This is a genomic window from Sphingomonas sp. (assembly GCF_029239295.1).
Classification (GTDB): domain Bacteria; phylum Pseudomonadota; class Alphaproteobacteria; order Sphingomonadales; family Sphingomonadaceae; genus Sphingomonas.
In genome coordinates, this window is sequence record NZ_JAQZBC010000006.1 from 1 (window position 1) to 57,671 (window position 57,671).

Annotated in this window: 53 protein-coding genes, 1 tRNA gene and 1 pseudogene (1 of these 55 running past the window's edge); 37 read left to right on the forward strand and 18 right to left on the reverse strand. The window is 64.5% G+C overall.

Annotation, left to right across the window (positions count from 1 at the left end):
• Positions 1-666, reverse strand: a 666-nt coding sequence (locus K0S66_RS07190; protein ID WP_301074676.1) for a manganese catalase family protein, incomplete at its 3' end; no start/stop codon positions are given.
• 200 nt (positions 667-866) lie between these two features.
• Between K0S66_RS07190 and K0S66_RS07195 the strand changes: the two genes are divergently transcribed.
• Entirely contained in the window at positions 867-2,516 is a 1,650-nt protein-coding gene (locus K0S66_RS07195) for a peptidase S10 (protein WP_301074677.1), read from the forward strand.
• A gap of 51 nt (positions 2,517-2,567) precedes the next feature.
• Here the strand turns inward: K0S66_RS07195 and K0S66_RS07200 are convergent, their stop codons facing one another.
• Positions 2,568-4,076, reverse strand: coding sequence for a class I adenylate-forming enzyme family protein (locus K0S66_RS07200; RefSeq protein ID WP_301074678.1), 1,509 nt, complete (start codon positions 4,074-4,076; stop codon positions 2,568-2,570).
• A gap of 154 nt (positions 4,077-4,230) precedes the next feature.
• Between K0S66_RS07200 and K0S66_RS07205 the strand changes: the two genes are divergently transcribed.
• From K0S66_RS07205 to K0S66_RS07230, 6 genes are all read left to right on the forward strand, one after another.
• On the forward strand, positions 4,231-5,130 hold the full coding sequence (locus K0S66_RS07205; protein ID WP_301074679.1) for an SDR family oxidoreductase: 900 nt from the start codon (positions 4,231-4,233) through the stop codon (positions 5,128-5,130).
• Positions 5,131-5,256: 126 nt separating this feature from the next.
• Positions 5,257-6,420: a CoA transferase gene (locus tag K0S66_RS07210; protein WP_301074680.1), complete on the forward strand. Its 1,164-nt coding sequence runs from the start codon at positions 5,257-5,259 to the stop codon at positions 6,418-6,420.
• 30 nt (positions 6,421-6,450) lie between these two features.
• The gene (locus K0S66_RS07215; protein WP_301074681.1) at positions 6,451-7,095 is read left to right on the forward strand and encodes a TetR family transcriptional regulator; all 645 of its coding nucleotides are present in this window, start codon (positions 6,451-6,453) and stop codon (positions 7,093-7,095) included.
• Positions 7,096-7,250: 155 nt separating this feature from the next.
• On the forward strand, positions 7,251-7,571 hold the full coding sequence (gene sugE / locus K0S66_RS07220; RefSeq protein WP_301074682.1) for a quaternary ammonium compound efflux SMR transporter SugE: 321 nt from the start codon (positions 7,251-7,253) through the stop codon (positions 7,569-7,571).
• 96 nt (positions 7,572-7,667) lie between these two features.
• The gene (locus K0S66_RS07225) at positions 7,668-8,135 is read left to right on the forward strand and encodes an OsmC family protein (protein WP_301074683.1); all 468 of its coding nucleotides are present in this window, start codon (positions 7,668-7,670) and stop codon (positions 8,133-8,135) included.
• Between the two features lie 142 nt (positions 8,136-8,277).
• Positions 8,278-11,193 carry a PAS domain-containing protein gene (locus K0S66_RS07230; protein WP_301074684.1) on the forward strand — a complete coding sequence of 972 codons (2,916 nt, stop codon included), beginning with the start codon at positions 8,278-8,280 and terminating at the stop codon, positions 11,191-11,193.
• Between the two features lie 55 nt (positions 11,194-11,248).
• On the opposite strand, the gene K0S66_RS07235 is transcribed toward K0S66_RS07230, so the two are convergent.
• Entirely contained in the window at positions 11,249-11,590 is a 342-nt protein-coding gene (locus tag K0S66_RS07235) for an SWIB/MDM2 domain-containing protein (protein ID WP_366520790.1), read from the reverse strand.
• A 238-nt stretch (positions 11,591-11,828) separates the two neighbouring features.
• On the opposite strand from K0S66_RS07235, the gene K0S66_RS07240 reads away from it, so the two are divergent.
• Entirely contained in the window at positions 11,829-14,984 is a 3,156-nt protein-coding gene (locus tag K0S66_RS07240) for a TRCF domain-containing protein (protein ID WP_301074685.1), read from the forward strand.
• A gap of 30 nt (positions 14,985-15,014) precedes the next feature.
• Here the strand turns inward: K0S66_RS07240 and K0S66_RS07245 are convergent, their stop codons facing one another.
• Positions 15,015-16,217 carry an MFS transporter gene (locus K0S66_RS07245; protein WP_301074928.1) on the reverse strand — a complete coding sequence of 401 codons (1,203 nt, stop codon included), beginning with the start codon at positions 16,215-16,217 and terminating at the stop codon, positions 15,015-15,017.
• Positions 16,218-16,540: 323 nt separating this feature from the next.
• Here K0S66_RS07245 and K0S66_RS07250 point away from each other — a divergent pair, with 323 nt between their 5' ends.
• The gene (locus K0S66_RS07250; RefSeq protein ID WP_301074687.1) at positions 16,541-17,863 is read left to right on the forward strand and encodes a YihY/virulence factor BrkB family protein; all 1,323 of its coding nucleotides are present in this window, start codon (positions 16,541-16,543) and stop codon (positions 17,861-17,863) included.
• Between the two features lie 64 nt (positions 17,864-17,927).
• Here the strand turns inward: K0S66_RS07250 and K0S66_RS07255 are convergent, their stop codons facing one another.
• Positions 17,928-18,140 (reverse strand): DUF2945 domain-containing protein, encoded by a 213-nt coding sequence (locus K0S66_RS07255; protein ID WP_301074688.1) that lies wholly within the window; start codon positions 18,138-18,140, stop codon positions 17,928-17,930.
• Between the two features lie 1,407 nt (positions 18,141-19,547).
• Positions 19,548-19,799, reverse strand: a complete 252-nt coding sequence (locus tag K0S66_RS07260) for a DUF2171 domain-containing protein (protein WP_301074689.1) — start codon at positions 19,797-19,799, stop codon at positions 19,548-19,550.
• A 185-nt stretch (positions 19,800-19,984) separates the two neighbouring features.
• Here K0S66_RS07260 and K0S66_RS07265 point away from each other — a divergent pair, with 185 nt between their 5' ends.
• From K0S66_RS07265 to phhA, 4 genes are all read left to right on the forward strand, one after another.
• Positions 19,985-20,269, forward strand: coding sequence for a hypothetical protein (locus tag K0S66_RS07265; RefSeq protein ID WP_301074929.1), 285 nt, complete (start codon positions 19,985-19,987; stop codon positions 20,267-20,269).
• A complete protein-coding gene (locus K0S66_RS07270; protein WP_301074690.1) occupies positions 20,266-20,466 on the forward strand; it encodes a hypothetical protein in 201 nt (66 codons plus the stop codon). The genes K0S66_RS07265 and K0S66_RS07270 overlap by 4 nt, the downstream gene beginning before the upstream one ends.
• Positions 20,467-20,530: 64 nt before the next feature.
• Positions 20,531-21,586, forward strand: a complete 1,056-nt coding sequence (locus K0S66_RS07275; RefSeq protein ID WP_301074691.1) for a ribonucleotide-diphosphate reductase subunit beta — start codon at positions 20,531-20,533, stop codon at positions 21,584-21,586.
• Positions 21,587-21,726: 140 nt separating this feature from the next.
• A complete protein-coding gene (gene phhA, locus K0S66_RS07280; RefSeq protein WP_301074692.1) occupies positions 21,727-22,599 on the forward strand; it encodes a phenylalanine 4-monooxygenase in 873 nt (290 codons plus the stop codon).
• Here the strand turns inward: phhA and K0S66_RS07285 are convergent.
• On the reverse strand, positions 22,569-23,135 hold the full coding sequence (locus K0S66_RS07285) for a substrate binding domain-containing protein (protein WP_301074930.1): 567 nt from the start codon (positions 23,133-23,135) through the stop codon (positions 22,569-22,571). The two genes, phhA and K0S66_RS07285, sit on opposite strands and share 31 nt — an antisense overlap.
• On the opposite strand from K0S66_RS07285, the gene K0S66_RS07290 reads away from it, so the two are divergent.
• Positions 23,118-23,288, forward strand: a complete 171-nt coding sequence (locus K0S66_RS07290) for a hypothetical protein (RefSeq protein WP_301074950.1) — start codon at positions 23,118-23,120, stop codon at positions 23,286-23,288. The genes K0S66_RS07285 and K0S66_RS07290 overlap by 18 nt on opposite strands.
• 24 nt (positions 23,289-23,312) lie before the next feature.
• Here K0S66_RS07290 and K0S66_RS07295 read toward each other — a convergent pair.
• Positions 23,313-23,444 (reverse strand): annotated as a pseudogene (locus K0S66_RS07295) (LysR family transcriptional regulator); the annotation flags it as partial.
• Positions 23,445-23,550: 106 nt separating this feature from the next.
• Here K0S66_RS07295 and K0S66_RS07300 point away from each other — a divergent pair.
• Positions 23,551-25,068 (forward strand): acetyl-CoA hydrolase/transferase family protein, encoded by a 1,518-nt coding sequence (locus K0S66_RS07300; RefSeq protein ID WP_301074931.1) that lies wholly within the window; start codon positions 23,551-23,553, stop codon positions 25,066-25,068.
• A 40-nt stretch (positions 25,069-25,108) separates the two neighbouring features.
• Here K0S66_RS07300 and K0S66_RS07305 read toward each other — a convergent pair whose 3' ends face one another.
• The 4 genes from K0S66_RS07305 to K0S66_RS07320 form a co-directional block, all read right to left on the reverse strand.
• On the reverse strand, positions 25,109-26,077 hold the full coding sequence (locus tag K0S66_RS07305) for a 50S ribosomal protein L11 methyltransferase (protein ID WP_301074693.1): 969 nt from the start codon (positions 26,075-26,077) through the stop codon (positions 25,109-25,111).
• Positions 26,067-26,768: an SDR family oxidoreductase gene (locus K0S66_RS07310; protein WP_301074694.1), complete on the reverse strand. Its 702-nt coding sequence runs from the start codon at positions 26,766-26,768 to the stop codon at positions 26,067-26,069. The genes K0S66_RS07305 and K0S66_RS07310 overlap by 11 nt, the downstream gene beginning before the upstream one ends.
• 68 nt (positions 26,769-26,836) lie before the next feature.
• On the reverse strand, positions 26,837-28,183 hold the full coding sequence (locus tag K0S66_RS07315; RefSeq protein WP_301074695.1) for a methyl-accepting chemotaxis protein: 1,347 nt from the start codon (positions 28,181-28,183) through the stop codon (positions 26,837-26,839).
• Positions 28,184-28,256: 73 nt separating this feature from the next.
• Positions 28,257-29,633: a methyl-accepting chemotaxis protein gene (locus K0S66_RS07320; RefSeq protein WP_301074696.1), complete on the reverse strand. Its 1,377-nt coding sequence runs from the start codon at positions 29,631-29,633 to the stop codon at positions 28,257-28,259.
• 88 nt (positions 29,634-29,721) lie between these two features.
• On the opposite strand from K0S66_RS07320, the gene sdhC reads away from it, so the two are divergent.
• From sdhC to K0S66_RS07430, 22 genes are all read left to right on the forward strand, one after another.
• Positions 29,722-30,219, forward strand: a complete 498-nt coding sequence (sdhC, locus tag K0S66_RS07325) for a succinate dehydrogenase, cytochrome b556 subunit (RefSeq protein ID WP_301074697.1) — start codon at positions 29,722-29,724, stop codon at positions 30,217-30,219.
• The gene (gene sdhD / locus K0S66_RS07330) at positions 30,219-30,599 is read left to right on the forward strand and encodes a succinate dehydrogenase, hydrophobic membrane anchor protein (RefSeq protein WP_301074698.1); all 381 of its coding nucleotides are present in this window, start codon (positions 30,219-30,221) and stop codon (positions 30,597-30,599) included. The genes sdhC and sdhD overlap by 1 nt, the downstream gene beginning before the upstream one ends.
• Positions 30,599-32,401, forward strand: a complete 1,803-nt coding sequence (sdhA, locus tag K0S66_RS07335; protein WP_301074699.1) for a succinate dehydrogenase flavoprotein subunit — start codon at positions 30,599-30,601, stop codon at positions 32,399-32,401. Before sdhD ends, sdhA begins: the two co-directional genes overlap by 1 nt.
• Before the next feature lie 287 nt (positions 32,402-32,688).
• On the forward strand, positions 32,689-33,570 hold the full coding sequence (locus K0S66_RS07340) for a C13 family peptidase (protein WP_301074700.1): 882 nt from the start codon (positions 32,689-32,691) through the stop codon (positions 33,568-33,570).
• Between the two features lie 87 nt (positions 33,571-33,657).
• Positions 33,658-34,230, forward strand: coding sequence for an ATP-dependent Clp protease proteolytic subunit (locus tag K0S66_RS07345; RefSeq protein ID WP_301074701.1), 573 nt, complete (start codon positions 33,658-33,660; stop codon positions 34,228-34,230).
• An 85-nt stretch (positions 34,231-34,315) separates the two neighbouring features.
• Entirely contained in the window at positions 34,316-35,695 is a 1,380-nt protein-coding gene (gene creD, locus K0S66_RS07350; protein ID WP_301074702.1) for a cell envelope integrity protein CreD, read from the forward strand.
• Between the two features lie 14 nt (positions 35,696-35,709).
• Positions 35,710-36,492, forward strand: a complete 783-nt coding sequence (locus tag K0S66_RS07355; protein ID WP_301074703.1) for a succinate dehydrogenase iron-sulfur subunit — start codon at positions 35,710-35,712, stop codon at positions 36,490-36,492.
• Between the two features lie 100 nt (positions 36,493-36,592).
• Positions 36,593-37,045 (forward strand): PaaI family thioesterase, encoded by a 453-nt coding sequence (locus K0S66_RS07360; RefSeq protein ID WP_301074704.1) that lies wholly within the window; start codon positions 36,593-36,595, stop codon positions 37,043-37,045.
• A gap of 243 nt (positions 37,046-37,288) precedes the next feature.
• Positions 37,289-38,383, forward strand: coding sequence for a cell division protein ZapE (gene zapE / locus K0S66_RS07365; protein WP_301074705.1), 1,095 nt, complete (start codon positions 37,289-37,291; stop codon positions 38,381-38,383).
• Positions 38,384-38,512: 129 nt separating this feature from the next.
• Positions 38,513-39,475 carry a malate dehydrogenase gene (mdh, locus tag K0S66_RS07370; RefSeq protein ID WP_301074706.1) on the forward strand — a complete coding sequence of 321 codons (963 nt, stop codon included), beginning with the start codon at positions 38,513-38,515 and terminating at the stop codon, positions 39,473-39,475.
• Positions 39,476-39,546: 71 nt separating this feature from the next.
• The gene (gene sucD, locus K0S66_RS07375) at positions 39,547-40,431 is read left to right on the forward strand and encodes a succinate--CoA ligase subunit alpha (protein ID WP_301074707.1); all 885 of its coding nucleotides are present in this window, start codon (positions 39,547-39,549) and stop codon (positions 40,429-40,431) included.
• Between the two features lie 180 nt (positions 40,432-40,611).
• Positions 40,612-43,587, forward strand: a complete 2,976-nt coding sequence (locus tag K0S66_RS07380) for a 2-oxoglutarate dehydrogenase E1 component (protein WP_301074708.1) — start codon at positions 40,612-40,614, stop codon at positions 43,585-43,587.
• A 117-nt stretch (positions 43,588-43,704) separates the two neighbouring features.
• Positions 43,705-44,958, forward strand: coding sequence for a 2-oxoglutarate dehydrogenase complex dihydrolipoyllysine-residue succinyltransferase (gene odhB / locus K0S66_RS07385; RefSeq protein ID WP_301074709.1), 1,254 nt, complete (start codon positions 43,705-43,707; stop codon positions 44,956-44,958).
• A 58-nt stretch (positions 44,959-45,016) separates the two neighbouring features.
• Positions 45,017-45,979: a L,D-transpeptidase gene (locus K0S66_RS07390; protein ID WP_301074710.1), complete on the forward strand. Its 963-nt coding sequence runs from the start codon at positions 45,017-45,019 to the stop codon at positions 45,977-45,979.
• A gap of 47 nt (positions 45,980-46,026) precedes the next feature.
• A complete protein-coding gene (locus tag K0S66_RS07395) occupies positions 46,027-46,959 on the forward strand; it encodes an ABC transporter ATP-binding protein (RefSeq protein WP_301074711.1) in 933 nt (310 codons plus the stop codon).
• Positions 46,956-47,732: an ABC transporter permease gene (locus K0S66_RS07400; protein WP_301074712.1), complete on the forward strand. Its 777-nt coding sequence runs from the start codon at positions 46,956-46,958 to the stop codon at positions 47,730-47,732. The genes K0S66_RS07395 and K0S66_RS07400 overlap by 4 nt, the downstream gene beginning before the upstream one ends.
• A gap of 61 nt (positions 47,733-47,793) precedes the next feature.
• Positions 47,794-49,611 (forward strand): DUF885 family protein, encoded by a 1,818-nt coding sequence (locus K0S66_RS07405; protein ID WP_301074713.1) that lies wholly within the window; start codon positions 47,794-47,796, stop codon positions 49,609-49,611.
• Between the two features lie 203 nt (positions 49,612-49,814).
• On the forward strand, positions 49,815-51,923 hold the full coding sequence (locus K0S66_RS07410) for a M13-type metalloendopeptidase (protein WP_301074714.1): 2,109 nt from the start codon (positions 49,815-49,817) through the stop codon (positions 51,921-51,923).
• A gap of 257 nt (positions 51,924-52,180) precedes the next feature.
• Positions 52,181-52,501 (forward strand): multidrug efflux SMR transporter, encoded by a 321-nt coding sequence (locus K0S66_RS07415; protein WP_125944749.1) that lies wholly within the window; start codon positions 52,181-52,183, stop codon positions 52,499-52,501.
• Between the two features lie 46 nt (positions 52,502-52,547).
• The gene (locus K0S66_RS07420; RefSeq protein WP_301074715.1) at positions 52,548-53,069 is read left to right on the forward strand and encodes a phosphoribosyltransferase family protein; all 522 of its coding nucleotides are present in this window, start codon (positions 52,548-52,550) and stop codon (positions 53,067-53,069) included.
• A 106-nt stretch (positions 53,070-53,175) separates the two neighbouring features.
• Positions 53,176-53,592, forward strand: a complete 417-nt coding sequence (locus K0S66_RS07425) for a cupin domain-containing protein (RefSeq protein ID WP_301074716.1) — start codon at positions 53,176-53,178, stop codon at positions 53,590-53,592.
• A gap of 322 nt (positions 53,593-53,914) precedes the next feature.
• A tRNA-Gly gene (locus K0S66_RS07430) sits at positions 53,915-53,988 on the forward strand.
• Here the strand turns inward: K0S66_RS07430 and K0S66_RS07435 are convergent.
• From K0S66_RS07435 to K0S66_RS07460, 6 genes are all read right to left on the reverse strand, one after another.
• Entirely contained in the window at positions 53,954-55,627 is a 1,674-nt protein-coding gene (locus K0S66_RS07435; RefSeq protein ID WP_301074717.1) for a recombinase family protein, read from the reverse strand. The genes K0S66_RS07430 and K0S66_RS07435 overlap by 35 nt on opposite strands.
• 36 nt (positions 55,628-55,663) lie before the next feature.
• Positions 55,664-56,131: a hypothetical protein gene (locus K0S66_RS07440; RefSeq protein WP_301074718.1), complete on the reverse strand. Its 468-nt coding sequence runs from the start codon at positions 56,129-56,131 to the stop codon at positions 55,664-55,666.
• A 214-nt stretch (positions 56,132-56,345) separates the two neighbouring features.
• Positions 56,346-56,579: a hypothetical protein gene (locus tag K0S66_RS07445; protein ID WP_301074719.1), complete on the reverse strand. Its 234-nt coding sequence runs from the start codon at positions 56,577-56,579 to the stop codon at positions 56,346-56,348.
• Positions 56,576-56,743 (reverse strand): hypothetical protein, encoded by a 168-nt coding sequence (locus K0S66_RS07450; protein ID WP_301074720.1) that lies wholly within the window; start codon positions 56,741-56,743, stop codon positions 56,576-56,578. Before K0S66_RS07450 ends, K0S66_RS07445 begins: the two co-directional genes overlap by 4 nt.
• Complete coding sequence (locus K0S66_RS07455) at positions 56,743-57,018, reverse strand: hypothetical protein (protein WP_301074721.1); 276 nt, start codon at positions 57,016-57,018, stop codon at positions 56,743-56,745. Before K0S66_RS07455 ends, K0S66_RS07450 begins: the two co-directional genes overlap by 1 nt.
• 340 nt (positions 57,019-57,358) lie before the next feature.
• A protein-coding gene (locus tag K0S66_RS07460) for an XRE family transcriptional regulator (protein ID WP_301074722.1) crosses the window boundary here: on the reverse strand, positions 57,359-57,671 show its 3' portion. The gene runs 605 nt beyond the window's last position; only the last 313 of its 918 coding nucleotides appear in the window; its start codon lies off the right edge, out of view — the gene reads right to left on this strand; its stop codon occupies positions 57,359-57,361.

Below are 57,671 nucleotides of genomic sequence, written 5' to 3' on the forward strand. Positions count from 1 at the left end.
CGTGGTGTCGCCTTCGCCCTGCGAGGTGTTGACGTACATGTTGGCATATTTCTCCACGCCCGGCAGCTTGCCCGACGGGAAGTTGTTCTCGATCGCGTAGAGCGCCTTCTCGAACGATTTCTGGTGCGCCACCTCGCGCGTCATCAGGAAGCCTAGCGCATCCTTGATGCCGGGATCGTCGGTGATGTTGATCAGCCGCTCATAGACGATCTTGGCGCGCGCCTCGGCCGCGATGTTCGATCGCAGGTCGACCGTCGGCTCACCGCGCGAATCCACATAGGCTGCCGTCCATGGCACGCCGGCAGAATCGCACAGCGCCGGCCCGCCGCCGAACAGGATCGATTCCTTGGCGCTTGTCCCCGTGGAGCCGACCAGCTGGTACAGCTCGGCTTCCTTCATCGTTCCTTCGGCCAACTGCGCCTTCACGCCCTTCGTCAGCATGGCGACGATCGATCCGATGATCTCGAGGTGGCTCAGTTCCTCGGTCGCAATGTCGAGCAGCATGTCCTTGCGACCGGGATCGTCCTCGGCCAGCCCCTGCGTGAAGTAACGCATCGCCGCGGCCAGCTCGCCATCGGCGCCGCCGAACTGTTCCATCATCAAGGTTGCAAGGCGCGGATTGGGCTCGGCCACGCGCACGGTGTATTGCAGGCGCTTGTTATGCATAAACATAGATTAAACTCCGGCAAACTAAGGCATTTTTCGTCCTGCCAGAGCGAACCAGGCGCTCAACCGTTCCCTTCGCCGGAAACATTCCGCATCATCTATTCCGATCCTTTGGCATCCCTTTCCCAACGCGATGCCGGCCTTGCGCGCACCTGAAGATGGGTCAATGGAGGTGGCGTATTCCACAAGAAGAGTTGTTCGTGACCAAGCACTTCCTTCTCGCGCTCATTGCCACTTCCGCCCTCTCCTCCACTCCCCTCGCCGCACAGGAAAAATCCGACGCCAAACAGCCACCCGCCCGCCCTTACGCGGAAGTGGTGAAGGCGGAGGCTGAAGCGAACTGGGCCAAGGCGCCAGTCGAAGAAGCCGAGACGCGCACGCGCGACAGCGTCACGATCAATGGCAAACGCTACAATTACATCGCCTCGGCCGGCACGCTCACCACGCGCGACAACGAGGGGAAGCCTACCGCCTCGATGTTCTACACCGCCTATACGCTGGACGGGACGAAGCCCGGCACGAAACGGCCGATCACCTTCCTGTTCAACGGCGGCCCTGGCTCGCCCTCTTTCTGGCTGCGCATGGGATCGTTCGCGCCGATCCGCATCCGTACCACCAGCCCCGAATTCGTCCGTCCGGCGCCGTATGACGTTGGCCCCAACCCGGATTCGCTACTCGACAAGACCGACCTCGTCTTCCTGGATGCGATCGGTTCGGGCTATTCGCGCCCGCTCGGCGATGCGAAGCCGGGCGACTTCTATGGCGTTGACGAGGATGTCGACGTCTTTGCGCGCGCCATCATGCGCTACGTGACCAAATATGGCCGCTGGATGAGCCCCAAGTTCATTCTGGGCGAAAGCTACGGCACGCTGCGCGCGGGTGCACTGGCCTATCAGCTGCAGGACCGCGGCATGGCGCTGAACGGCGTGATGCTGCTCAGTTCGATCATGAACTACGGCTACCGCCAGCCGGGCCTCGATCAGGTGTATATCAACTACCTGCCCAGCTACGCGGCTACCGCCTGGTACCATAACCGCATTCAGAACCGCCCCGCCGACGTCGCGACCGTGGTGGCGCAGGCCCGTGCGTTCGCAACCGGCCCGTACATGGCCGCGCTCGCCAAGGGGCAGCTGATCTCGCCGCAGGAACGCGATCAGGTCGCCGAGCAGATGAGCCAGCTGACCGGCCTCAGCACCGATTTCATCAAGCGCGCCAATCTGCGCGTTGATCTCGCCCGCTTCCAGAAGGAGCTGCTGCGCGGCTCCAACCGCACCGTTGGCCGGTTCGACTCGCGCTATCTCGGCATCGACACCGATGCGGTGGGCGAGCGGCCGGAAACGGATGCTTCGTCGGACGCGGTGTCCGGCGCCTATATCGCCTCGTTCCAGGACTATGTGCACTCGACGCTCGGCTACAAGACCGACCTGCCCTACCGCCTGTCGGCGCGCGATGGCGCCGGGTTCAAATGGAACTGGGCGCATAAGGCACCGGGCGGCGGCTATGGCAGCCAGAACAATCCCAACACCGCGATCGATCTGGCGGGAGCGATGCGCACCAACCCCTATCTGAAGGTGCTGTCGCTCAATGGATATTACGACATGGCGACGCCGTTCTTCGGCACGGAGAACGATCTTGGCCACATGATGCTGGAGCCGGCGCTTCAGGCGAACCTGAAGTACACTTATTACCCGGCCGGCCACATGACGTATCTGAACCCGGACGCGCTGCGCGACATGAAGCGCGACCTGGCCGGCTGGTATGACGAGGCGGTGAGTGACGCACGGTCGTCCACCCCGCCGGTACCGCCCTCGGCGCAGGCCGGTACGGTCAGCGGCGAAACACCGAACTGAGCCGTCGGGAACCCCTCTCGCCATCGCCGGGGAGAGGGGTTCCGCCCAGCGTCAGGCCGCTTCCTTCAGCGCCCCGACGTAACGGTCGCGCAATTCGCGCTTCAGCACCTTGCCGATCGGCCCCCGGGGCAATGCGTCGACGATGTGCACATCCGCCACGCGCTGCATCTTGCCCACCCGTGCGTTGATCCATTCCCTGATCTCGCCCGCATCGCCGCCCGGCGCCACGACGAACGCGACCGGCGTCTCGCCCCAGGTTTCGCTCGGTACGCCCACTACGCTCGCTTCTGTCACCGCGGGATGCGCTGCCACGACCGCCTCGATGTCGGACGGGTAGATGTTGAACCCGCCAGAAATGATCATGTCCTTCTTGCGGTCGAGGATCGTCAGGAACCCATCGGCATCGATCCGGCCGATGTCACCGGTGCGCTGCCACACCCCGCCATCGGGCGCGATCCAGCGGCTCTCGGCGGTCTCGTCGGGGCGGTTGTGGTAGCCGATCATCATGCCGCCTGACCGCGTGACGATCTCCCCCTGCTCACCCGGCGGCACGTCGCGATCATCGTCGTCCAGCAGCCGCACTTCGCCGCCGCCCGGCGCGATCCGACCCACCGTGTGCAGCTTGTCGGGATGCTCATGCGCGAACAGGACGAAGCTCGCGCCACCCTCTGTCATGCCATAATATTCGACCAGGCCGCCCGGCCAGCGATCCAGCATCTCGCGTTTCATCGCCGGCGCGAACGGCGCGGAGGTGCAATATTTCACCCGAAAGGCACTGAGGTCCGTGCTGTCGAAATCCGGATGGGCCAGCAGCCGCGCGCACATCACCGGCACCAGCATCGCGTGGGTGGTCTGATGCTGTTCTGCCAACGCCAGCCAGCGCCTCGCATCGAACTTCGCCATCAGCACGATCGTGCCGCCAGCGCCGATCGTCTGCACCAATGCCGACAGCGTGGTGTTGGAATATAACGGCGTCGCCAGCAGCGTGACCGCATCGGCGCTATAGCCCCGCGCCCCGCCGCTCTCCAGCATGCGTGCGCGGTATCGGAACGGCTGGACGATCCCCTTGGGGGTGCCTGTCGTGCCGGAGGAATAGATGATCGTCATGGCTGCATCGCCATCCACCGCAACCGGCGTCGCATCGCCCGTCGCACCGTCGGTGAGCCAGTGCTCGAATTCCTCGTCCAGCATAATTACGCGGGCGCCGACGGCGAACGGCAGGCTCTCGTCTGCGAAGAGCAAGGCCGCACCCGAATCGCGGATCATCGACTGCTTGGCTGCCGCCTCGGCGGAGACCGGAATGGCGGCCAGCACGATGCCCGCCCGCGCCGCGCCCACCATCAGCGCCAGATAGCTGAGCCGGTTCGCCGCCAGCACCGCGATTGTATCACCAGCGCCAAGGCCCGATCGCCGTAGCGCCGCGGCAATGCGCGCTCCTTGTCGGTCCATCTCGCCATAGCTGACCTGCGCCTCGTCAGTGATCAGCAGGACATGGTCAGGCGCCTCTGCCGCGCGCCGGGCAATCGCACTCGACAGGGTGGACACGTGTTCGTCGCTCACCGCAACTTCCTCTCGCCGTTTTTTCCATTCGGTAAAACCGCAGGTGCTTTTCGGCTTGCGGCTCCGCGGCCGGCGTTTTAACGTTCATAAAGAAGATTTGGCAAGGGAGCGGATCGCCAGGGAAACGGGCCGCACCGATGTTGGGAGAGAGACGATGACTCGCGACGATCTGATGTTCCGCGACAATCTGCTTCAGGGGCACCGCATCCTGGTCACGGGCGGCGGCACTGGCCTTGGCAAGGTTATGGCCGAGGCGTTCCTGATCCTGGGCGCGGAAGTGTTCATCTGTGGTCGGCGCGGCAGCGTGCTCGACGAAACGGCCGACGAACTGATGACCGCGCATGGCGGCAAGATGGTTGGCCTCGCCTGCGACATTCGCGACGAAGCCGCTATCGAGGATACGCTGGACCGCATCTGGAACAACGGCGGCGCGCTCACCGGCCTCGTCAACAATGCGGCGGGCAACTTCGTCAGCCGTACCGAAGACCTGTCGATGCGCGGCTTCGACGCGATTTCCTCCATCGTGTTCCGTGGCTCGTTCGCGATGACGCTGGCGTGCGGCAAGCGCTGGATCGATCAGGGCGTCTCCGCCTCCGTCCTCTCGATCCTAGCGACCTGGGTTTGGAACGGTTCGGCCTTCACCGTGCCCAGCGCCATGTCGAAAGCCGGCGTCAACGTGATGTCGCAGAGCCTGGCGGTGGAATGGGCCGATCGCGGCATCCGGCTGAACTGTATCGCGCCGGGCACCTTTCCGACCGAGGGCATGTCCGCACGCCTCCGCCCAACCGACGGAGATCAGGCGTTCCGCGACACGACCGATTATCCGATGGGCCGCGTCGGGCGGATGCCCGAACTCGCCAATCTGGCCGCCTTCCTCATGTCGCCGCAGGCTGAATATGTCAGCGGCCAGACCATCGCGATCGACGGCGCGCGTTATCTCGCGACCGGCGGAAATTTCTCTTCCATGCGGTCGTGGAGCGATGACCAATGGGCAGCGGCGCGCGATTCGATCCGCGCGACGACGGCAAAGGATAAGGCGGCCCGTACCGCCTGATCTGCGTCCATACGCACGACAAGTTTTACGCCTGTGTTCAGGCTTCGCTTGAACAATCGGAAATCAGCACGTTAAGTGGTGCACAAGCGAACGGCGGAAGCCGCGCGAAGGACGGGAGTGGGAATCATGTTGCAGGGCATCCGGGTGGTCGAACTGGCCAGCTATGTCGCGGCGCCGGGCGCGTGCGGGATCCTGTCCGACTGGGGCGCAGAGGTCATCAAGGTGGAGCCACCTGCCGGCGACCCGTTCCGTCAGTTCTTCGGCTCGATTGGCCTTGAAAACACCGAAAACCGGGTGTTCGACAACGACAATCGGGGCAAGCGATCGATCGCCCTCGATCTCACGGACGCTGATGATGCCGAGGTGCTTCGACGGCTGGTCGCGACGGCTGACGTGTTTGTCACCAACACCCGCCCAGCCAGCCTGGAACGGCTCGGCATCGGCTGGGAACAGCTGAAGGCGATCAAGCCCGATCTGATCTTCGCCAATTTTACTGGCTATGGCAGCGAAGGCGCTGAGGCAGACAAGCCGGGCTTCGACATCACCGCCTTCTGGGCGCGCTCGGGCCTGTGCTCGCTCACCACGGTGAAGAACGGCGATCCGGCGCAATTGCGGACCGGCATCGGCGATCACATGGCGGCCATGGGCCTCGTCGCTGGTATCATGGGCGCATTGTTCCACCGCGCGCAGACCGGCGAGGGGCAAAAGCTTGAAACCTCGCTGCTGCGCATGGGCATCTATGCCGCGTCGAGCGAGCACGCCATCCAGCTTCAGATGAACAAGCTCGCCTCGACCAAGGCCCGGCCAGAGGCGGTCAATCCGCTCAACAATTTCTTCAAGACCGTGGATGGCCAATGGTTCGTCATGGTGCCGCGCCAGGGCTCCGGCGATTGGCCGCGCATCGCCCGCGCAGTCGGCCGTCCCGAACTGCTGGAGGACAGCCGGTTCACCGGGGTACGTGACCGGCGCAGCAATGGTCCGGCGCTGGTCGGCATTCTGGACGAGGCGTTCGGCGCCATGACCTGGCCAGAGGTTCAGGTCGCGCTGGAGGCGGAAAAGGTGATCTTCGGTCCGGTGCAGAGCGTGGCGCAGGCAACGCGCGATCCGCAGGCGCTCGCCGCAGGCTGTTATGTCGATGTCGCAGGTCCGCAGGGTGACATCCGCCTGCCCGCGACGCCGATCGATTTTGAGGCTCATCGCCCCGCCGCGCGGCTTGCGCCTGCGCTGGATGCCGATGGCAACGCAATCCGGGAAGAACTCGGTATCGAGACCGCCAAAACGGCGGCATGACGGCCGTAAAGGCCGAAATAAGGGGACAGAATGGCGAAGGCGGTCGAAGGTAGCCCGGGGGCAAATAACGGGCGGAGCGAAGGACCGGCGCGGGAGGTGTTGCTACAGGCCGCCAGCGACCTGATGATCGAACTGGGCACGCCGGAGGTTTCGCTACACGCCATTGCGCGGCGCGCGGGGGTCACCGCGCCGTTGGTCAAATATTACTTCGGCAGCAAGGAAGGCCTGCTGGTGGCGCTGGTGGAACGCGACACCTCGCGCTCGCTGGCCCAACTCGACGGGTTGAACGCCATGGCGATCGATCCGTTGGCGAAGCTGAAGATTCACATCGCCGGGATCGTGCGGACCTACAGCCGCTATCCCTATCTGGTCGGCCTGCTGAACCACCTGCTCCGAGAATCTCGGTCGGAGGGCTCGGATCAGATCAAGGCCAATTTCGTGATCCCGCTGATCGATGCGCAGCGCCGCATCATCGAGGAAGGGATCGCGGCGGGCCAGTTCCGCCCGATCGATCCGGACAAATTGTACTTCATCATCGTTGGCGCCTGCCAATATCTCTTTTCGTCCCGCGTGGCCTTTGCAGAGATCATGGACGGGAAGCTGAGCGATGAGGCGTTTGCCCATGATTTCCCGTCGGCAGTGCTCGACGTAATCCTGAACGGCCTTCGCGCCTGATCCTCACAACAATCGCGGGTCGCCGGCTGCTGCCGGTACCCGCGATTTGACCATGCGGCGACGGGGCGATAGACGCCGCGCCGCGGCGACCACGTTCCCGCCCCGCCATGGGTGTCAAGTCCGGGACGGCCCGGCAGTCCAGAATGGAGGCTGCTGTGGCGTGGGTTTATCTTGTTATTGCCGGTATTCTTGAAGTGGTCTGGAGCTTCTTCATGAAGCAATCGGACGGCTTCACCAAATTGCAGCCGACGCTGATCACCTTTGCGACGATGTTCGTCAGCTTCGGGTTGCTGTCGCTTTCGATGCGTACGCTGCCGCTTGGTACCGCTTATTCGATCTGGACCGGGATCGGCGCGGTCGGCGCCTTTGTCGCCGGCGTTCTCCTGCTCGGCGAACAAGCCAATCCGATGCGGATCATGGCGGCGGCGATGATCGTCGGTGGCCTCGTGCTGATGAAGCTCTCCTCCCCCGCCTGAGCCTGAGCCTCAACCGCTTCCCGGACATGCTTGATCGTGCGGGTGCCGTACGCCATCCTCTCTGCGGATCGGCGCGCCACGCGCGGGAGGCTCCACATGAAGGTTCATCGCTACGCGGTTGACGTCGAATGGACCGGCAACCTTGGCAACGGCACCCGGACGATGGCCGGCTATCACCGCGATCATCGTATCAGCGCGCCCGGCAAGCCGGCGATCGAGGGATCGTCCGACCCGGCTTTTCGCGGCGACCCGGCGCGCTGGAACCCGGAAGAACTGCTGCTCGCCTCGCTCTCCGCCTGCCACAAGCTTTGGTATCTAGGCCTTTGTGCGCAGGCCGGCGTGGTCGTGCTCTCCTATCACGATGCCGCGGAGGGCGTGATGGAGGAGGAGCCGGGCGGCGCGGGCCAGTTCAGCGCGGTCACCCTGCGCCCTTCGGTCACCATCGCCGCGGACTCCGACCCTTCCCTGGCGGCCGCGTTGCATGAACAGGCGCATGCGATGTGCTTCATCGCCCGCTCGGTGAACTTCCCCGTCGATCACGCGCCCGTCATCACGCTGGGCTGATCACTCCTCGCCACGGCCAGATCGGGCCCGTCGCGGGCAGAAATCTGCGACATTTTCATCACGGCTGCCACCGGTGTCCCCCGATTGCTTTTCCCGGAACAAAGCATGTATCGCTGCTGGTTCATCGATAGGCCAATGCCGAATGTCGCGATCAGAAGAGCTTAGCCGAGAGCAGTTGCTCGACCGCCAGACATTCCAGCTGGGGCTGCTGGATCAACTGCAAGATCAGAACGACCCGGCGCAGATCGCCGCGAGGGCAACCGCCGCGCTGGCGCAGAAGCTGGGCGCGGGACGCTGCGGCTTCGCCTCGGTCGCCCCGGACGGCGCGGCGCTGCAGGTCGAGGCCGAGCAGTGCCACGGTATGCCCGCCCTATTGGGCAAAACCCACGTACACGACGTCGCGGGCGCCGAGGGGTTCGCGGCGCTGTGCCGGGGTGAGGCACTGGTGATCGAGGACACCACCCTCGCCGCCCCGGCCCGAGGGCAAGCGCCCGACGGCGAAACCCGATCCATGATCGTCTATCCGCTGCTGCGGAACGGCAGCCTCGATGCCCTGCTCTACGTGCACGAAGCCTCGCCCCGCACCTGGAGTGCGCAGGAGATCACGCTGGTTCAGGACGTCGCCTTCCGCGCCCGCGAAGCCTTTGATCGCGCCAGCGCGCAGGCACAGCTTCGCACCGGTGAGCAACGCTACCGCGAACTGTTCAATTCGATCGACATCGGCTTTTGCATCATCAAGGTCAGCTTCGCGGAGGATGGCCGCCCGACCGACTATCTCTTCCTCGAGGTGAACGACGCCTTCGCCGCCCAGAGCGGGATCACCGATGCACCGGGCCGCTGGATGCGCGAGATCGCGCCCGGTCATGAGCAGCATTGGTTCGACCTTTACGGGCGCGTGGCGAAAACCGGCATCCCGGAACAGGTGGAGCTTCCGGCGACGGGGCTCGACGGCCGCTGGTTCATGGTCAATGCCTATCGCATCGATGCGCCGGAGCTGCATCATGTCGCGGTGCTGTTCTCCGACCTGACCGGGCGCAAGGAAACCGAGCGCGCACTCGAACGCAGCCGGGAGGAATTGGAGGCCGCCGCTGCCGCCGCCGATCTCGGCCGGTATGATTACCGCCCGCGCGAAGGACGGCTGACATGGGACGATCGCTGCCGTGCGCTCTTCGGCCTCTCTCCCGGTGTCCCCGTCAGCTATGAAGGGTCGTTCCTTGCCGGCCTCCATCCCGACGATCGCGAGTCGGCCAACGCCGCGGTCGCCGCCGCGCTCGATCCCGCCGGGCCAGGCCGCTTTGACGCGGAATATCGCACGATCGGCATTGAGGACGGCGCCTTGCGCTACGTCAGCGCGCATGGCCTCGCCTTCTTCGACAATGGCGCTGCATCACGCCTGATCGGCACGGTGCAGGACGTCACCAAGGACCGGGAGGCGACCGCCGCGCTGCGCGAGGTCAGCGAACGCCTGCGCCTGGCGAGCCGCGCGACGAACGATGCGATCTGGGACTGGGATCTTCGCACCGATCGCGTGACCTGGAACGAAGCCCTTTTTGCCGTCTATGGTCATCCGCCGAGCGAAGCCGAGCAGACGAGCCACTGGTGGCTTGACAACATCCACCCCGACGACCGCTCGCGCGTGTATGCCAGCATCCACCTGGTGATCGACAGCGATGCGACCGACTGGTCCGACGAATATCGTTTCCGCCGCTACGACGCCAGCTATGCCGACGTGCTCGATCGCGGCTATCTGATCCGTGACGCCGACGGCACGCCAATACGCATGGTCGGTGCGCTGCTGGACGTGACCACGCGCAAGGCGACCGAGCGCCTGCTGGAGCAGGAACACGAACGGCTGGTCCATGAGATCGAGGAAACCACGGCCGAGCGCGATCGCGCCGAGGAAGCGTTACGGCAATCTCAGAAGATGGAGGCGGTGGGCCAACTGACCGGCGGCTTGGCGCACGATTTCAACAATCTGCTGACGGGAATCTCCGGCGCGCTGGAAATGATGCAGCTCCGCATCGCGCAGGGCCGCGTCACCGAATTGGAGAAATATTCGGTCGCGGCGCAGGGGGCAGTCCGCCGCGCCGCCGCGCTGACCCACCGCTTGCTCGCCTTCTCGCGCCGACAGACGCTCGATCCCCGGCCGACCGACGTCAATCGCCTGATCTTCGACGTGGAGGAACTGATCCGGCGCACCGTCGGTCCCCATGTCGAGGTGGAGACGGTCGGGAAGGCCGGGCTATGGACCACGCTGGTCGATCCCAACCAGCTTGAAAACGCCATCATTAACCTGTGCATCAACGCCCGCGACGCGATGCCTGATGGCGGGCGGATCACCATCGAAACCGCCAATTGCACGCTTGATGAGCGCGAGGCGCGCGAGCGTGATCTGGCACCTGGCGAATATGTCTCGGTATCGGTGACCGACACCGGAACCGGCATGGCGCCGGACGTGGTGTCGCGCGCATTCGATCCCTTCTTCACCACCAAGCCGATCGGCGAGGGGACGGGCCTCGGCCTGTCGATGATCTACGGCTTCGCGCGCCAATCGGGCGGTCATGTGCGGATCGACACCCATCTGGGTGCCGGGACCACCATGTGCATCTACCTCCCCCGCCATATGGAGGCACCGGATGTCGAGGCGGAGGCCGGCACCGGATCTTCGATCCTGGAACAGGATGCCCCCACCGACGCCGGCTGCATCCTGGTCGTCGATGACGAGCCGACCGTTCGGATGCTGGTCGTCGAGGTGGCCGAGGATCTCGGCTATGATGTGATGGAGGCGTTCGACGGGCAGAGCGCGATGCGGATCATCCAGACCCATGCTGGCATCGACTTGCTGATCACCGATGTTGGGCTGCCCGGCGGCATGAACGGCCGGCAGATCGCCGACGCCGCGCTCAGCCTGCGGCCAGCGCTCAAGGTGCTTTTCATCACTGGATATGCCGAAAATGCCGTGATCGGCAGCGGTCAGCTTGCCCCCAACATGGCGTTGGTGACGAAGCCATTCGCAATGGACTCGCTCGCCGCGCGCATCCGCGAGATCATGGACTGATACTTGCGGCCGACGGGTAGGAAGGCGACCTTCCCACCCATCGGCGCTCGCGCGATCAATCCTTCTTGGCGGACAGATGCCGGCTCAGATGCTTGTTCATTTCGAACATGCTGACCGACTTCTTGCCGAAGATCTTCTCCAGCTTTTCGTCGCCGTTGATCTGCCGCCGGTCCTTGGCGTCCTGCAGATCGTGCTTCTTGATATATTCCCAGACCTTGCTCACCACTTCGCTGCGGGGCAGGTCGTTCTTGCCGACGATCTCGGCCAGCTCGTCCGACGGCGTCACCGGCGCGGTGATGCCGCCACGCGCGCCGCCAGCCGCCTTGCCGGTCGACTTCACCTTCTTCTCGGCTGCCTTGGTTTCGTCCTTGCCGCGCTTTTCCGCCGTACGGGCCATGTTGCTCTCTCCTCTGCCACTGACCGCGCACCGGCCGGCGGCGACCATCGTCCTTAAGCCCCGTCGCGCGGCATGGTTCCCTCGGCTGCGTCCGGTCGCGGCGGCGGCGCGGCCATCCGGCTGCCCGCATCGCAGGAAACCATGGGAACGCCGCAGGGCGCCGCCCGTTCGGTGATCTTCATTACAGCGGATGCAATCACCCCACATGCGCCCCCTATCCGAAGCGGAAATTGCCGTCATGACGCCGCGCGCCGACATGCCCGCTCCCACGCTGAGCATCGCTGAGACAAGTGCGGCCGTTGCGGAGCTTCTTGCCACCGACAACGTCATCGTCGCAGTCGCTGACGAAACGCGGGCGCTTGCGCTCACCCGGATGGTGGCCGCGCTGGTCCCCTCCGCCACCGTCCTGTTTTGCCCCGGCAGCGACGCGTTGCCGGGCGACAATGCACCCGCCTCCCCCGCCAATGTGGGTCAGCGCGTATCGGCGCTTCGTGCCGTGCGTCGCGCGCTGGACGCGAAGGAGGCTGGCCGCGTCGCACTGATCACCTCGGGGGAGGCGCTCGCCCGCGCCTACCCGTCGCCGGCCGCCTTCGATTCCGAACCGCCCTCGGTCGCCGTCGGCCAGCCGTGCGACCTCGCGCAGCTGCACGACGAACTGCTGTCGCTCGGGTACGACGCCGACGAGCGGGTCGATGAGCCGGGCGAAGTTGCGCTGCGTGGCCAGGTGCTCGATGTCTTCCCGGCCGACAGCGATCTGCCGCTTCGAATCGAAGTGGCGGACGGGCTCATCACCGGAATCCGCGGCTACGATCCGGCGGACCAGCGCAGCACCGACGCGCTCGAACACCATGAACTTGGCCGGGTCATGGAGCCGGCGCTAGATGGCGATCGATCGACGTTGCTCGATCATGTCCCCGGTGCCGTAGTTGCCGTTACCACCGCGGCGGACGAGCGCCGTCGCCGCCTGCTCCTGCTCAGTGCCGATACCGCGCGCCGCGGCAGCCGCCGCGCGCCGGTCGACATGATCGCGGACGCCGCCTGGCAAAAGGCGCTGGGGTCACGCAGTACCGCTTCGCTGGCGCGCGAGGGGGATCCCCCCACCCGCTTCGTGGAACAACGCGCCCCGCTCGCGGCGTTCGCGCGGGAAGCAAAGGCTACGATCGACAATGGCGAGCGCGTGGTCCTGCTGGGCGGCGAGCGCGACGTGCGGTTCCTCACGCGCAGGATCGAACAGCGGCTGAAAACGAAGGCGGAGGTGGCGGAGAATTGGTCGGCGGTCAGGGACACCGCGCCGGGCAGCCTCCTGACGCTCGTCGGTCCCGCCGACCGCGGCTTCCGCCGTGACAGTATTTTCGCGATCGCGGCCGCCGACCTCATCGGCAGCCGGGCCGAGCGGGAGGACGGCAGCCCTCATCGGGTCGACCTGTCACTCGTCCAGACGGCGGAGATCCGTGTCGGCGATACGGTCATCCACGAGGATCACGGCATCGGCGTTGTCGACGGGATTGAGGCGCTGCCTGATGCAGAGGGCATCGGGGGAGACACGATCAAGCTGATCTACGCCAAGGACGCGGTGCGCCTCGTGCCCGTTGCTGAGGCCGATCGCCTCTGGCGCTATGGCGCGGAGGATGATGCCGTCACGCTCGATACGCTGGACGGGAAAAGCTGGCACGATCGCCGCGGTGCGATTGCGGCGGCCATCGCCGAGACTGCGCGCGGACTGACCGCGCTGGCGGAGGAGCGGGCGACCCGCACCGCACCGGTGCTCGACCCGCCGGTCGCCGCCTATGAGCGGTTCGCCGCCGGCTTCCCCTATTCGGAAACCGCTGATCAGCTCACCGCGATCGAGGCAGTGCGCAACGATCTGTCGTCCGGCCGCCCGATGGATCGGCTGGTGATCGGCGACGTCGGCTTCGGCAAGACGGAGGTCGCGCTGCGCGCGGCCGCGCTCGCCGCCTTGTCGGGTAAGCAGGTCGCCATCGCCGCCCCCACCACCGTTCTCGCGCGCCAGCACCTTGAAAGCTTCACCGCCCGCTTCGAGGGGACTGATGTCGTCGTCGCCGGGCTCTCGCGCCTCACCAGCGAGGCCGACAAGCGGCGAGTGAAGGCGGGGCTTGCCGATGGTAGCATCCATGTCGTGATCGGCACCGGCGCGGTTGCCGGCAAGGGAGTCGCGTACAAGGATCTCGCGCTCGTCATCATTGATGAGGAACAGCGCTTCGGCACTGCCGACAAGAACAAGCTGCAGCAGCTGTCCGCCGGACATGTGCTCACTTTGTCGGCGACTCCGATCCCCCGCACGCTGCAGGCGGCGTTGGTCGGGCTGCGGCAATTGTCGGTCATCGCCACCCCGCCGGCCCGCCGCCAGCCGATCCGCACCGCGGTATCCGCCTTCGCCCCCGAAACGCTGCGCGCCGCGCTGCTGCGGGAGCGCGCGCGCGGCGGGCAGAGCTTTGTCGTCGTGCCGCGCATCGCCGACATGGCACCGCTCGCCGAGAAACTGGCAAAGCTCGTGCCCGAACTCGAGATCCTGCAAGCCCACGGCAAGATGCCAGCCGCCGAGATCGACGACACGATGGTCCGCTTCGGCCACGGCGACGGCGACGTGCTGCTCGCCACCAACATCATCGAGGCGGGGCTCGACGTGCCCCGCGCCAACACCATGGCGATCATCCACGCCGATCGCTTCGGCCTGTCGCAGCTTCACCAGCTACGCGGCCGCGTGGGTCGCGGCCACCGCCGCGGGCAGGTGCTGCTGTTCACCGACGCCGATGATGCGATCGCCCCGCGCACGCTGAAGCGGCTGCGTACACTGGAAGCGTTCGACCGCCTCGGTGCCGGCTTCGCAATCAGCGCGCGCGATCTCGACATGCGTGGCGCCGGCGATCTGCTTGGCGATACCCAGGCCGGCCACATGCGGCTGATCGGGGTCGAGTTGTACCAGCAGTTGCTCGAGGATGCGCTGCGCACCGCGCGCGGCGAGACGGTGGAGCGTTGGACGCCCGACCTTCGCCTCGGCATTGACGGCCGGCTGCCGGCAGAGTGGATCCCGGAGGAAGACCTGCGCATCTCGCTCTACGCCCGCCTCGGCCGGCTGCGCAGCGATGCCGAACTCGACGGCTTCGAGGCGGAGCTGGAGGACCGGTTCGGTGAGTTGCCGGAGGAGGCGGCGCTGCTGCTGTCGATCGCGCGCATCCGGGAGCGTGCCCGCGCGCTCTGTATCGCCCGGATCGACGCTGGCCCCGCCGCCATTGCGCTCACCCCGCGCAGTGATGCGCCGGACACCGTGGCTCAGATCGCGGGGCTCGTGGAAAAGGACGGGCGCCTGTTGCTGAAGGAGCCGCTGGAGGATCCGGCGGCACGGCTCGAGCGATTGGGCGCGCTCCTCGCCTGATCAGCGCCGCGCGAGCCCACGGTCAGTCGATCAGGCGGCCGCCACGCTGCCCGGCCGCCGCCGATCGACCCACAGCGATACTGCCCAGATCGCCAGCCCGCCCAGCGCCAGCGCCATCCCGACCCATCCGGTGGAGGTCCATCCCAATCCGGCGCTGATCGCCATGCCGCCCACCCAGGGCCCCAGCGCATTGGCGACGTTGAACGCACTGTGGTTGAGCGCGGCGGCCAGCATCTGCGCCTCGCCCGCGACGTCCATCAGCCGCGTCTGGAGCACGCTGCCCAGCCCGCCGCCCATGCCGATCAGCATCACGATCCCCAGGATCGACCAGCTCTGCTGCGCCGCCAGCGGGTAAAGCGACAGGGTCACCGCACTGAACGCCAGCGTCAGCCCGGCGGTGGTCATCAGCGCCCGGTCGGCGCCCCAGGCGCACAGGATCGTGCCCAGCGTCATGCCCACCCCGAACAGCGCCAGCGCCACCGGGATCAGCCCCGGCGCGCCCGTCACCGCCGTCATGGTGGAGGCCAGATAGGTGTAGACGCAGAACAACCCGCCAAAGCCGATCGCCCCCGTTGCCAGCGTTAGCCACACCCGCCCGTTGCCCAGCGCGCTCAGCTCGCGCATCGGATTGGCCGTACGATCAGGCGGGGTGCGCGGCGCGAAGAACAACAGCATCAGCGCCGTCGCCACCGCCAGGATGGCGACGATCCCGAAGCCCCACCGCCAGCCAAGCGCTCGTCCGACAACATTGGCGAATGGCACGCCCGCCACGGTCGCGATCGTCAGGCCCAGCATCATGCGCGAAATCGCCTGGCTGCGTCGCTCGTGCGGCACCATGCCCGCGGCGACCAGCGCCCCCACCCCGAAGAAGGCGCCATGCGGCAGCCCGCTGAGAAAGCGGAACACCAGCATCCAGCCAAGATCCGGCGCCAGTGCCGACAGCCCGTTGGCGAGCGCGAAAAAGGCCATCAGCGCGATCAGCAACGTGCGCCGCGTCATCCGCGCGCCGAGCACCGCCAGCAGCGGCGCACCCACGACGACCCCCAGTGCATAGGTGCTGATGACATGGCCGGCCGTCGGCTCGTCGATCCCCAGCCCGCCGGCCAGTTGCGGCAGGAGGCTCATCGACGCGAACTCTGTCGTCCCGATGGCAAAGCCGCCCGTCGCCAGCGCCAGCAGCGCCATCGGCACGTTGACGGGACGGTCGCTGGATGCAGACACGCTTTGGTCCATGGTCAGCCGCGCGCCGCTTGATCGGATGATGTCGCGAAACAGCCGCCATGTCGCATCCAGAAGGTAATGACAGAGCGGATCGGCATCGAACGGCGTCCGCATCGCGGCGTCGGCGACATGCTGTTCTCCGGTGATGGACTGATGGCCGCGGTTCATTGCCGCGGCGGCGCAGCGTTGTGCGTCGGCCCTTTTATCGTGCTGCTGCGCTGCAAAATCAACGGCCTGCCCGTAGCGACCCTCCACGCATACGTTGCCCAATTTGATGCTCCGCGTGGAACGCGTCGCGGCCCGACCTGTTCGTCTGGCACACAGGGACGGGACAGATGGCGCAAACGACGATCGAGGGGCAACGGACAGGATCCGGCGCGGGGCATGAGGCGACCCGCCCCTGGGCGATACCGGCTGGCGGCTGGAAGGACGTCGCGCTGCGCAGCTGGAAGGAGGCCGGGCAGGACAATATCAGCCTGATCGCTTCCGGCGTCGCCTTTTGCGCGATCCTCGCGATGGTGCCGATGCTGGCGGCGGTCGTCCTCAGTTATGGTCTGATCGCGACGCCGGAGACGGTGATCCAGAACGTCCGCTCGCTCACCTCCGTGATGCCCGAAGACGCCGCCCGGCTGGTGGGTGAGCAACTCGCCAACATCGTCAGCACCTCCGATGGCAAGAAAGGCTTCGGCCTGATCCTCGCGCTCGGCGTCGCCTTCTACGGCGCGATGAAGGGCGCCACAGCGATCATCACCGCGCTCAACGTCGCTTACGACGAGGATGAGACGCGCAGTTTCATCCGCCTCAACCTGGTGGCGCTGGGGATTACCGCCTGTGCCGTTCTGGTGACGATACTCGCGATCTTCTCGATCACGGCGATGGCAGGGTTCGAGGCGCTGTTCCCCAACGCGCCCGGCTTCGTCGCGATCACGGGTCGGATCCTGTCCTATCTGTTGATGGCTGCCGTCGGCGCCGCCGCCGCTGCCAGCCTGTACCGTTTCGCGCCGAACCGCAGCCACGCCCGCTGGGTCTGGCTCACCCCGGGGTCGGCGCTTGCGGCCTTGTCATGGGTGATCATGACCTTCGGCTTCGGGATCTATGTTGCCAATTTCGGCAGCTATGACGCGACCTATGGGTCGCTCGGCGCGGCGGTGGTGACACTGACGTGGCTGTATCTGTCCGCCTATGTCCTGCTGCTCGGCGCCGAGTTCAATTGTGAGCTGGAACGCCAGACGGCGCGGGATACGACCACGGGCGCGGAGCAACCGATCGGCAGCCGCGGCGCCTTCGCCGCCGATACGGTGGTCGAGGGTCCCGAGGCACAGTCCGCGCCTGCGCTCGGTGCGGCGCAGCCGCCGGCGCCGCCACCATCGTCAGCTTCCCCGCAGCGTGCCGCGGCCGGAGAGGCGACCGGACCGCGCATGCGCGAGGCCCTGTTGGCAGCGAATGGAACGGATCGCGCCCTGCGCCTCACGCGCATTGGAAAGGCCGGGCTGTTGCCGACAGCGCTCGCGACCTGCGGCCTCGCGCTGATCGGGCGCCGTGACAAGGCGGTGCTGGGCGCCACCCTGCTCGCCACATCGGGCGGGCTGCGCTGGCTCACGAGCGCGCGTCCCGCAAAGGCGAAGCGTGACCGCCGCGGGGCGCCGGACCGTCGCTGACCAGCGCCGGTGCCGCAGTCAGCGACGGGACGGTGTCGATCGCCGATCCGCCGGTGCGCTTGGCTTAGCCCTTGCGCAACTCAGCCGGCTTGTGGATCGCCTCCTTGCCGGACTTGTCGCTCTTCACGCGATATTGCGGGTCGTCCTTGGTCGCCTTCGCGACGTGTCCGCCCACCTTCGCGGTCGATGTCTCTTTGCGCACGACCTTTCCCTGTGTCTCGCCCTGTGGCGTGTCCCATTTCACGTGATCGCCCGACTTGAAGGTCTTCTCGGTCATGCGCCGCTCCTTGGCAGTGATGATCGCCAAACGCGCCGCCGCCGCTCATTCTCCCGTCCGCTTCGCTTCCCGTCAGCCATGCCGCGAGCTGCCGGGCGCGACGAGCCGGTCTGTTCGCGCCAGTCCTCCGATCGCGGGTCCTCGCCTTTTGTGAGGATCGCGCCGGCATAAGGCCCCGGCCGAACACACACTGAATTCGGCGACCTGCCCGGATTGCGCTCCGCTCGCCGCGGCATTGGAGCCGCCCCAGGATCGCCGCCAGTTCCGGCCTAGGCACAGCGGCTGCACCCCACTCCACGCACGCTGCAAATCGCCGATCCATCGGCAGCCCTCGCGGGGATTGCAGCTGGTCAGGTGGCAACGTCGTCCGCCGTAATCCAGCCTACTCCACTGATAGCCGGCTCGGATGCCGGCCTTGTTGTTGCGCCGCTTGGGCCCACGCTCGCCCGGCGCTTCCAGACTGCGCTGTGAGCGACCGAATCGCCGCCGCCCTTCGTTGCACTCGCAGCCGGCCATATCGCGTCGAGGCGTTTCGCCTCTGACAGGCCGTCAGCCCAGTAGCCGGCATCATCAATGTCTCTCTCGTCCCCGCTTTCCGGCAGCCCGCCGGTACCCGCCGCTGCGCTCTAACGGCGGCGAGCGACCGAACGGCCCGAATTCTGCCGGCCGCGCGATCAGCGCATATGATCGATTGCTGGCTGCAGCCTCCTTGCACACGTGGCGACCGCATCGACGATCCCCTTCGCAACGCTCGCGGATACGATGTGACGCTCGCCGCCGTACACGACTGACAGGTGCGCCGCAGCGAGCGTCGCGGTCCCTGCGCCTGCCGCGGCCGCACGACCATCGCGCGCGGCTGCGAACCACCAGCGGCTCGCACGCGCCCCGCCGAGGGCATCTCGCAGCAGAAGTGGGCGGCTGGCGCAGCATCGCGGTTCGCGCGAACCAAATGTGTTGAAGGTCGGCCATCTCGACTGCGACGAACACGATCAATCGCGATTGACTCGGGACAGCGATCCGCGGAACATATGATGAACAGCGCGAATCGATACGGCCAAACGCATGGTGCGGGGTACTTGATCGACTTGTCTACATGTGGGGCCGACCTGACGATCACCTCACAAGATATTGCATTTTGCCGTGGCACTCACAGGCGAATGGCGGTATCAAGTCGCTTCGGTTCGGGGTGTGCTACCGGATCATGAGAGTCGCGGTACCGGTTCGGCAAGAGGCGTACGGCGAATGGATCAAATCATGGGCCGGAGGGCAGCTATGCAACGCGTCGCAGCGCGGCCCACGACGGGCCATGATGATCAAAAGGGGCGCCTCCGGCATCCCGGAACCGCCCCCTTTATCGCGACCGGCATCAATGCCCGGTCTGTCCCGCGCCGAAGCGCGGGGGCAGCGTCATTCCGCTTCTTCGAACATGTCGACCGCGTTCTGCGCCGTCGCCGACAAGCGCACCGTGTCGCCTTCAATCGACGCCACCAGGCCCGCCGGCAGGTAGTGATGCTTGGCGCCCTGCCCGTCTTCGGTCGCCGGGCTGTCCTGCTTGGTCAGCTTGATCCGCTCGCCATCGACATGGTCGACCGTCCCGACATGGACGCCGTCGGCGCCGATGACCTTCATGTGTTCCTTGATGTTGCTGTGATCATGCATCGTGGATCTCCTGCTGGGCTCGGCAACACAACGACACATCGGCGCTTTGGATGCATTGATCGGATGGCGGCATGAGGCGTCGTGCATCGCCTGCCGCTCGTCCGACGGCATCCTTCCGAAACTCGCGTTCGCTGACGGCGGCTGGCGCGCGACCTTCCTCTGCATGGGCATCGTGGCGGACGCCGATTGCTGCGCTGGGCCTTGCCGTTCTGCTGGCCGGCTGCGCCACGCAGGTATCGTCCGCGGTGGCTCACACGCCCGATACGCCGGGCTTCCTGCTCGGGCTGTGGCACGGCTTCATTTTTCCCGTGGCCTGGCTGCTCAGCCTGTTCATGCCCGATGTCGCCATCTATGCTGTGCCCAACAATGGCGGCTGGTATGATTTCGGCTACTTTGTCGGGATCGTATTCCTGGGCGTCGGCGCACGCAGTACGCGCACCGTCTATGTCACGCGCCGGGTGCGGCGATGACCTGGCAGGTGCTTGTCATGTATGCGGTGGCGATTGCGCTGGCGATCGTCGGCGCGGCCTTGCTGGTCGCGCTGGCCCGTCCGCGCACCGCCGGTCAGGTCTATGCCTTCCGCATGGTCGGCATCATGGCCCTCGCCGGCGGCGCCGTCCTCGCGATGAGCGCCACCGCCATGTGGCAGTGGAGCATGGAGGCATAAGCCCCATCTGTTCGTCACACGCGCAATCTTTATGAACTTTCACCCGTTCCGGTCGGAGTAACCCATGTCCCTCCTCCAAGCCTCCAAGCAGTACAAGCCGTTCGAATACCCTTGGGCCTTCGAATATTGGAAGCGTCAGCAGCAGCTCCACTGGTTGCCGGAGGAAGTGCCGCTCGGCGAGGATTGCCGTGACTGGGCGCAGAAGCTCACCGATCACGAGCGCAATCTGCTGACGCAGATCTTCCGCTTCTTCACGCAGGCCGACGTCGAGGTGCAGGATTGCTACCACGAAAAGTACGGCCGCGTGTTCAAGCCGACCGAAGTCAAGATGATGCTGACCGCGTTCAGCAACATGGAGACGGTGCATATCGCGGCGTACAGCCACCTGCTCGATACGATCGGCATGCCGGAAAGCGAATACGGCGCCTTCCTCCAGTACGCCGAACTTAAGGACAAGCACGACTATCTGCAGCAGTTCGGCGTCGACAATGACGAGGACATCGCCCGTACGCTCGCGATGTTCGGCGGATTCACGGAAGGTGTGCAGCTGTTCGCCAGCTTCGCGATGCTGATGAACTTCCCGCGCTTCAACAAGATGAAGGGCATGGGACAGATCGTCAGCTGGTCGGTGCGTGACGAAAGCCTGCACTGCGAAGGCATCATCAAGCTGTTCCACGCCTTTGTGGCGGAACGCAACTGCCTGACCAAGGCGGTGAAGGACGACATTGCCGATCAGTGCCAGACGACGATCCGGCTGGAGGATGCGTTCATCGATCTCGCGTTCGAAATGGGCCCGGTGAACGGCATGACGCCAAAGGACATCAAGAAGTACATTCGCTACATTGCCGATTGGCGGCTGGGGCAGCTGGGGTTGAAGCCGATCTACATGATCGACGAGCATCCGATCCCTTGGCTCACCCCGCTGCTCAACGGCGTGGAGCATGCGAACTTCTTCGAAACGCGCGCGACCGAATATTCAAAGGCAGCGACCAAGGGCCAGTGGAGCGACGTCTGGGATTCGTTCGACAAGCGGCAGAAGGTGAAGACGGTGCCCGCGGCCAATGAGGATCCGATCCTCGAAGGCGACATGTTTTCGCGCGCCGGCGTCGCTGCTGAATGAAAGCAGTTGATCGGCACTGCAGGCGCGGAGGCTGAGTGATCAGGCGGGCGGCACTTCCGCCCGCCTTCGTTGCTGGCCTTGGCGGCTAGTTACAGATGTAACGATCTTGCGGGCTGCCGGTCCTGTGCTATGTCGATCAGATGGCTGATCAATCCTCCGCACTCACGCCGCCGCCAGGTGCTGCTTCGGACTGGACCGTCCCGCAGAACTGGTCGCACTATACGGCGGAGGATCACGCGACCTGGGACACGCTTTTCGCGCGGCAGTCGAAACTGCTGCCCGGCCGCGCCTCTGACGCCTGGCTGCGCGGGCTCGATGTCCTGAAGCTTTCGAAGCCCGGCATTCCGGACTTTGAAGAGCTTTCGGATAGGCTGATGAAGCTGACCGGTTGGCAGGTCGTGGCGGTGCCCGGTTTGGTCCCCGACGAAATCTTTTTTGACCATATGGCTAACCGGCGCTTCGTCGCGGGCAACTTCATTCGTCGCCCCGATCAACTGGATTACCTCCAGGAACCCGACGTCTTCCACGACGTGTTCGGTCATGTTCCGATGCTCGCCGATCCGGTATTCGCCGACTATCTGGAGGCCTATGGCCGCGGCGGGCAACGCGCGATGCAGCACGACGCGCTGAAGTATCTCGGCCGGCTATATTGGTACACGGTCGAATTCGGGCTGATCGCGGAACCCGACGGGCTGCGCATCTATGGATCCGGCATTGTGTCGAGCTATGCGGAAACCCGATTCGCGCTGGAGGATCCTTCGCCGAACCGCCTACACTTTGATCTCGCACGCGTCATGCGCACCGAGTATCGAATCGACGATTTCCAGCAGAACTACTTCGTGATCCCCAGCTTTGACGAACTCCTCCGCGTAACGGTGGAGACGGATTTCGCCCCGCTCTACGAGACGCTGCGCGAGCAGCCGGACATCCCGGTCGCGCACATCGTCAGCGATGACGAAGTCATCACGCGGGGAACACAGGACTACGCCCGTTCGCGCGAAACGGGAAAATAGTCGGCGAGGAAATCGAGCACAACCTTAACCCGAATCGGCAGACGCTCCGCAGGGGCAGCCGTTCCGACGAAGATGGGTATTGCGGGGATATCGGCGTCCTTCAGCAGCGGCACCAGGCGCCCCGTCATCAGGTCATCCTCCACCTGAAGCCGCGGCAGCAGGGCGATCCCAAGCCCCCCCACGGCCGCACGATGAATTGCCTCGCTGCTGTTGGAACGCAACCAGGTTCGCGGCCGAACCGTCCCGCCGTCAATAGTCCACCCCGCCGGCTGCGCCGCATAGCCGTAGGTAAGGCAATCGTGGTGCGACAAGTCTGCGGGTGACCCCGGCGAGCCTCGGCCCTCCAGATAGGTAGGGGCAGCGACTAACAGACGCGGCACCTCTCCTAATCGTCGCGCACCCGCCTGCTCATCGACCCTCAACCAAAGATCGAGCGCCTCGCTGCTCTCCACATCGCGCCAGTCAGCGACCATCAACTCAATCACAAGGGCAGGATGCGCCTCCCGCAGGCGAGCTAGATGCCTGGCATAGTGCAGCCCGAGCGCGGTGGTGACCCCGAGGCGGACGAGCCCTCGCGCGGCGACGAGGCCCGCGAGATCCGCTTCGGCATGCTCTACGTCTTCCAGAATGCGCGCTGCGTGACCGGCCAATCGCTCCCCATCATGCGTCAGCGTCAGGCGCCTTGTTGAGCGATGAAAAAGGACAACGCCGAACCTATCTTCCAATTCGTCTATCGCACGCGCCACCGTCGTGTGGCTCAGGCGTTGTTGGCGAGCGACGGTGGAAAAGCTTCCCTGATCGCGCAGGCTCAGAAACAGTCGCAGTGATCGAATAAGGTCGGACATCTGAACAATAATAGTTCAACTGCTGAACGAACGGTACCTATTGTTTATCGGATGTGTTGAGATGATGAAGACGCGACGACCCCTTTGAGGGTCGGAGAGGAGCCAAATCGTGACCGATCGTATTGCCAACCCCAACTTGCGCAGCCGCGTGATGTCACCGGAGGACGCTGCGATGTTCATTCAGGCGGGGGATACCGTCGGAATGAGCGGGTTCACCGGCTCCGGTTACCCGAAGGCAGTGCCAAGCGCACTCGCGCGGCGCATCGTGGCAGAGCATGCTGCGGGCCGGCCGATGCGGGTGAAAGTCTGGACGGGCGCGTCGACCGGCCCCGAACTGGATGGCGCGCTGGCAGAGGCGGACGGGATCGAGCTTCGGCTCCCCTACAACTCCGATCCCATTGCGCGGGAGCGGATCAACCGCGGCGAGATGGACTATCTCGACATGCATCTCAGCCAAGTGGCGCCGATGGCGTGGCAGGGTTTCCTCGGCCAGCTCGATGTCGCCGTGATCGAAGTGACAGCGATCCGGGCTGATGGGAGCGTCGTTCCGTCGTCATCGGTCGGCAACAACAAGACCTGGCTCGAACGCGCGAAGACGGTCATTCTTGAGGTTAACCGCTGGCAGAATCCCGCGCTCGAGGGGATGCACGACATCTATTACGGCACGGCCTTGCCACCCAACCGTGTGCCGATCCCGCTTCTGCGCCCGGACGATCGCATCGGGGACCCCTATCTTCGCTGCGATCCCGAAAAGGTCGTCGCCGTCGTCGAAACCGACGCGCCTGATCGCAACCTGCCCTTCGCGCCGCCCGACGAGGCCGCAAAGGCAATTGCGGGCCACCTGCTTGAGTTCTTTGCCCATGAAGTGACCAAGGGCCGCCTGCCCTCGTCATTGCTGCCGATCCAGTCCGGCGTGGGTAACATCGCCAACGCTGTCCTGACCGGCTTGGCTGACGGCCCGTTCCACGATCTGACCGCCTTCACGGAAGTGGTCCAGGACGGCATGCTGGACCTGATCGACGCGGGACGACTTCGCATGGCGTCGGCCACCGCCTTCTCGCTAAGCCCCGAGGCGGCGGCGCGGATCAACAACGAGATGGTTCGGTATCGCAGCAAGATGATCCTGCGTCCGCAAGAGATCAGCAATCATCCCGAGTTGGTCCGTCGGCTGGGCTGTCTTGCCATGAACGGCCTGATCGAGGCTGACATCTACGGCAACGTCAATTCTACGTGCATCATGGGTTCCCGGATCCAGAACGGCATCGGCGGCTCGGGCGACTTCGCCCGCAACGCCTTCACCTCGATCTTCATGACCCCCTCTACTGCGAAGAACGGCGCCATCTCTGCAATCGTACCGCAGGCCTCGCACGTCGATCACATCATGCAGGACGTAGGGGTGCTAGTTACGGAACAGGGACTCGCGGACCTGCGCGGCCTCGCGCCCAAGCAGCGCGCGGCATTGGTGATCGAACGCTGCGCCCATCCGAGCTATCGCGACGCGCTGCGTGACTATTTTGAACGCGCGCAACGCGGAGCTTACGGTCGCCACGCGCCTTCGCTGCCCGGCGAAGCGCTGTCGTGGCACCAACGCTTCATGGATCATGGAACGATGCGGGCCAGCTAAGGCACTGGTCCGGTCAGAACGGGTGTGGCGCTGCGAGGGATCAGAGATCCAGCGCCCAACCGTCCCGTCCCTTCGGATCGGGAGGGTTGGCAGGAACGAAGCGCGTTGCGCCAGCAGCCAACCTGAGGATCGACCAATCACCTCGACGGTCAACGGCCTCCAGCGAGCAACCGCACGCCTGAAAGGCTTCAACGACCTGCGATCGTTGCGTCTCAAGCAGCCCCGCCAGCACGATAGCGCCGCCCGGGGCGGCGATGGCTGCGAGCTCGGGCGCCATCGACACCAGCGGCCCCGCCAGAATGTTTGCGATCACCAGATCATAGGGGCCGCGCTGAGTGATGTCGTCGTGTAGCGCGCCGTCTGCGACGAGAAGCGCTATATCCTCGATGCCGTTCGCCTCCGCGTTCACGTGGGTGACCTCGACAGCCGCGGGATCGATATCGGTCGCAACGATGGTGGCCTCGGGCCACAGGAATGCGGCTGCAAAGGCCAGAACGCCCGTACCCGTTCCCACGTCGATGATCCGGTCGAAACGACGATCGGCAAGCCCGTCCAGCATGGCTAGGCAACCGCTCGTCGTCGCATGGTGCCCCGTACCAAAAGCTCGACCGGCGTCGATCAACAAGGCACGTCCGCCATCGGGCGCTTCGGTCGGGTGAGCGCTGGTGTGCACGACGAAGCGGCCCTCGCGGATCGGCTCCAGCCCCTCCTGTGAAAGCGCGACCCAATCCTGTTCCACTAGCGGGGTAATGGTCGGCGCTGTGCCCGCTGCACTGGGTACAAGCGCCACGATCGCCGCCAACATGGCCGCATCAGGCTCATGTTCCATGTAGGCGTCGAGCCGCCAGCGTTCCCGATCGTCCTCTGCCTCCTCGGTGGTCATGAGAACGGCGTCGATCACCAGATCATCCGCCGCGTCGATCGCTTCGGCTTCCAGACGCGTGCACGGCAGGGAAACCCGCCAGCTGTCAACCTCGCTGGCCGTCAAGCCCGATTGATCAGCGGACATAGCTTGCCCCATTCACGTCCAAAATCGCGCCGGTCATCGACTCGGGAGCATCTAACGCGAGCCATCGTATCATCTCGCCCACCTCATCCGGCATCGCGACCCGGCCCAGCGGGATATCGGCCAGCAATTTGTCGCCACCCCTGCTGGCGAGATAATCTTCCGCCATGCCGGTCATGGTAAAACCCGGGCAGATCGCGAAGGCCATGATCCCTTCCTTGGCGTAGGCGCGCGCAATCGTCTTCGTCATCGCCACCATGCCAGCCTTGGATGCGGCGTAATGCCAGTGTGCAGGACTGTCGCCACGATGAGCGGCTCGGCTGGCTACGTTGACAATACGCCCCCCAACCCCGCGCTCCTGCCAGTGCCGCACAGCAGAGCGGCACAGCTGGGCAGCAGCGGTGAGGTTGATCCGCATCGTGCGTTCCCACCCGGCGAGCCAATCATCATCCTGACCGTCGACTGGATTGGCTTCAAACACCCCGGCATTATTGATGAGAACGTCGACCTCGCCCAGTTGCTCGATCGCCCTCGCCCACAGGCTTTCCGCCGCACCCGGAGCGTCCAGATCGACACCAACCACGCCGTCACCGTCCCGTGTCGCCTGCCCCAAAACGACGGCGCTGCCGGACAGAGCGCTGCGTGCTGCAGCGCCGATGCCCCGCGAGGCACCGGTGAGAAGAATCTTGGTCATGCCGCATCTCATAGAAGCTGCAGACAACCGCGCAATCCGGCGGCGTGCCCTTCAATAGCGGGGAGAGATCAAGCAACCTTCGCGCTGAAGTCGTCCGCCGCACTGCGGAGCGAAGCCAATCGATCGTCAATGGCGGCGAACTCTGTCCCCAGCGTGTCAACATCACGCGCTAGGCCGGCGCCTTCGCGCATTATCGCCGTCATGTTGCCCGCCGTGGCATCCGCCGCCAATGCAGTCTGATCGACCGCGGCCGTGATCGCGGTTACGGTTTGCGCCTGCGCCTCCATCGCGCGCCTGATCCTGGTGGCGGACGTTTTCACATCATCGATCGTTGCCCGCACATTGGCGCTCGATTCCACCGTCACCTGAGTGGCCGCCTGAATCGCGCCGATCTGAGCAGCAATGTCATCGGTGGCGCGGGCTGTTTGGCTGGCCAGGCTTTTCACTTCCTGCGCCACCACCGCGAAGCCGCGTCCGGCATCCCCTGCACGCGCTGCCTCGATCGTGGCGTTTAGCGCGAGCAGATTCGTCTGCCCCGCGATCGTGCGGATCAACGCCAGGATGGACTCGATCGACTTGGCGTGAGCGCTGAGCGCCTCGCTGACAGTAACGGCGCGGTCTGCTTGAGTGGCAGCCTGCGTCGCAATCTCCGCCGCCGCTTCCACTTCAGTACGGGCGTCCTCGATGGCGAGGATCAATCCCGCTGCGGTTGATGCTGCATCGCGCATGGCCAGCGCCGATTCTTCGGCCGCTGCAGCCACCTCCGCGCTTCGTCCGACCATGGAGCCGGCAGCCTGGGTGGCGCTCGATGCCTGCGCGCGCACCCGCTCGCCCAACACCGCTGCGCCCTCGATCTCGTCAGCGATGTGCAGCCTGAACGCTGCGGCGTGCGCGGCGCGCTCCTCCGCGACCTGCGCACGCTCGCTGCGGCCGAGATGTGCCGCCATCACGTCCGCCTCGATCAGCGCAAGCCGCTGGACCACATCGGAGAGGCGCCGCATCCGGCCCACGTCGCTGCCCACCCTTGCTTCAAGGATTGCAAGCGTACGGGCATGCGCAAAGGCGAGCGCCGACATCAGCGCCGCCAGCGGTACGCCTGTCTCGCGAGTCATCTCGGCATGCTTGGTGGCGGCGCGCGCCCATTGGTCCTCGAATGGCGCGGAATACTTCATGCGCATGTAGCGCGCGCTTCGAGCAAGCTGTCGCTTGAGCCACGCGTCCTCGACACCTTCCAGGACTTCCTGGGTTGCCGGAAGACTGCGATAATGGGTCCAGAACGCCTCAGAGATCGCCTCGCAATCCGCGGCCGTCAAAAGCGCATCGATATCCGCCGCGGCCGACGCAATGACGCCATCCCAGTCATATTCGCGCACCTGCGCCCCAATAGAACGTGCCAGACTGTCCCAGATGGGCATCGTGGCTTTCCTCCCCCTGTCTCTTTTCACGTCACCATGCCGCCGATCAGGACCTGTTGCACCCACTCGGTTGTCAGGCGGCCACCCTTTCGGCGAAGTCGCCGGCGCTTCGATTGAGCAGCGCCAACCGCCCGGCGAGCCGGTCAAAGCCCGCGCCGAGTGCATCGATCTCACCCGCGACAGCCTCTGTATCGGTGTGGATCGAAGCGATCGTATTGGACATCGAATCCGCCGCCAGCGCGGTCTCGTCGACCGCTGCGGTGATGGCGGTAACCGTCTGCGCCTGCGCCTCCATCGCGTCCCGAATACGAGTCGCCGATACCTGCACTTCGTCTACCGTCGCCCGAATGCCGACGTTGGCGTTAACCGTCACCTGGGTTGCGGTCTGAATGGCGGTGATCTTCGCGGCGATATCGTCCGTTGCGCGCGCCGTTTGACTCGCCAGACTTTTCACCTCCTGCGCTACGACCGCAAAGCCGCGCCCAGCATCGCCTGCGCGTGCCGCCTCGATCGTGGCATTCAGCGCCAGCAGATTGGTCTGCCCGGCAATGTCGCGGATCAGGCCGAGGATCGACTCGATCGATTTGGCATGCTCATTGAGCATCTCGGTCACACCGACCGCCTGATCCGCCTGGACCGCAGCGCGCGTGGCGATGTCAGCGGCAGCCTCGACCTCACTTCGTGCATCGCCGATGGCGCGGATCAGCCCCGCTGCGGTCGAGGCTGCGTCCCGCATCGCGAGGGCAGACTGTTCCGCCGCCGCCGCGACCTCGCTCGCCTTGCCCAGAACACCCCGCGCGGAGAACGACGCGGTTGACGCCTGATCGCGCAGCGTCGCGCCCTCGCTGGTCGCGTCCTCAACGGTAGTCGCGATACCGCCACGAAAGTCTGCCGCCAGCCGGTCGCGAGCACTCTGCGAACTATGCTTCCGATAGTCACCGTAGAGCGCCACGGTGATCTCGCCTTCGAGCGCAGATAGCCGCATCAACGTATCGATCATGGTCGGCAGGCGCGAGTCAGACGGCTCGCAGCGAGACATCAGGACGTGCAGCGCTGCGCGATCGCTGGCGCTGATCATCGACAGCAGCGCGAGTGGCGACACCTGCGCCTGATATGCGGCAGCCACCGACCGTTCGATCGATTCGACCCACGCGCGACGATCGGTGCGGAGGAAACGCTCGCGCAGAAACGCGCAGCCGACGTCGATCATCCGGGCGCTGTCGTGGTCCACCCAGGCCTTGTCGTTATGAAAGCAGCGCTGCCAATGCTTCCAATAAGCCTCGGAAATCTGCCGCACCTCTGGCTCCAGCACCTCCCACACCTCTCGCGACGTGGTCGATAGTGTTCCGTCAAAGTCAAAAACCCGCAGCCGAGTATCGAGGTCGATCACGCGGGCCAGTTGGGCCGGAGGTGGCAGGTCGACGGACAAGTTGTTGCGCTCCCGGTTCATTACCTTCCGGGACATAGAGCACTGTTCGTTAAGTGCCGGTTAGAGCCAGCACCCTTCAGCACTGCGAGTGATTCGCAGAAGGGTACTGATGCTTGCAACATCGGGCCACCGGTCTCATAGACCGCGCCAAACCGTCGGCTTACCGCAGGAAACCGCAGCCTTGGCCACAAAACCAGTCCGCCCCAAAAGTCCGCATCTGTTCAGCGGCCCGCTTGCTCTGCATTACCGCTGGAGCGCGGCGATGACGGTGTCGATCCTGCACCGTGCCACGGGAAGTGGCATGGCGACCGTGGGATCGCTGCTACTCGTCTGGTTCCTCGCCGCGCTTGCGTCTGGTGCGGAGGCTTATGCCACGTTCCGTGACGTGTTCACGCTCTCGGATGGCCGATTGAACATCCTTGGTTGGATTATCGGCGTCGGTCTGACCTTCAGCCTTTTCCAGCATATGATGAGCGGCATCCGCCATCTGGTGCTCGATACCGGCGCGGCTTTCGAGCTGAAGCTGAACCGCAACCTGGCGCGCCTCACCTTTGTCGGCTCGACGCTGCTCACCCTCGCCTTCTGGCTCTACGTGGGGACCAAGTAATGGGAACGGGAACCTCGATCGGCCGCGTTCGTGGCCTGGGTAGCGCGCACGAAGGCCCGCATCACTGGTGGCACCAGAAGATCACGGCAGGATCCAATATCCTACTGATGAGCTGGCTGGTGATCTCGCTCGCCCGCCGTCCGGGATATGATTACGGCACGATGCGCGATTGGCTGTCGTCGGCCTGGGTCGCGATCCCGATGATCCTCCTGGTCGTGTCCGTCTTCTACCACTTCCGTCTCGGGCTTCAGGTCGTGATCGAGGACTATCAGCGTGACGAACGTCGTGTCGTCGCGATGGTCCTGCTCAACCTGTTCACCGCTGCCGTGACCGGCACCGCCCTCTTCGCGATCCTGAAGATCGCCTTCGGAGCAAATTGATGCCCGCCGCTTACCAGATCATCGACCATACGTACGACGCGGTCGTCGTCGGCGCCGGCGGCTCGGGCCTCCGCGCCACGATGGGCATCGCGGAGGCGGGGCTGAAGACCGCCTGCATCACCAAGGTGTTCCCGACCCGCAGCCACACCGTGGCGGCGCAGGGCGGCATCGCGGCTAGCCTGGGCAACAATTCGCCGGACCACTGGTCCTGGCACATGTACGATACCGTCAAGGGTTCCGACTGGCTCGGTGACCAGGACGCGATCGAGTACATGGTGCGCGAGGCGCCGGCCGCGGTGTACGAGCTGGAGCACGCGGGCGTGCCGTTCAGCCGCAACGAGGACGGGACGATCTACCAGCGCCCGTTCGGCGGCCACATGCAGAACATGGGTGAAGGCCCGCCGGTGCAGCGCACCTGCGCCGCCGCGGACCGTACCGGCCACGCCATGCTCCACGCGCTGTATCAGCAGTCGCTGAAGTATGACGCGGACTTCTACATCGAATATTTCGCGCTCGATCTCATCATGGAGAACGGTGCGTGCCACGGCGTAATCGCGCTCAACATGGAAACGGGGCAGATCCATCGCTTCCGTGCCCATGCAGTGGTGCTGGCGACGGGCGGCGGTGGCCGCGTGTACCAGTCGGCAACCTCGGCACACACCTGCACCGGTGACGGCAACGGCATGGCGCTGCGCGCTGGCCTGCCGCTGCAGGACATGGAGTTCGTGCAGTTCCACCCAACCGGCATCTACGGCGCGGGCGTCCTCATAACCGAGGGTGCGCGCGGCGAAGGCGGCTACCTTACCAATTCCGAGGGCGAGCGCTTCATGGAGCGTTACGCGCCGAGCGCGAAGGACCTCGCCTCGCGTGACGTCGTGTCGCGTTCGATGGCGGCGGAAATGCGCGAGGGCCGCGGCGTCGGCAAGGACAAGGACCACATCTTCCTTCACCTCGATCATATCGATCCGAAGGTGCTGGCGGAGCGCCTGCCGGGCATCACCGAGACGGGCAAGATCTTTGCCGGCGTTGACCTCACTCGTCAGCCGCTGCCCGTCACGCCGACTGTCCACTACAACATGGGCGGCATCCCGACGAACTATCATGGCGAAGTCGTTCAGCTGAAGAACGGTGATCCGGACGCGATCGTCCCGGGCCTGTTCGCGGTTGGCGAGGCAGCCTGCGTGTCGGTCCATGGCGCGAACCGCCTCGGCTCCAACTCGCTGATCGATCTCGTGGTGTTCGGCCGTGCGACGGGCCTACGCCTCAAGGAAACGCTGAAGCCGAACACGCCGCACAATCCGCTGCCCAAGGGCTCGGAAGAGATGGCGCTCGGCCGGCTCGACCACTTCCGCAACGCAAGCGGCGGCTCGCCCACGGCGAAGATCCGCGCCGAGATGCAGAAGACGATGCAGCGCCACGCCGCTGTGTTCCGCGACAGCGAGCTGCTGTCCGAGGGCGTGACCAAGATCGACGCGATCTACAAGTCGATGGAAGACGTCGGCATCAAGGATCGCTCGCTGATCTGGAACACCGACCTCGTCGAGACGCTGGAGCTGGACAACCTCATCAGCCAGGCGGTCGTGACGATGCGCGGCGCGGAAAACCGCAAGGAAAGCCGCGGCGCGCACATGCACGAGGATTATCCGGAGCGCGACGACGTGAACTGGATGAAGCACACGATCGCGACGTTCGATGGCTGGGGCGGCAAGGGCGGCAGCTGCTCGCTCGATTATCGTCCGGTGCACGATTACACGCTCACCGACGACGCCGAGTACATCAAGCCGAAGAAGCGGGTGTACTGATCCGGGTGGCGCGGCCGGATGGCCGCGCCCCTCTTTTCTCAGTTGTTGATAACCGTGACGGTACCAAACCGTCCCGCAGCAACTTCAGCTTAAGCTACCCCCGCCCGCAACATCTCGAATGTCGCGCGACTTCAAACTATTGACTTCGATCGCCGATCGCCCCGACACTCTTCCGATTGTGGAGGGGGCTCGCGATGAAGAGGTGGCTTACCGTCTTTCTTGCCGCATGCGCGGGCTCCGCGTTGGCTCAGAGCTACATTCCACCTCAGCATAGCCGAACGGCGCCGTTGATCGCCCGCAGTGGCGAGGCCGAACTGGTCCAGCTTGCGGATCAGGGCGGTGCGATCGAATATGATCGCAAGGCTGGCTGGCGACTGGCTGAACATCGCCGCCTCTCCTCGATGCTCGCCGCCATCCAGCCGCAAAGAAAGGGTGTGACCGACGCCTTCGTCATCAGCGTCGCGCTGGACAGCGATCCGGTGTTCGGTCGCGAGGCGCGTGAGGCGGCTAAGGTCCTTTCGAGACGCTACGGTGCTGTGGGGCGCACGATCGTTCTCGCCGGTACGGACGGCAAGGCCGACAGCGCGCTGCCGATGGGCTCCCCTTCCAATCTGGATGTCGCACTGGCTCGGATCGCGGAACTCATGGATGTGAACGAGGACGTGCTTATCCTCTACACCACCAGCCACGGCGCGCGCTTCGGCATTGTGTACAATGACGGGGATCAGGGGTTCGGCGCCATCTCCCCCGCCAGGCTGTGGCAAACGCTTTCCCAGCTGGGCATTCGCAACCGATTGATCATGATCTCAGCCTGTTACGCGGGAGTCTTCGTTCCGCTGCTGTCGAGCGACACCACTGCGATCATCACGGCTGCGTCGTCTGACCGAAGCTCATTCGGTTGCGTGGCCGATAATGACTGGACCTTCTTCGGCGATGCGTTGGTCAATCGCGCACTTCGCCAGCCAAAGCCGCTTGCTGCTGCGGCGGCAGAAGCGACAAGGACGATTGCGGGGTGGGAACAGGAAGGTCGGCTGGAGCCATCGCAGCCACAGGTCGCGATCGGTCCCGGGGCGGCGCGTTGGCTTGCCGTGCTCGATGCCCGTGCCCCGCGCGATGTCATGCCGCCGGTCGGCCGACCCGCCAACTCTGTGCTTCTCGCACAACATTAGGAGCCGGACGCCACCTCCGTCACGGCGGCGATCGAGATTTTTCTATATTGCCGGAACCCTCACAGGTCGTTCGCGGTTCGCGTCGCTATGAATTCCAGCAACAATGCCAACAACTATCCGCTTCTCGCGAGTCCGCATGTGCAGCTCTACGGCACAGTTGACGATGCGATGTACGCAAGCTTCAAGGATCAGGTCGCCGCAGCGCCTGCTGAGGGCCCGTTGATCTTCTCCATCACTACGCTGGGTGGCGACCCGGAAATGGCTCGGGCGATGGGCGATACCGTGCGCCTGCTGCGCGAATACACTGGTCGCGAGACGCTGTTTCTGGGGAAGGTCGCGGTGTACTCGGCGGGCGCGACGTTCATGTCGGCCTTCCCCGTCGACAAGCGCTTCCTGACCCGCGGCTCTCGGCTGATGATCCACGAGCGGCTGATGAACTCCACCATCCAATTGTCCGGGCCGCTCAACACACTGGCGCCCGTTCTGCTCGCGAAGCTCAACGAGATTCAGGATTCAATCCGGATCCAGGATGAAGGTTTCGCCGCGTTGGTAGAGGGCTCGCGCGTAACGCTCGAAGAACTCAAGGCGAAAGCACCATCGAACTGGTATGTGGAGGCGGAGGAGGCCCGCGAACTGGGTCTGGTGTTGGACTTGATCTGACACCCGGTGCCGTAAGCGGCTGCGGTCGTGCCTTGCCACTTACTCGTCGCGCTTGGATAAGGGGTCAGCAATCGAGCGAGGCGGAATGACCAAGGCCCCTACCCCCGGGCGTAAGCTTGGGATGGCAATTCTGATCGCCATGTTGTTGGCGATCCCGCTCTTCGCCGTTTATCTGTTGGTCTATGATCGTCAGGATCAATCAAGCAGCGCCCGCGCATCGATTGCCAGCGGCTGGGGCGGGCCGCAAACGATCGCCGGGCCGGTACTGGTCATACCCTATCAAACGGAAGCGACCGAAACCGTCACAGAAGCAGGCCGGCAGGTCTCGCGAACCACACGGGTTTGGCGCGAACTGACGCTGTCGCCGCAGATCGCTGATCTGCATACCAAATTGACCCCCGAACGCCGCCGCCGGTCTATCTACGAGGCGGTCCTGTTCGAGGCGGCCGCCGATGGCTCGGCACGCTTCGATCTCCCCGCCGATCTTGCTCGGTTCGGCATCACCGCTGATGAACTCGCCTACGACAGGGCAGAGCTTCGGTTCGGCTTGCGGGATCCGCGCGGGCTTTTTGGTCAACCGCCTGTCGTGCTGGCGGACGGAAAGCGCCTCGGCCTTCAGCCCGGCAAGGGGTCGCCAGCGACCAACAATGCCGGCTTCTTCACCTGGCTTGATGCCGCGTCCATCCGCACCCGCCCCCTACTGGTGCGGTTCGCATACTCCTTCCGCGGAAATGGCTGGCTCGCGCTGGCGCCACAGGCAGGCGATACGCGGTGGCGGGTTACTTCCACCTGGCCGCACCCAAGCTTTCAGGGCGGGTTCCTGCCAACGGCGCAGACGGTCAACAAGGACGGATTCGTCGCCACTTGGCGCATCGGGAACCTGGCGCTGGGCAGAAGCCTGGTCTCGTCCGGAGACGTGGTTCCCGAGTCGCGTCCTGAGGTCATCGATCGTGCGATGGTCGCCACACCGGCTGATGGATATGAAGCACGCGCCGTGCTGATCTCGCCGGTAGACCTCTACAGTCAGGTCAATCGATCGGTGAAATACGGTTTCCTCTTCATCGGCTTCACGTTCCTCGCCTTTCTGCTTTTCGATGTTATCGGCGGGGTGCGGGTTTCGTCGGTCGAGTACCTGCTTGTCGGCGCCGGGCTGGTGCTCTTCTTCGCCCTCCTACTCGCCTTCGCGGAGGTGGTCGGGTTCACCCCTGCCTACCTAATCGCCGCTGGCGCGATCATCACGCTACTCACCAGCTATTCCGCCGCGGTTCTGCACAGCTGGCGCCGCGCGGGGTACATTGCCGCCCTGCTCGCCGCGCTGTACGCGATTTTGTACGTGCTACTGAACCTGGAAGCCTATTCGCTGCTCATCGGATCGCTGCTTCTGTTTGCGGCGCTGGCCGGTGTTATGTATCTGACGCGTAACCTCGACTGGAGCGGTTTTCGCACCCAGTCCTCAACCGACTGAAGCGGGAACGGAAAATGGCCGAATTCACCCTGCCGGCGAACAGCAAGATCAAGGGCGGTCGCAAGATCCCCTCGCCCGAACCGGGCGGGACGATGCGCAACTTCAAGGTCTATCGCTACGATCCGGACAACGGCGAGAACCCGCGCTACGACACGTTCGAGGTAAACCTCGACGAGTGCGGCCCAATGGTTCTTGACGCGCTGATCAAGATCAAGAGCGAGCAGGATTCGTCGCTGACGTTCCGCCGTTCGTGCCGTGAGGGCATCTGCGGTTCCTGCTCGATGAACATCGACGGCAAGAACGGGCTCGCCTGCACCACCGCGATCGAGGACGTGAAGGGCGAGGTGAAGATCACGCCGCTGCCGGCGATGGACGTGATCAAGGATCTCGTGCCCGACTTCACGCACTTCTACGCGCAATACGCTTCGATCCAGCCCTGGCTGAAGACCGTGACTCCCCCGCCCGCCGGCAAGGAACGCCTGCAGTCGCCGGAAGACCGCGCCAAGCTCGATGGCCTGTACGAGTGCATCCTGTGCGCCTGCTGCTCCACGTCGTGCCCCAGCTACTGGTGGAATTCTGACAAGTTCCTCGGCCCGGCAATTCTGCTCCAGGCGTATCGCTGGCTGGCCGACAGCCGCGATGAGATGACCGGCGAGCGGCTCGACAGCCTGGAGGATCCGTTCCGCCTGTATCGCTGCCACACGATCATGAACTGCGCCAACACCTGCCCCAAGGGGCTGAACCCGGCGAAGGCCATCGCCGAGATCAAGAAGATGGAAGTCGAGCGCGTCCTCTGACGCAGGTTTCCTGATCAGCACATATGTCACCCCGGCGAAAGCCGGGGTCCAGTATCGGGCCGGTCCCCGCTGGACCTCGGCCTTCGCCGGGGTAAATCGTATGGAAGAAGCAAAGCCGGAATTCCTCTACGAGGATCACCCGGATCATCCCGGCTGGAAACGCTGGGGCCTGAAGAACTCCGATCGCTACAACACCTTCCTCGGCGACATGATGGTGCGCGTGGACGAGGGCACGTGCCGCGTTCGGATGATGCCCGAACGACGCCACTCCAACCTGGGTAACAACGTTCATGGTGGCGCCATGCTGGGCTTCATCGATGTTGCCCTGTTCGCAGCGGCGCGCAGCTTCGGACTGATCGAGGCGGGCACGGCCGTAACACTTGATCTCAACACGCACTTCGTCGGCGCCGGGAAGATCGGTGAGCCTCTCGAGGCGCAGGTGGAGCTGCTTCGTGAAACCGGCCGTCTCCTGTTCATGCGCGGCCTGATTATGCAAGGTGACGGCCCTGTGGCGGAGTTTTCCGGCACGATCCGGAAGCCCACCAAACGCTGATCTTCCGGCGGGCACGTCCAACGCTTGTCGTGATGCCGCCTTTTCGCCTACCGACCACTCGACACGATGTTGGCGGCCGTGTGCCGTACCCATCCAGTCCCGGCCAAGAGCCGGGTCCATGCAGCCGAAGGTCGCTTGCGGTCTGGCACCGGGCGCGCGCGCCCGCCGATCGATGGATCCGGCCTGACGCCGGGATGATGTGAGGGTCCCGCAACATCCGATGACCTGGACCGGAGTATCTGCGTGGCCGCTGTTCTTACTGCCTACGAAGCCCTGATCACCGCTGGGGAGCTTCGCCCGGATCCTGAGCAGGCGGCGGCGGCCATGCGGCTAGATGCACTTGCGCAGGAGCTCGAACACCCGCGCACCAGCGGCTTCTTTCGCAAAAAGGTGATCGCACCGCGCGGCATCTACATGTGGGGGGATGTAGGCCGCGGCAAATCGATGCTGATGGACCTGTTCTTCGCCAACGTGAACGTCGCCAAGAAGCGCCGCGTTCACTTCGGCGAGTTCATGCTCGAGGTTCACAGTCGCATCGCAGCGGAGCGGCGGAAGGAAGCAGGTGATCCGATCCTGCCGGTAGCCGCCGCGCTGGCCGAGGAAGCGCGACTGCTCGCGTTTGATGAGATGATCGTCAACAACTCCCCTGACGCGATGATCCTCTCGCGCCTGTTTACTGCGATGATCGAGGCTGGCGTCACCGTGGTGACAACCAGCAACCGCGTCCCCACCGATCTCTACAAGAACGGTTTGAATCGGGAGCATTTCCTCCCCTTCATTGCCTTGATCCAGGAACGGCTGGACGTCCTCGCGCTCAATGGACCGGTCGACTACCGCCGCGACCGCCTGGGTCAGCAGAACACCTGGCTGGTACCCAATGGCCCGGAGGCGACAGCGCAACTGTCCGCCGCCTTCTTCAGACTGACCGACTATCCCCCTGAGGACCGCGAGCACGTCCCCAGCGAGGATCTGGTCATCCAGGGCCGCACACTGCGGGTGCCCAAGTCACTGAAAGGCGTCGCCGTCTTCAGCTTCAAGAAGCTGTGTGGCGAGGCGCGTGGCAGCGCCGACTATTTGGCGATCGCGCGCCGTTTCCACACGGTAATCCTCGTCGGCATTCCGGTGCTGGGGCCTGAGAACCGTAACGAGGCGGCACGGTTCGTCAGCCTGATCGATGCGCTCTACGAATATAAGGTGAAGCTACTCGCCGCAGCGGACGCGGAACCCGAGGACCTCTACCCCAGCGGGGATGGCCGGTTCGAATTTCAGCGCACAGTGAGCCGATTGGAAGAGATGCGGTCGGAAGCCTATCTTGCCGAAGGCCACGGAACCGGCTGACGACATTATTGCTATTGCGAATGGTTATCTTTTTAAAGCAGCTTAGGTGGCTTTAGTGGCTTGTGCGGTGCGCCCAAAGGGCGTACCCGACCTCTCCAATCACGACCCACGTTACGGAAAGGGGATTGGATGGCCCGCAAGAAGATCGCGCTGATTGGCGCCGGCAACATTGGCGGCACGCTCGCGCACCTCGCTGCCCTCAAGGGGCTTGGCGATATCGTTCTGTTCGACGTGGTCGAAGGCGTACCGCAGGGCAAGGCGCTTGACCTGTCGCAGTGCGGTCCGGTGGAGGGCTTTGATGCCAACATCACCGGCTCGAACGACTATAAGGACATCGCTGGCGCCGACGTGATCATCGTCACCGCTGGTGTTGCCCGCAAGCCCGGCATGAGCCGTGACGACCTGCTCGGCATCAACCTGAAGGTGATGAAGGCCGTCGGCGAAGGCATCCGCGACAATGCCCCCGACGCGTTCGTGATCTGCATCACCAACCCGCTCGATGCGATGGTGTGGGCGCTGCGTGAATTCTCCGGTCTGCCGCACAACAAGGTCGTCGGCATGGCCGGCGTGCTGGACTCGGCACGCTTCAGCCACTTCCTCGCCGATGAGTTCAAGGTCTCCGTCAAGGACGTGAACACCTTTGTGCTCGGCGGCCATGGCGACACGATGGTCCCGGTTCTCGAATACTCGACCGTCTCGGGCATTCCAGTCGCTGACCTTATCGAGATGGGCTTCTCCACCAAGGAGAAGGTCGATGAGATCATCAAACGCACGCGTGGCGGCGGCGGCGAGATCGTCGCCCTGCTGAAAACTGGCTCGGCCTATTACGCTCCCGCGACCAGCGGCATCGCGATGGCAGAAGCCTATCTGTACGACCAGAAGCGCATTCTGCCGGCTGCGGCGCACCTGACCGGCCAGTATGGCATCGACGATCTGTACGTCGGCGTTCCCGTGGTGATCGGCGCCGGCGGCGTCGAGAAGATCGTGGAAGTGAAGCTGTCGGACGAAGCCAAGGGCAACCTTCAGGTGTCGGTCGACGCCGTGAAGGAATTGCTCGTCGCCTGTAAGGGCATCGACGAGAGCCTGGCGTAACACCGGATTGAATACCCGGCGCGGGCGGGCATGCAGCCACGTTCGTGCCGGGTTGAGGGATTGGAGAGCCAATGAGCATTCTCGTCGACAAGAATACCAAGGTCATTACCCAAGGCATGACCGGCAATACCGGCAGCTTCCACACGCAGGCGGCGCTGGATTACGGCACGCAGATGGTGGCTGGCGTCACCCCCGGTAAGGGTGGTGGCACGCACCTCGGCCTGCCGCTGTTCGATACCGTTGCGGAGGCAGTGGAGAAGACCGGCGCCGACGCCAGCGTGATCTACGTTCCGCCGCCCTTCGCCGCAGATTCGATCCTCGAGGCGATCGACGCCGAAGTGCCGCTGATCGTTTGCATCACCGAAGGTATCCCGGTGCTCGACATGGTGCGCGTGAAGCGCGCGCTGTCGGGCTCCAAGTCGCGCCTGATCGGCCCGAACTGCCCGGGCGTGCTGACGCCGGGTGAATGCAAGATCGGCATCATGCCGGGCAACATCTTCAAGAAGGGCTCGGTCGGCGTCGTCTCGCGCTCCGGCACGCTGACCTATGAGGCAGTGTTCCAGACCTCCAACGCGGGCCTCGGCCAGACCACTGCGGTCGGCATCGGCGGCGACCCGGTCAACGGCACGAACTTCATCGACGTGCTCGAGCTGTTCCTGGCCGATGATGCGACCGAGTCGATCATCATGATCGGCGAAATCGGCGGCAGCGCCGAGGAAGAAGCAGCCCAGTTCCTTCGCGACGAAGCGAAGCGCGGCCGCAAGAAGCCAATGGCCGGCTTCATTGCGGGCCGTACGGCGCCTCCGGGCCGCCGCATGGGCCACGCCGGCGCGATCGTCTCGGGCGGCCAGGGCGGCGCCGAGGACAAGATCGCAGCGATGGAAGCTGCAGGCATCAAGGTGGCGGCAAGCCCGAGCGAGCTCGGCTCCACGCTGCTGCAGGTGCTGAAGGGTTGATCGAACACCCCCTCTTCACGACGGGGAGGGGATATTAAGTCGAGGCAAGTCGTTGCCTAGACGAAGATGGAGAGGGGCAAGCGCGTCAACGCCTGCCCCTCTCCCGGCTTGGACGGCTACCCTCGGGTGTCGTCTTCGCGAGCCCCTCCCTCCCCCGGAGGGAAGGGAGTGGAGTTGGTGATGGGCTACGAAGGTCAGGATTTCTTGGACGTTGCCGGCGGCGTATCCCCGGCGTTCATCGATGCGCTTTACACGCGCTACAAGGCCTCGCCCGACAGTGTCGAGCCCGGCTGGCGCGGCTTCTTCGAAGGGCTGGAGAACGGCTCGTCCGGCCCCAGCTGGCGTAATGATCGCTGGCCGCTGAGCACCACCGACGATCTGACTGCCGCGCTCGACCCGACCCAGATGGAACCGGCGCCCAAGCCTGCTAAGGGCGGCAAGCCTGCACCCGCTGCGGCGCCGGCAGCGCCCGCACCGACGCAGGACGAAATCGTTCGCGCGGCTGGCGACGCGATCCGCGCCCAGCTGCTGGTGCGCACCTATCGCGTTCGCGGCCATCTGGCGGCCAATCTCGATCCGCTCGGCCTCAACGCGCAGCGCGAGCTGCCCGCGGATCTGCGTACCGAATATCACGGCTTCACCGACGCCGACATCGATCGCCCGGTTTACCTCGGCGGTACGATGGGTCTGCAATGGGCCACGATCCGCGAACTCGTGAACATCCTGCGTGCCAATTACTGCGGCAACGTCGGCCTTGAGTACATGCACATCGCGGATGTGGAGGAGCGCCGCTTCCTCCAGGACCGCATGGAGGGCAAGGACAAGGCGATCGAATTCACGCCGCAGGGCAAGAAGGCGATCCTGAACAAGGTCATCGAAGCCGAGCAGTGGGAGAAGTTCCTCGGCCGCAAGTATGTCGGCACGAAGCGCTTCGGCCTCGATGGCGGTGAGTCGATGATCCCGGCGCTGGAAAGCGTCATCAAGTACGGCGGCGCGGCCGGCGTGAACGAGATCGTGTTCGGCATGGCCCACCGTGGCCGCCTGAATGTGCTCGCCAACGTGATGGGCAAGCCGCTGCGCGTCATCTTCCACGAATTCGCGGGCGGCTCGGCCAATCCCGATGACATCGGCGGTTCGGGTGACGTGAAGTATCACTTGGGCACCTCCACCGATCGCGAGTTCGATGGCGTGAAGGTCCACATGTCGCTCGTCGCCAACCCGTCGCACCTTGAGGCGGCTGACCCGGTGGTGCTCGGCAAGGTGCGCGCGATTCAGACGATCGCCGGCGATCTTGAGGATCATTGCAAGTCGCTGCCGGTGCTGATCCACGGCGACGCCGCCTTTGCCGGTCAGGGGATCGTATGGGAGTGCCTCGGCTTCTCCGGCATCCGCGGCTACAACACCGGTGGCTGCATCCACTTCGTCATCAACAACCAGATCGGCTTCACGACGAGCCCGCAGTTCGCGCGCTCCTCGCCTTATCCTTCGGATGTCGCTAAGGGCGTCCAGGCGCCGGTCTTCCACGTCAATGGCGACGATCCCGAAGCGGTTACCTTCGCTACGAAGATGGCAATCGAATTCCGCCAGAAGTTCCACCGCGATGTCGTGATCGACATGTGGTGCTATCGCCGGTTCGGCCACAACGAAGGCGACGAGCCGGGCTTCACCCAGCCGCTGATGTACAAGGCCATTCGCAGCCACCCGCCAGTCAGCGAGATCTACGGCAAGCGCCTGATCGAGCAGAAGGTCGTGGATCAGGCGTGGGTGGACGAGAACGTCAAGCAGTTCACCACGCTGCTCGAGGGCGAGTTCGAAGCGGGCGCGACCTACAAGCCCAACAAGGCTGATTGGTTCGCCGGCCGCTGGTCGGGCCTGTCGGTTCCGGCCGATCCGGAGACGGCGCGGCGTAGCTTCGACACCGGCATCGAACAGAAGCTGTTTGATTCGATCGGTCGCACGCTGACGACGGTTCCGGACGACCTTGCGATCCATAAGACGCTGGCGCGCGTGATCGATGCCAAGCGCAACATGTTCGCGACCGGCGAGAATTTCGACTGGGCGACCGGCGAGGCACTCGCCTTCGGTTCGCTGCTGTCGGAAGGGTTCGGCGTCCGCCTGTCGGGGCAGGATTCCGGCCGCGGCACTTTCTCGCAGCGTCACGCTGTGTGGGTCGATCAGAACACCGAAAACAAGTACGTGCCGCTGTGGAACATCGAGCACGGCCGGTTCGAGGTGCTCGACAGCCCGTTGTCGGAATATGGCGTCCTCGGCTTCGAATATGGCTACGCGCTGGCCGATCCTAAGACGCTGGTGTTGTGGGAGGCGCAGTTCGGCGACTTCGTGAACGGCGCGCAGATCATGATCGACCAGTTCATTGCCAGCGGCGAGGCCAAGTGGCTGCGTGCCAACGGCCTCGTGATGCTGCTGCCGCATGGTTACGAAGGCCAGGGTCCTGAGCACAGCTCGGCGCGTCCGGAGCGGTTCCTGCAGCTGTGCGCGCAGGACAATATCCAGGTCGCGAACTGCACCACGCCGGCCAACTACTTCCACCTGCTTCGCCGGCAGATGCACCGCAGCTTCCGCAAGCCGTTGGTCATCTTCACGCCAAAGTCGCTGCTGCGCCACAAGCTGGCCGTGTCGGCCCGTGAGGATTTCGTCGGCGATTCGCACTTCCGCCGCATCCTCTCGGACACGAACGGCGCACCGGACGAGACGACGAAGCGGTTGGTCCTGTGCACCGGCAAGGTCGCATACGATCTGATCGAGGCACGCGACGCCGCCGGCGACACCGGTACGCAGATCGTCCGGATCGAGCAGCTGTACCCCTTCCCGACCGAAGCGCTGGCGAAGCGTATCGCCCGGATGCCTAATCTGGAGGACGTGGTCTGGGCGCAGGAAGAGCCGCGCAACAACGGCTATTGGTTCTTCGTCGAGCCGTTCATCGAGGACGCACTGGCGGAGGCCGGCTGCGCGATCAAGCGGGCTCGTTACGCGGGCCGTGCCGCTGCCGCGTCGCCGGCGACGGGCCTGATGAAGCGCCACCAGGCGGAACAGGGTGCCCTGATCGCCGAGGCGCTTGGCCACAGCGTGCGCGAGGAAATTCGCCGTACGCGATCGGCCGAGACCATCAAGAAGTCGGGCAAGGCTGCAAGCTGAGCGCATGTCGCCGGGGTCGTGCGGCTCCGGCGAGGGAAACGTTGATCAAGCGAGGCGGGTAGCAAGACCCGCATTGCAACAGGGCCCCGGCAATCGACGGGGTGGAAGGAAACGGGAATGGCAACCGAAGTTCTGGTCCCCACGCTGGGCGAATCGATCACCGAAGCAACGCTGGGCGAGTGGCTGAAGCAGCCCGGCGACAAGGTCGCCGCGGATGAGCCGATCGCCAGCCTGGAAACCGACAAGGTGTCGGTCGAAGTGCCGAGCCCGGTGGCCGGCATCATGGGCCAGCATGCGGTCGCAGTTGGTGACACGGTGCAGGTCGGAGCCATGCTGGCGACGGTTGAGGCTGGCGACGGCGCGGCAGCGGCAGCAGCCGCGCCCCAGCCGGCGGTGACGCAGTCGCCGGCAGCAGCGGAAGAGCCTGCTCCGGCAGCAGGCGGCTATGGCAATCATGGCGCGACGCCGATCGACAGCAATGCGCCCGCCGCGCTCAGCCCGTCGGTTCGTCGTGCGGTGCTCGAACACGGTGTCGACCCGTCCACGATCAAGGGCACGGGGCGCGACGGCCGCATCACCAAGGAAGACGTTGCCACTGCGGCATCCTCGCGTCCGGCCGCAGCGCCCACCCAGGCGGCGACGCCCACTCCGTCGGTTGCGGCCTCCAGCGGTCGCAAGGAAGAGCGCGTGCGCATGACGCGCCTGCGCCAGACGATCGCCAAGCGCCTAAAGGACGCGCAGAATACCGCTGCGATGCTGACGACGTTCAACGACGTCGACATGACCGCGGTGATCGAGGCGCGCGCCAAGTACAAGGACCTGTTCGAGAAGAAGCACGGCGTTCGCCTCGGCTTCATGGGCTTCTTCGTGAAGGCCGCGACGATGGCGCTGAAGGACATCCCGTCGGTCAACGCCTCGATTGAGGGCGATGAGATCGTCTACCACGATTATGCCGACATCTCGGTCGCAGTCTCCTCGCCGGGCGGCCTGGTCGTTCCGGTGATCCGCGATGCGCAGGACCTGTCGGTCGCGGGCATCGAGAAGACGATTGGCGATTTCGGCAAGCGCGCCAAGGAAGGCACGCTGAAGATGGACGAGATGAAGGGCGGCACCTTCACCATCTCGAACGGCGGCGTGTTCGGCTCGCTGATGTCGACCCCGATCATCAATCCGCCGCAGTCGGCCGTGCTCGGCCTGCACCGGATCGAGGATCGCCCAGTCGTCCGCGATGGCCAGGTCGTCGTCCGTCCGATGATGTACCTTGCGCTCAGCTACGATCACCGCCTGATTGATGGCCGCGAGGCGGTGACCTTCCTCGTCGCGCTCAAGAATGCGATCGAGGATCCGACCCGTATTCTGATCGACCTGTAAATCGGTCACTCCCGCCGGTAGGATGCCGGCGGGAGATTGGGTCTTGCCGGGGATGAAGATGCGTCGCTTGTTGCCTCTCGCGGCCTTCGCGCTGCTGATTGCCCCGGTCGCCGCCGCGCAGCAGCAGCGTGGCCAGATGGCCGAACCCGGCGCGATCGAACGGCTGAAACCCGGCGAGTTCTTCTGGGCACCGCAGATCGCGCCCGCGGGCCCGGTCACCATGATCGTCAGCCTGAAGACCCAGCGCGCCTATGTGTATCGCAACGGCGTGCCGATCGGCGTCACCACGATCTCGTCGGGGAAGCCGGGCCACAAGACGCCCACGGGTGTCTTCACGATCCTGCAGAAGCGGGTCGATCACAAGTCCAACCTCTACAACAACGCGCCAATGCCCTACATGCAGCGGCTGACCTGGGACGGCATCGCGCTGCACGCCGGCGCCCTCCCCGGCTACCCCGCCAGCCACGGCTGCGTTCGTCTGCCAATGGCCTTTGCCAAGCTGCTTTACGGCGTCACCAACCTCGGCCTGACGGTGGTCATCACCGACGAGAGCCTCGTTCCCGAAGTCTCCCCGGCAGCAAGCCCGGTTCCGTCGGTCACTACCGACGGGCATCGCAATACCGCGGCGTATAGCTGGACGCCCGAAGTCTCGCCGACCGGGCCGGTGTCGATCATTGTCAGCGGGCGGGATCGCCGCATCGTCGTGTTGCGCAACGGCAAGCAGATCGGCTCTGCTCCGGTGATCCTCGACGTACCGGTCCAAAATACGGAGGCCTTCACGCTTCGCGCTGTCGACGCGGACGGCGCACACTGGATGCGCCTGCCGCTGCCGGACGGCACGGGGAAGGACGGCGGCGAGCTGTCCGCCGATGCGCGGACTAAGGGCCATGTGCCGGAGGAATTTCGCCAGAAGCTGGAGGGGATTCTCGCCCCCGGCGCCACGATGTTGGTGACGCGCGAGACGCTCGCGACGAGCGGCACGGGAAGCAAGCTTGCGGTTCTGGTGACCGACTCCAAATAAGGGGTCGCTTCTCTCCTCTCAGGCGCCGTCCTGGCGCAGGAACCTCCATGCAGCCGATCATCTCGATCAAGGGCCTTCAGAAGACTTATGCGTCGGGCCATCGCGCGCTGAAGGGCGTCGATCTGGACATTCGCCGGGGCGAGATCTTCGCGCTCCTGGGTCCCAACGGCGCCGGCAAGACGACACTGATCGGTGCCGTCTGTGGCCTTGTCACCGCGACCGGCGGCACGGTGACCGTCGACGGCTTTGACAATGTACGCGCCTATCGTGAGGCGCGCGCCCGGATCGGCCTTGTCCCGCAGGAGCTGAATACCGACCAGTTCGAATCCGTCCGGGCAACCGTAGCATTCAGCCGCGGGCTGTTTGGCCGCCCCAAGGATCCCGCGCTGGTCGAACAGGTGCTGCGTGACCTCTCGCTATGGGACAAGCGCGACAGCGAAATTCGGGAGCTGTCGGGCGGTATGAAGCGGCGCGTGATGATCGCCAAGGCGCTGGCGCACGAACCCGATATCCTCTTCCTCGACGAGCCCACGGCGGGTGTCGATGTGGAGCTGCGCCGCGATATGTGGGCGATGGTCCGCAAACTTCGCGACCGCGGCGTCACCATCATCCTGACGACCCATTATATCGAGGAAGCCGAGGAAATGGCGGACCGCGTTGGTGTGATCATCGGCGGTGAGCTGATCCTGGTCGAGGAAACATCGGTGCTGATGAAGAAGCTCGGCCGCAAAGAGCTGATCGTTCAGCTGGCCGATCCCCTGGCCGCGATCCCATCCGAGCTGGCGGACTGGCATCTGGAGCTTACCGCAGAGGGGCGCGAACTGCGCTATGTGTTCGATCGCCATGCGGAACGCACCGGTGTGCCGTCGCTGCTTGGCAAATTGCGCGATCTGGGGATCAACTTTTCCGACCTCAGCACCCACCAAAGCTCGCTTGAGGAAATATTCGTGGATCTCGTTCATGGAAGGCGCGCGGCATGAAGGCGCCTCGCTTCAACGCCGCCGGCGTCTGGGCGCTTTACCGGTTCGAGATGCACCGCTTTCGGCGGACGCTCTGGACGGGCTTAGCCGTGCCCGTCATCACAACGTCGCTGTATTTCGTCGTGTTCGGCTCTGCGATCGGATCGCGCATGACGGAGGTGAGCGACATCCCCTACGGCAGCTTCATCGTACCGGGCCTGATGATGCTGTCGCTGTTTCAGGAAAGCACGTTCAACGGCGCCTTCGGCATCCATATGCCGCGCTTCACTGGCACGATCTATGAGCTGCTCTCCGCGCCCATGTCCGCCTTTGAAACCGTGCTGGGCTATGTCGGCGCGGCTGCGACGAAGGCGCTGCTCGTCGCTTTGGTGATCCTGCTGACGGCAAACCTCTTCGTCGATGTCAGGATCGCGCATCCCGTGATCATGCTCGCCTATCTGGTGCTGGTCGCCTGCGCCTTCTCGCTGTTCGGCTTCGTGCTTGGCATATGGGCGAAGGGGTTCGAACAGCTTCAGGTGATCCCGTTGCTGATCGTCACACCCCTCACCTTCCTCGGCGGCGCCTTCTATTCGCTCGACATGCTGCCCGAGCCATGGCGGACGGTGTCGCTGTTCAACCCGATCGCTTATCTGATCAACGGATTCCGCTGGACCTTCTTCGGACAGGCCGATGTGTCGCCGATGGCGAGCCTTGCCGTCACCGCAGGGTTCCTGGCCGTATGCCTCACCGCAGTGTGGTGGATCTTCCGCACGGGCTATCGTCTGAAGAACTGATACCGGGCATTGCGCCGGCGGGCGCGTGCGGCAAGAAGCATCTGATCTTTAGGAGATTTCGATGCATCGTACGCTTGCCCTTATGCTTCTCCCCCTGTTGCCGGTGGCTGCGGCCACCCCGGCGGCGGCGCAGGCGCCGGTCGCGGCGCAGCCCGGTACGCAGGATGCCGCGCTGCTTCAATTCCTCGACGCCGCCTTCGACGCGCAACTTGCGCTCAGCCCGGAAATGCAGACTCATCTCGGGTTTAAGACGAACTACGACAAGCTTGACGATTATACTGACGCCGCCGACATTCGGCGGCAGGAGCTGGCCGAACAGCAGCTCAAGGATATGCGCGCGCGCTTCAAGCCGGAGCAGCTGGGCGAAAGCGCGCGGGTCAGCTACCGCCTGTTCGAATATCAGGTGGAGCGGGATCGTGAATCCTTCCGCTTCCGCAAGCTGCGCTTCCCTGTGTCGACCAACGGCAGCCCGGCGGGCTCGATTCCCGTCCTGCTGATCAACAATCACAAGGTCGATAATGTCGCCGACGCACAGGCCTATATCGCCCGTCTGCGTGACACCGAGCGGGTGATGCGCGAAGTGACGGCGACAATGCGCGAGCAGGCAGCGGCCGGGATCATTCCGAACAAGGTAAACTTCGCTCCCGCGCGCGCTGATGCGCGCAAGGTCATCACTGGCGCGCCGTTCGACACGGGCGCCGATTCGACGCTGATGGCGGATTTCCGCAAGAAGGTCGCCGCACTGAACGCGCCCGACGCGACGAAGCAGAAGCTGCTGGCCGACGCCAGCGCAGCCCTCACCGGCCCGTTCAAGCGTGGCTATGACATGCTTTTCGTCGCACTCGACGAGATCGAACCGCTGTCGAAGGGCAATTTCGGCGCCTGGAACCTGCCTGATGGCGCGGCCTATTATAATGATCGGCTGAAGGGTTCGACGACCACCAACCTCACTGCGGACCAGATCCACGACATCGGCCTGAAGCAGGTTGCCGCGATCCGCCAGGAGATGGAGGCGATCAAGAAGCAGGTCGGATTCACCGGGACGCTGGAGCAGTTCTTCGACCACATCCGAACCGATCCGAAGTTCAAATATCCGAATACGGAGGCCGGCCGCGAGCAATATCTGGCGGATGCACGCAAGATCATCGCATCGGTGATGGAGGTCGCGCCGCGCTACTTCCGCGTTCTGCCCAAGGCACCGCTTGAGGTCCGCGCGGTCGAGAAATGGCGGGAAGGCACCGCGTCGACCGCCTTCTACAATCCGCCATCGGCCGATGGATCGCGGCCGGGCATCTACTACGTCAACCTCGTCGACATGAACCAGACGCAGAAGGTGCAGGTCGCCGGCATCTCGGTGCATGAAGGCGCGCCCGGCCACCACTTTCAGATCGCGCGGCAGCAGGAACTGACCGGCCTGCCCAAGTTCCGCAAGTTCGGCGGGTTCGGCGCCTATATGGAAGGCTGGGGACTCTATACCGAGCGGCTCGGTGACGAGATGGGCGTCATCACCGATCCTTATGATCGCTTCGGGATGCTCTCGCTCCAGGTATGGCGCGCGATCCGACTGGTGCTCGATACCGGCATCCACTCGAAGCGGTGGACCCGCGAGCAGGCCATTGCCTACTTCAAAGCGAACAGCTCGGTTTCGGACACCGATATCGCGCGTGAGGTCGACCGCTACTTCAACTGGCCCGGTCAGGCGACCAGCTACATGGTCGGCCAGCTGAAGATCACCGAGTTGCGCCGGAAGGCGGAGCGGGAACTGGGCAACAAATTCGACATTCGCGACTTCCACGAAGCGGTGCTCAGCCAGGGCGCGCTGCCGCTCGATCTGCTCGAGGCGCAGGTCGACGCCTACATCGCCGCCGCGCGCGGTTGATCGCCGATCCGCCGCTGCGTGGCGATCACGCGGCGGCGGACAGGTTCAGCGAGCATCAAGACATGGCTCGTTCAGCTTCTGTCACGGTGGGCTCGGCTAAGACGCGAGCGTCAGTCGCGGCGGGGCCGTCCTTTGCCTCTGTCGACTACACGACCGTCATCAGCGCCGCGGATGGTAATCGCGGCGCCATTGGAGATCATTTCTTGACGAAAAAGCACATTCTTCTTGCTGCTGCCGGTTCCCTGCTTGTGCTCGGCGCGCCCGCCTTCAGCCGGGGTACGCAAGGCAAGGCCCAAACGGCACCAGCGGCGCCTACAGCAAACACCCCCGCCTCGCCTTCGGCATCGACGGCCGCTGACAGCTACGGCGCCTGGGGCTTCGACATCGCCGGCATGGATCGCAAGGTGCGGCCGGGCGACGACTGGTTCCGGTTCGTCAACGGCAGCTGGGCGGACAAGACCGAGATCCCGGCCGACCGTTCCTCTTATGGCGCGTTCGCGGTGTTGCGCGACCTGTCGGAGCAGCGGCTGCGCAGCCTGCTCGAGAGCTATCGTGCGGACGACGCCGCCAACCCGGATCGGATGAAGGCAGCGATCCTCTACACCGGCTTCATGGATGAGGCCGCCGCGGAAAAGCTTGATGCGAAGCCGCTCGTGGAGCGTCTCGCAGCGATCAAGGCAGTCCGCGACAAGAACGGCATGGCCCAGGTCATGGGTCGTTCGATTGGCGGCTTTGGCGCCAGCTTCTTTGGCCCCGGCGTCGCTGACGACGCGAAGAACCCGGATACTTACGCGCTCTACCTGCGCCAGTCCGGCCTCGGGCTCGGCGACCGCGACCTCTATGTCGATCCCAAGTTCCAGCCGCAGGTTGCCCGCTACCGGCAGTATGTCGCGCAGATGCTGACGATGGCCGGATGGCCCAATCCGGAAAAGGCCGCCAACGACGTGGTCGCCATGGAGACTCAGCTCGCCCAGGCCCATTGGACGCGCGCCGAGAGCCGAAACCGTGACAAGACCTACAATCTGATGACGCTGGCCGAGCTCAAGGCGCTCGCGCCTGGCTTTGCCTGGGATCCGTTCTGGCAGTCCGCCGGTATCGGCAAGGCCGAACGCGTGATCGTCGCGCAGAACACCGCCTTCCCGAAGATCGCCAAGGTCTATGCCGACACCAATCTCGATACGCTGAAGGCATGGGAAGCCTTCCGCACCGCCGATGCGATCGCGCCGATCCTGTCGAAGCGCTTCGTGGACGCGCATTTCGACTTCCGCTCGAAGTTCCTGAATGGCCAGCCGCAGCAGCGCGAACGGTGGAAGCGCGCCGTCGCCTTTGCCGAGAACGGCATCGGTGAAGGCATCGGCCGCGATTTCGTCGCACTGTATTTCCCGCCTGAATCGAAGGCGAAGATGGACACGCTGGTCACCAATCTGCGTGGCGCCTTCGCCGGCCGAATCCGCAATCTCGACTGGATGAGCCCGGCGACCAAGCAGGAGGCGCTCAAGAAGCTGGACGGCTTCAGCGTGAAGGTTGGCTATCCCAGCAAGTGGCGCGACTATTCCGCGCTGCGCATCGTTCCCGGCGATCTCGTCGGCAATGCCGAGCGGGCCGCACGGTTCGAGTGGGATTACCGCCGCAACCGCATCGCGCTGCCGGTCGACAAGGCGGAATGGGGCATGACCCCGCAGACGGTGAACGCTTATTATAACTCGGTGAAGAACGAGATCGTCTTCCCCGCCGCGATCCTCCAGCCGCCGTTCTTCGATCCCAAGGCAGATGACGCGATCAATTATGGCGGCATCGGCGGCGTGATCGGTCACGAGATCATCCACGGCTTCGACGATCAGGGCCGCAAGTCCGATGGCGCAGGCGTGCTGCGGGATTGGTGGACCGCCGATGACGCGCAGAAGTTCGAAGCGCAGGCGGCACGTTACGGCGCGCAATATGAGGCGTATGAATTTGCCGGCCTGCCGGGCCTGCACATCAACGCCAAGGCATCGATGGGCGAGAATATCGCCGATCTAGGCGGCGTGCTGATGGCGCTGGACGCCTATCACGCATCGCTGGGTGGAAAGCCCGCACCGACGCTCGACGGCTTCACCGGCGAACAGCGCTTCTTCCTTGGTTGGGGCCAGGTCTGGCGGACGCTGTTCCGTAACGAGGCGCTTCGTCAGCAACTCGTCAGCGACCCGCATGCGCCGGGCCAGATCCGTGCGGTCAATCCGCTGCGCAACATCGACGCCTGGTACGCCGCGTGGAAGATCACGCCAGATCAGAAGCAATATGTCGCGCCGGGCGAGCGCGTCCGCATTTGGTAAGACGCTTCATATAGGCGCCTGCATCCATTCGGTCGCGCATCGGCACGATCGGGTGGGTGCGGGCGCCCCTCCCTTGCACCTGATTGACCCTCCGCCCCCCCCCGTGCCCGTGCTGGCGCAATTTGAGGGTGGACCCGCGCGGCCGACGGCATTATCGGGCCTCCGCTTCGCGACCCATGTGTCCGAACCCACGATGTCCGGCCTCTTTCGGGTTTCCGGCCGGCACGTCTGTTTCGAGCCCGCATCAGGAGAAATCTATGGCGTGGCTGATTCTGGCTGTGGCCGTCGTGACCGAAATCATCTGGGCATTGAGCCTGAAATGGGCTGCCATGCAGGCCAGCCTCGCCGCATCGGCGATCCCGATTGCGCTCAGCTTCGTGAACATGGGCCTGCTCGCGCTGGCGATGCGCGGATTACCCGCCGGGACCGCTTATGCAGTGTGGACCGGGCTGGGCGCCGTGGGCGTCACCATCTTTGGCACACTGATCTTCAACGAAAAGGTCAACGCCGTGCAGATAGCCTTTATCGCGCTCATCATCATCGGCGTGGTCGGCACCAAGGCGTTCGCCGACAGTTGATCGCCCGGGTTGATCCTGCGACCCAATTCATCGTCACGAGGCGCCTGTGCAGCCAATCTACACCTTCATCAGCCATGACGACTTCGTTGCCGATGTACGGGCGCTGGCGACCGCATTGGCCGCCTCGCCCGAGTGGCAGCCGACGCTGATCGTCGGCATCGGTCGCGGCGGGCTGGTCCCGGCTGTCTATCTCAGCCACGCAACGGGGATCCCGATGGCGTCCTACGATCTCTCGGGACAAACCCCGCAGCCCGGCGACAATCTTCTCGCTCGGCTCGCTGCCCGCACCCGCGCGGGTGATCGCCTGCTGTTCGTGGACGACATCAACGACACCGGCCGCACCATCGGCCTGCTGCGTCGCTGGCTGGATGAGGCAGGCGCGCGAGAGGGATCGGTGCGCTTCGCTACGCTCCTGGACAATCAGGTTTCCGACCAGAAAGTCGCCTATCGCGCCCGCAGCATCGACCGGCGCGTGGTGAAGGACTGGTTCGTCTTCCCGTGGGAAGCGGTCGCCTCCGCGGCCTCGATCGCGGAAGACGCCGCGGAGGTTCCTGAGCGGACCGGCTGAACCCGCTGCGGGCTCCCGCGCTTCCCTCGGGCAGGTCACCAGTTCCCCGCATCCGTTCGCCTGCCGGCGCGTTCAGGGCCACAACAGTGGCTCGAAAGGACCAGGCATGGCGATCTTCAACAAGGATATGATCGAACTCGCGACCAAGAACACCTTGTGGCAGAAAGAGGTCTACCGCGATCGCAAGATCCAGGTGGTGCTCATGAGTATCCCTGCAGGCGAGGAAATCGGGCTTGAAACCCACCCCGCCGATCAGACCACCTTTATCGTCGCTGGCGAGGCGCAGGTCACCGTGGACGGACACGGGACCAAGGCGGGCGCAAACCACATGGTCGTGATCCCCAAGGGGTCGGAACACAATATCGTCAACAAGGGCAGCGGCGCGCTGAAACTGTTCTCGGTCTACGCCCCGCCCGCCGAACCTGAAGGCGCCGCGTTCAAGACCAAGGAAGAGGCAGAAGAAGCCGAAAAGGGCCTGCTCGCAAAGGCAGCAGACAAGGTGAAGGAAGCAGTCGGCCGGTAATCGGCTCCAACCTACGCGCGCCTTACCTGCACGTGCATTTGCGGGAGACGAGCCGCCCATCTCGGCGGCTCGTCAACAGTCTGGCGTGTCAGCCTGCCGTCGGTAAAACGGGCAGCTCCTTCTGCCAGCCCCGTACCACCCCCAATGGCAATAGGTCGTCACCTCATCTTCGCGCTTTGCATCCCAGCGTAGGGAGCCGACGTATCCACATTGACGACCTACATAGAAACGTGGCACGTGCTCGCCGCGTCGCATGGCAGGCAATTCGGGGCATCGCTCCTTGCCACGTACGACCAAGTATCAGCGGCAAGCCGTTGATCGCGCGGGTGTAGCTCAATGGTAGAGCAGAAGCTTCCCAAGCTTACGACGAGGGTTCGATTCCCTTCACCCGCTCCAGCTTTGCAGTAAGTGGCGGCGGAGCCTCCCTGCCGGTGGCTAGCGCCACGATAGCAGCCAGCCTCCCTTCCACCTGGATCAGCACCCCGCGCCCCTCGGGATTGGGCGTCAGCACTATTCGGTCGATGAGGTTTCTGACTGCAGGCACCGCCTGGATGCGCGCCTCCGGATCAGCCAGTGCGACGTGCAGCTCCTCCACCTGACGTCGGTATTCCGCGGCGATTGTTGGGTGGAGTGCGACCACGGGCAGCGCCTCGACCTCTGCTAGTTGCTCGGCCGCTTGGTCGCGTTCGGCGCGGGCTTTCGCCAGCGCGCCCTTGAATTCGTCAAACTCACCGGCGCCGGACGCGATCGCCTCAACCAATCGCTCGAGCTTCCGAGATGCTTCTGCGTGACGGCGCTGCAGCTGTGTACTGTCGCGCCGTGTTTGAGCGGCGCGGCGCGCGAACTCCTCGTGGTACTCTTTCACGAAGATACTCACGAGCTCGGGATCCAGCATGCGCTCACGCAGCCCTTCCAGCACCCTCGCCTCGTAGCTATCGGTTGAGACCAGACGATTGTTGGTGCAGCCGCTGCCCTCCTGGCGCGAACCACAGCCCCAGAATTTCGCTGTCTTGATGTTCCACGGTCCTCCGCAGCTGCCGCAGACACCCAGGCCAGAGAACATGTGGCGTGCACGCCGGGCCTTCGCTGGGGGAATGCCCGAATGGCGCCGCAGCCCTTCCTGCACTCGTTGCCAGAGCGCCTGCTCGACAATGCGGAGGTGCGGCACCTCCTCGATCACCCATGCGTCGGGAGGATTGGGCCTGATGCGTGTCTTGCGTGAAATTGGCTCCACGACCTTGGAGGTACGATTGTGGATCAAACGTCCGATGTAGAGCTGGTTCTGCAGCAAGCCGTTGCCACGCGTTCTGTCCGGGCGGATCGTCGTAGCGCGCCATCGATCGCCGCGCGGGCCAGTGATCCCGTCCGCGTTCAGGCGCTCAGCGATCTTCACCGGGCTCAGACCGCTCGCATACTCCTCAAAAATGCGCCTGACGATCGCAGCCTGCTCATCGTGGACAACGCGAAGTCCGCGAACCGGTCGTCCTTGCTCGTCGATCCGATTGGCGGTGCGATAGCCGTAGGCCAGCCCGGCAGGTGATCGACCAGCCGCAACGGTACCGCGCTGGCCGCGCTTGATCTTGGCGCCAAGCTCTTTGCGGAACTGGGCGTCCATGAGGCCCTTGAAGGTGCCACTAATGTCGGTGACCTCGCCGTCCGATAGAGTGAACAGGCGGGCGCCGGCGAAGCTAAGGCGCTCGCGTATGGCAAAGCTGTCGCCCTGATGGCGGGCAATACGATCGGTCGCCTCGGCGAGCACTTGTTCGATGCCTCCGGCTTCGACCCGCGCGAGCAACGCCGCAAGTCCTGGCCGCTGGGCTTCGCTGATCCCGGCCGCGCCACTGATCGCATAGTCGGTGAATATGTCGACGATCTGCCAACCCTCGCGCTCGGCTCGCTCGCGGCAGACCGCGATCTGATCGTCGATCGAACGGCTATTTTGAAGCTGGCTGGAAAACCGAGCGTAGATTACCGTTCGCACGTCCTCGTTCCTTTCCACGGGCTGCAATGTCCCGCGCGGCAGCAGCGCGCGCAAGCGCTTTAACGACATCGATCAGAGCAGGATCGTGCTTCACGCCGGCTGCCTCCCCTTCCCTGCTGATGCGCGCAGCTGCGCAGTGATGATGCGGGCACCGCTGATCATTTCGACGATCCAGTTGCCCTGCTGCAGCCAGGTGAGCGCCGCATAGCAATCCGCCAGGAGCATAAGCTGCCTGTCGTCGTCGCGCCGGGCGGCGAGATCCCGCGCGCGGGCGGTCGCGCGTGCCAGATCCGCTGCGATCTCGCTTGCAGGCGCGCCAAAGTGCCCGCCTGTCGCGTCATCCATCGCCGGAAGCAGCGGGTTCGCGCGATCAATGATCCACCTCCATTGCGCCACCAGCGCGCGGCCGCACCGCAGGCCGGCCTCGGCCGCGCTGGCCTCCAGCCTTCCGCGCTCGACCAGCGGCGGATAGCTGCGCTCGCGATCGGTGAGCAGGCGGACCGCGGCCGAGGCGAGCAGCTCGCGATGCTCGTAGCCGGTAAGTGGCGGTCGCATCATGCGCTGCCATCCGATGGCGCAGCGGACCCATCCCCGTCAGCCAGCACCATCCGTAGCGCGGAGGGGATTTCACCCAAGCCGAGCGAAAGTGTGGGCACACGAAGGCTTACTGGCGCCCTTCGGGTACGCAACCTGGGCGGCGCAAACTTTAGAGTCAGGATCATCGTCGGCGCAGGGCCATGCGACCAGAGCACCACGCACAGCGCAGAGCTGCTCATCGAACCCTCCCGACGCCGAGCTCGACCATCAGGCCGAGCCACTGGATGCAGATGATCGCGCCGTTGACGCCCTCACGGACAGGGGTTGTGGTCGGACGGCCTGTGGCGATCCGCCAAGCGCGCTCGGGTCCCGCCGGGATCTCGGCACCACCACCTGGACGACGCGTGAGCGCCGCGCCGGTCCAGCCGCCCGCTTCTACTCGCGGGATCAAATGACGCAGGATGCTCATGCGGCACCTGCTTCGCGGAATGCGGCGCGGGCGCCTTCGAATGCCGCCTGCCATTGGCGGGCGATCATACCGGCAAGCGTCGGGCTTTCGGCCCGCGCATGCTTGTTTGGCACCAAGCGGTCCGCGATCGCGGCCGCGCGCTGTTCGATGCTGAGACCTGCCATCAGAGCCTCCCCATCGCGAGGGCGACGAGGAAGTGGCCGGCAACGTAGAGCGCCATGATCAGGACTACGGCGAGGCTGAACCGGCCGGTCCAAAGCTCATCGATGCTCGGCTGTTCGTCTTCGACGTAGAAACTCACGAACCGCGGCGGTTCAGGCGCCGTCACTCTCAGGTGCGGCAACTCCGCGGTGGGTGCGCGGTCATTCCAGATCGCCGACACCCACTTGGGTGCAGCGAGACGCTCCAGCTCGGCAGTGTGTGAAGTGGCAAGCAGCATGTGCGGCTCCTTTCGGGAGCCATTAATGCCAAAATGGCATTTGCGATCAACCTAGAAATTTCCGTTATGGCATTTTCACAGGATCGGCTTGCACGTATGTTCTTTGTCTGTTCCAGAAGGCGAAAGGGGAGTCGAGTCGTTGCCGGTTGTCGTGAAGTGGTATCGAGCGCTTTGTTTCGGTAAGCCGTGCGGGCCTTGGAGGTTCGGTGCGCAGGCGGCGTGCCGCGATCTGATCGCTCAGGATCTCGGCTCGTACGATGAGGAAGGCACGTTCTTCATCACCGTGCCCGGTGGCCTGGAGAGCCGCAGCGAATGGATGACGCTCGAGGAAGAGGAAGAGTTAGCGCAGTCGGTAAAGCGCCGTCACTCGGCCGAACACCGTGAACGCTTGCCCGTCCCCCATCACAATCGGCTTGTGCGCAGGGTTGGTCGAACGCGGTTCTAACCGCGCCGGATCTGCCTCGAATTGCTTGAAGGTGGTTTCGCCGTCTTCGTTGATGATAACATAGAGCTTGCCTGGGAAGAGAGCGCGATCGTCCAGGTCGACCACTACTGTACCCCCATCGTCGATCTCCAAATCCATGGAGTCGCCATCTACGCGCAACGCAATGGCATTCTTGGGCGCATCGGCCGGTACAGGAAGATGCCCTAGC

What these genes read in the sequence shown, in the direction of transcription:
- K0S66_RS07205 (WP_301074679.1), top strand. Translation starts at nt 4,231, where the DNA reads ATGACTCGCGACGATCTGATGTTCCGCGACAATCTGCTTCAGGGGCAC.
- K0S66_RS07210 (WP_301074680.1), top strand. Translation starts at nt 5,257, where the DNA reads ATGTTGCAGGGCATCCGGGTGGTCGAACTGGCCAGCTATGTCGCGGCG.
- K0S66_RS07215 (WP_301074681.1), top strand. Translation starts at nt 6,451, where the DNA reads ATGGCGAAGGCGGTCGAAGGTAGCCCGGGGGCAAATAACGGGCGGAGC.
- K0S66_RS07225 (WP_301074683.1), top strand. Translation starts at nt 7,668, where the DNA reads ATGAAGGTTCATCGCTACGCGGTTGACGTCGAATGGACCGGCAACCTT.
- K0S66_RS07230 (WP_301074684.1), top strand. Translation starts at nt 8,278, where the DNA reads ATGTCGCGATCAGAAGAGCTTAGCCGAGAGCAGTTGCTCGACCGCCAG.
- K0S66_RS07235 (WP_366520790.1), bottom strand. Translation starts at nt 11,590, where the DNA reads ATGGCCCGTACGGCGGAAAAGCGCGGCAAGGACGAAACCAAGGCAGCC.
- K0S66_RS07240 (WP_301074685.1), top strand. Translation starts at nt 11,829, where the DNA reads ATGACGCCGCGCGCCGACATGCCCGCTCCCACGCTGAGCATCGCTGAG.
- K0S66_RS07245 (WP_301074928.1), bottom strand. Translation starts at nt 16,217, where the DNA reads ATGGACCAAAGCGTGTCTGCATCCAGCGACCGTCCCGTCAACGTGCCG.
- K0S66_RS07250 (WP_301074687.1), top strand. Translation starts at nt 16,541, where the DNA reads ATGGCGCAAACGACGATCGAGGGGCAACGGACAGGATCCGGCGCGGGG.
- K0S66_RS07255 (WP_301074688.1), bottom strand. Translation starts at nt 18,140, where the DNA reads ATGACCGAGAAGACCTTCAAGTCGGGCGATCACGTGAAATGGGACACG.
- K0S66_RS07260 (WP_301074689.1), bottom strand. Translation starts at nt 19,799, where the DNA reads ATGCATGATCACAGCAACATCAAGGAACACATGAAGGTCATCGGCGCC.
- K0S66_RS07270 (WP_301074690.1), top strand. Translation starts at nt 20,266, where the DNA reads ATGACCTGGCAGGTGCTTGTCATGTATGCGGTGGCGATTGCGCTGGCG.
- K0S66_RS07275 (WP_301074691.1), top strand. Translation starts at nt 20,531, where the DNA reads ATGTCCCTCCTCCAAGCCTCCAAGCAGTACAAGCCGTTCGAATACCCT.
- phhA (WP_301074692.1), top strand. Translation starts at nt 21,727, where the DNA reads ATGGCTGATCAATCCTCCGCACTCACGCCGCCGCCAGGTGCTGCTTCG.
- K0S66_RS07290 (WP_301074950.1), top strand. Translation starts at nt 23,118, where the DNA reads ATGCCTGGCATAGTGCAGCCCGAGCGCGGTGGTGACCCCGAGGCGGAC.
- K0S66_RS07305 (WP_301074693.1), bottom strand. Translation starts at nt 26,077, where the DNA reads ATGTCCGCTGATCAATCGGGCTTGACGGCCAGCGAGGTTGACAGCTGG.
- K0S66_RS07310 (WP_301074694.1), bottom strand. Translation starts at nt 26,768, where the DNA reads ATGACCAAGATTCTTCTCACCGGTGCCTCGCGGGGCATCGGCGCTGCA.
- K0S66_RS07315 (WP_301074695.1), bottom strand. Translation starts at nt 28,183, where the DNA reads ATGCCCATCTGGGACAGTCTGGCACGTTCTATTGGGGCGCAGGTGCGC.
- K0S66_RS07320 (WP_301074696.1), bottom strand. Translation starts at nt 29,633, where the DNA reads ATGAACCGGGAGCGCAACAACTTGTCCGTCGACCTGCCACCTCCGGCC.
- sdhC (WP_301074697.1), top strand. Translation starts at nt 29,722, where the DNA reads ATGCTTGCAACATCGGGCCACCGGTCTCATAGACCGCGCCAAACCGTC.
- sdhD (WP_301074698.1), top strand. Translation starts at nt 30,219, where the DNA reads ATGGGAACGGGAACCTCGATCGGCCGCGTTCGTGGCCTGGGTAGCGCG.
- sdhA (WP_301074699.1), top strand. Translation starts at nt 30,599, where the DNA reads ATGCCCGCCGCTTACCAGATCATCGACCATACGTACGACGCGGTCGTC.
- K0S66_RS07345 (WP_301074701.1), top strand. Translation starts at nt 33,658, where the DNA reads ATGAATTCCAGCAACAATGCCAACAACTATCCGCTTCTCGCGAGTCCG.
- creD (WP_301074702.1), top strand. Translation starts at nt 34,316, where the DNA reads ATGACCAAGGCCCCTACCCCCGGGCGTAAGCTTGGGATGGCAATTCTG.
- K0S66_RS07355 (WP_301074703.1), top strand. Translation starts at nt 35,710, where the DNA reads ATGGCCGAATTCACCCTGCCGGCGAACAGCAAGATCAAGGGCGGTCGC.
- K0S66_RS07360 (WP_301074704.1), top strand. Translation starts at nt 36,593, where the DNA reads ATGGAAGAAGCAAAGCCGGAATTCCTCTACGAGGATCACCCGGATCAT.
- mdh (WP_301074706.1), top strand. Translation starts at nt 38,513, where the DNA reads ATGGCCCGCAAGAAGATCGCGCTGATTGGCGCCGGCAACATTGGCGGC.
- sucD (WP_301074707.1), top strand. Translation starts at nt 39,547, where the DNA reads ATGAGCATTCTCGTCGACAAGAATACCAAGGTCATTACCCAAGGCATG.
- K0S66_RS07380 (WP_301074708.1), top strand. Translation starts at nt 40,612, where the DNA reads ATGGGCTACGAAGGTCAGGATTTCTTGGACGTTGCCGGCGGCGTATCC.
- odhB (WP_301074709.1), top strand. Translation starts at nt 43,705, where the DNA reads ATGGCAACCGAAGTTCTGGTCCCCACGCTGGGCGAATCGATCACCGAA.
- K0S66_RS07390 (WP_301074710.1), top strand. Translation starts at nt 45,017, where the DNA reads ATGCGTCGCTTGTTGCCTCTCGCGGCCTTCGCGCTGCTGATTGCCCCG.
- K0S66_RS07395 (WP_301074711.1), top strand. Translation starts at nt 46,027, where the DNA reads ATGCAGCCGATCATCTCGATCAAGGGCCTTCAGAAGACTTATGCGTCG.
- K0S66_RS07400 (WP_301074712.1), top strand. Translation starts at nt 46,956, where the DNA reads ATGAAGGCGCCTCGCTTCAACGCCGCCGGCGTCTGGGCGCTTTACCGG.
- K0S66_RS07405 (WP_301074713.1), top strand. Translation starts at nt 47,794, where the DNA reads ATGCATCGTACGCTTGCCCTTATGCTTCTCCCCCTGTTGCCGGTGGCT.
- K0S66_RS07415 (WP_125944749.1), top strand. Translation starts at nt 52,181, where the DNA reads ATGGCGTGGCTGATTCTGGCTGTGGCCGTCGTGACCGAAATCATCTGG.
- K0S66_RS07425 (WP_301074716.1), top strand. Translation starts at nt 53,176, where the DNA reads ATGGCGATCTTCAACAAGGATATGATCGAACTCGCGACCAAGAACACC.
- K0S66_RS07440 (WP_301074718.1), bottom strand. Translation starts at nt 56,131, where the DNA reads ATGATGCGACCGCCACTTACCGGCTACGAGCATCGCGAGCTGCTCGCC.
- K0S66_RS07445 (WP_301074719.1), bottom strand. Translation starts at nt 56,579, where the DNA reads ATGAGCATCCTGCGTCATTTGATCCCGCGAGTAGAAGCGGGCGGCTGG.
- K0S66_RS07450 (WP_301074720.1), bottom strand. Translation starts at nt 56,743, where the DNA reads ATGGCAGGTCTCAGCATCGAACAGCGCGCGGCCGCGATCGCGGACCGC.
- K0S66_RS07455 (WP_301074721.1), bottom strand. Translation starts at nt 57,018, where the DNA reads ATGCTGCTTGCCACTTCACACACTGCCGAGCTGGAGCGTCTCGCTGCA.